This window comes from Streptomyces sp. NPDC044063, from assembly GCF_056434285.1.
Window position 1 is genome coordinate 1 of the sequence record NZ_JBWKFM010000030.1, and the last position, 56,777, is coordinate 56,777.

Below are 56,777 nucleotides of genomic sequence, written 5' to 3' on the forward strand. Positions count from 1 at the left end.
CCCCCCCCCCCCCCCCCCCCCCCCCCCCCCCCCCCCCCCCCCCCCCCCCCCCCCCCCCCCCCCCCCCCCCCCCCCCCCCCCCCCCCCGCGCCCGTGTGTTCCCGGGATAATGACGTGTCCGGCACCATCCCCCGAGGAGAACGATGACCCCGCCCGTCGTCCATTCGCTGCGAGAGCAGATCCGCGAGCACATCCTCGAGGGGATCGTCAGCGGGCGCTGGCAGCCGGGCGAGCGGATCGTGGAGCGGCGGATCGCCGCCGAGCTGCTGGTGAGCCAGACCCCGGTCCGCGAGGCGCTGCGCGAGCTGGAGTCGCTGCGGCTGATCGAGTCCGTCCCCAACAAGGGCGTCCGGGTCCGCGATCTGACCGCCGCCGACCTCAAGGAGAGCTACCCGGTCCGGGCCGGCCTGGAGCAGGTCGCCGCCGAGCTGGCCGCCGAGGTCCTGGCCGAGGACGTCTCGGCGCTGGAGCGGGAGGTGGCGGCCCTGGAGGAGGCCGACCGCGCCGGTGACAGCGAGGCGCAGGCGCGCCACACGGTGGCCTTCCACCGCGAGATCGTGCGGGCCTCCGGGAACTCCGTGCTGCTGCACACCTGGGAGTCGCTGGGCATCGAGGTGTGGACGACGCTGTCGATCCGCTGGCTGAGCCCGGAGCCGCGCGCCCACGCCGAGGACCACGCGGAGATCGTCCGGGCCTTCCGGCGGCGCGACCCCGCCATCGGCGAGCTCCTCAAGCGGCATGTGCTGAGCTGCGCGCCGCGCATCTGACGCAGGCCGCCGGTGGCGGCCTGCCATGGCCGGAAATCCCCGCCCGGGGGAAATCTCGCCACAGCGGTTGATCGATCATCGATCAAAGGCGTATCGTCTCCGCCGGAGCCGCGCCGCGCGCCCTGTCCTTAACGTCGCGGAGCGGTTCAGGGGTGGCGACAGGACCCCATGCGTCATCCGTGCCCTGGCTGCGCACGGGCTCCTGTCGTCGTGCCCCGACGGGCCATGGCCTCCCGGCATGATGGGAGTCATGCGCGCGGCCCGTCTGATCAAACTGGTGCTCCTGCTCCAATCCCGCTCCTCGATGACCGGGGCCGAGCTGGCGGACCACCTGGAGGTCTCCGAGCGCACCGTCGCCCGGGACGTCCTCGCGCTGTCCGAGGCGGGCGTGCCCGTCTACGCCGACCGCGGCCGCACCGGCGGCTACCGCCTGGTCGGCGGCTACCGCACCCGTCTGACGGGACTCGGCCGCACCGAGGCCGAGGCGCTCTTCCTCTCCGGCGTGCCGACCGCGCTGCGCGCCATGGGCCTGGCCGACGCCGCCTCCGCCGCCCGGCTGAAGGTCTCCGCCGCCCTGCTGCCGGAGCTCGGCGACGCCCCCGCGAACGCGGCCCAGCGCTTCCACCTGGACGCCCCCGGCTGGTGGCAGCCCCACGACCCGCCCGAGCTCCTGCCCGCCGTCGCCGACGCCGTCTGGGACGACCGCAGGATGACGGCCCGCTACACCCGCCGCGGCGGCCCCGGCGAGGCGCCCCGCGAGGTCGAGCGGGAGCTGGAGCCGTACGGTCTCGTCCTCAAGGCGGGCGTCTGGTACCTGGCGGCCCGCGCGGGCGACGATGTCAGGGTCTACCGGGTGGACCGCTTCACGGCGGTCACCGTGGGCGAGGCCCGCTTCCACCGCCCCGACGCCTTCGACCTGCCGGAGTTCTGGGCGGAGCGCTCCGCCGCGTTCGCCCGTTCGATCCTCCGCGACCGGGTGGAGCTGCGCCTCACCCCGGACGGCGCCCGCCGGCTGCCGTACGTCACCGACCGCGTGGCGGCCCGGGAGGCCCTGGAGGCCGCCGGCGCCCCGGACCCGACCGGCCGCGTCACGGTCTCCCTGGCCGTGGAGTCGCCGGACGTGGCGTACGAGCAGCTGCTGGCCCTGGGACCGGAGGCCGAGGTCCTGGAGCCGCCGGAGCTCCGCGCGCGGTTCGCGGAGGCGGCGGCCCGGGGCGCGGCGCTCTACCGGTGAGCCCCTTCGCCACCGGTGGGCCCCTTCGCTACCGGTAGTCCTCCACCCGCGCGTCCTTGCCGCCGTACACGACGTCCTGGAAGTAACCGAAGGCGTCCGGGCGGGAGCCGTCGGTGTCGGTGAAGCCGTAGTCCTTGGCGAGCTCGCCGCTGGAGACCGAGCGGCCGTTCCAGCGCGCCCGGTCGGGGTCGGCGGCGAGCGCGGCGACGGCCCGCCCCACGAAGGCGGGCGACTCGGCGATCGCGAAGTCGGGCACCGCCGCGATCGCGTCCCGCCAGTTCTCCTCGGTCACGCCGAAGTGGTCGAGCATCTGCTCGGAGCGCAGGAACCCGGGCGAGACGCAGACGGCCGTCCCGCCGTACTCCGCCAGCTCCTCGGACAGCCCGAAGGTCATCCGGATCGGGCCGAACTTCGCCAGGTCGTAGAAGAGGTTCTCGCGGTAGGTCCGGTTGAACTCCTCCGTGCCGTCCGTGACCTCGACGACCAGTCCCCCGGGCCGCCGGACGAGCAGCGGGAGGGCGAAGTGACTGGTGATGGCGTGGGTGTCGACCGACAGCCGCAGCATCCTCAGCCCCTTGGCCAGGTCCACCTCCCAGACCTTCTTCCGGAACTCGATCAGTCCCTCCCCGCCCCACACGTCGTTGACCAGCACGTCGAGCCGGCCGTGGTCCCGGTCGATCCGCTCCACGAGCGCGCGGACCTGCTCCGGGTCCAGGTGGTCGGTGGGCACCGCGACGCCGGTGCCGCCGGCGGCGGTCACCAGCTCCGCGGTCTCCTCGATCGTCTCGGTCCGGCCGACCTCGCTGCGCCGTTCGCGCGTGGTCCGCCCGGTCGCGTAGACCACCGCGCCGGCCCGTCCCAGCTCCACGGCCATGGCCCGGCCCGCGCCCCGCGTGGCACCCGCGACCAGGGCGACCTTCCCGTCCAGCACACCCATCCCGATCCGTCCTTCCGTTCCGTCCGACCGACGGGGACGACCTTGCCACCGAATCACGACACCTTCTGTCGTGTTTTTCCGGCCATCACGCATCAGGCGCCTCCGGTAACAACACGGCCGCATCCGGCCCCCTCCGGGTGCGCGGCCCCGCGGCAGGCCCGATGCTGTTCCCGTGATGATGGACGAGACGGAGTTCTGGGAGCTGATCGACAGCGCACGTCAGACCGCCGAGGGCGACGCCGAGGACCAGGCCGACCTGCTGGTCGAGAAGCTGACGCGGCTCGACCCGGACGCCGTGCTGGACTTCGCCCGGCATTTCGAGGCGCGCTACAACCGCGCCTACCTCTGGGACCTGTGGGGCGCGGCGGCCGTCCTGCTGGACGGCGCCAGCGACGACGCCTTCGACTACTTCCGCTGCTGGCTCATCGGGCAGGGCCGGGACGTCTTCGAGGGGGCGGTGCACGACCCCGACCAGCTCGCCGAGCTCCTGGAGGACTTCGACGAGGAGGTCGACGGCGACGGCGAGGACCTGGGCTACGCCGCCGACGAGGCGTACGAGGCGCTGACCGGTGCCGAGACCCCCGACCTCGGCCTGCCCCCGCAGCCGGCCGAACCCCTGGGCACCCCCTTCGACCTGGAGGACGAGGCGGTGCTCGCCGAGCGCTTCCCCCGCCTCTGGAACCGTTTCTCCTCCTGATCCTCCTCCTGACGGGACATCATGCGCGTAGCGGTCACCGGCTCGACGGGCCTCATCGGCGGCGCCCTCGTGCCCGCCCTCGTCCGCGCCGGCCACCAGGTGGTGCGCCTGGTGCGCCGCCCGCCCCGCGACGCCGGCGAGGTCCGGTGGGACCCCGTACGCCAGTGGGTGGACACCGCGGGGCTCGCCGGGTGCGAGGCGGTCGTCCACCTGGCCGGGGCCGGGATCGGCGACCACCGCTGGACGGCCGCGTACAAGAAGGAGATCCGCGACAGCAGGGTGCACGGCACCGGCGCGATCGCCGAGGCCGTGGCCTCGCTCGACACCCCGCCCCGGGTGCTGCTCAGCGGCAGCGCCATCGGCGTCTACGGGGACACCGGCGACCGGGTCACCGACGAGCGGACGCCGCCGGGCCGGGGCTTCCTGGCCGGGGTCTGCCGGGACTGGGAGGAGGCGACGGGCGCCGCGACGGAGGCGGGCGTCCGTACGGTCCTGCTGCGCACGGGACTGGTGGTGTCCGGGCGTGGCGGAGCCTGGGCCCGGTTGCTGCCGCTGGCCCGGCTGGGGCTGGCGGGCCGGCTGGGCAGCGGCCGGCAGTACTGGAGCTTCATCTCCCTCACCGACCATGTCGCGGCCCTGCTGCACCTGCTGTCCTCCCCCGGCCTCTCGGGTCCCTTCAACCTCACCGCGCCACATCCGGTGACCAACCGCGAGGCGATCGAGGCGACGGGGCGCGTGCTGAGGCGTCCGACGCCCTTCCCCGCGCCCGCTCCGGCGCTCAGGCTGGCGCTGGGCGAGATGGCCACGGAGGTGCTGGCCAGCCAGCGTGTGGTGCCGCACCGGCTGCTGGAGTCCGGCTTCTCCTTCGCCCACCCGGACGTCGAGAGCGCCGTACGCGCGGCGCTGGCGGAAGGCTGACGCCCTCCCCCGTCCCCCAGGACGCGGGTGTGTGCCACCGCCGTGCGCCCGTGCCCGGCCCGTGCGCGACTGTTATTGACCGGATTTCTCTCTACGGTCGAGGCGAACTCGCGCATCGCCGCCGCCGGTTGAGGGCATCAGGCCCCCGAGCGAGCGGACCGACCCCGGGAGGGCACGTGCTCAGCAGCGCACGCACCGCTGATGTCGTCATCGTGGGAGCAAGCCTGGCCGGCCTCTCGGCGGCCCAGCACCTGATCGGTTCCGGCGTGTCCGTGACCGTCCTCGAGGCCCGGGACGAGCCGGGCGGCCGCATGACCACCGACAGCGTCGACGGATTCCTCCTGGACCGCACGGGCCAGCTGCTCAACACCTCGTTCCCCGAACTGATGCGCACCCCCGGCCTGGAAGCGCTCAAACTGCGCCCCTTCACCCCCGGCGTGCTCGTCCACACCGACGGCCGCAACACCCGCACCGGCGAACTGCGTGGCGCCAAGCGCGCCTTCACCACCGCGCGGGCCTTCGCGGCCGCCCGCGCCTCGCGCAGCGCCGGGCTCGACCAGGCGCGGCTGGGCGCGGCGCTGGCCCGCCTCGCCGCCCTGCCCATCGACCGGATGCTGGCCCGCCCGGACCGGCCCACGTCGGCCACCCTCACCTCGCGCGGCCTCCCTGGCCGCACGGTGGAGGGCTTCCTGCGCCCCCTGCTGGCGTCCCTGCTGTCGGACCCGGACCTCACCACGTCCAGCCGCTGCGCCGACCTGGTGCTGCGCGGCTACGCCCGCGGCCGCCTCTGCCTGCCGGCCGGCGGCGCGGGCGTGCTGCCCGGGCTGCTGACGGACCGGCTGCCGCCGGGCACGGTCCGCACCGGGGTGCGGGCCAAGACCGTGGGCACCACGGCGGTGGACACCGCCGAGCACGGCGAGATCACCTGCCGCTCGGTCGTCGTCGCCACGGGCGCCCGCTCGGCGGCCGAGCTGATCCCGGGCCTCAGGCTGCCCGGCTTCCACCCGGTGACGATCCTCCACCACGCGGCGGACGAGCCACCGCTGCGCGACGCCTCGCTGATCCTCACCGGGGCCCGCCGCGGCCCGGTGGCCCACACCACGGTGGCCAGCGAGGTGGACCCCGACCGGGCCCCGGCCGGTGCCGCGCTGATCACCTCCACGGTCCTGGGCACCGCGGCCGGCCTGCCCAGCGCGGAACTCGACCGCGCGGCCCGGGCCCAGCTGGCCCGCGTCTACGGCGCCTCGACCGCGACCTGGCGCCTGCTGGAGGCCCACCACGACCCGGACGCGGTCCCGGCGATGCCGGCACCGCACGACGTACGCCGCCCGGTACGCCTGCTGTCGGGCCTGTACGTGTGCGGCGACCACCGTGACACCAGCACGGTCCAGGGAGCCCTCTTCTCGGGCCGCCGAGCGGCCCAGGCGGTCCTCCGCGACCTGGGCGTACACCCCCAGGGGACCCCGACGCTGCGGGCGGCGTAGCGGGCGGGGGCGGGCACTCCGGTGCCCGCCCCCCGGGTCACAGCGCCGCCACCTTCTCGCGGTACGCCCTCACCGGTGCCGCGTCGCGGTACGGGTCCAGTCGGCGTTCGAAGTCGCGTACGTACTCCAGGGCCCGTACCGACCGCATCTCCGCCGCCGCCTGGGCGGCCTCCACGCCCAGGGCGCAGGCCTGTTCCAGCTCGCCGAGGCCCAGGCGGGCCGAGGCCAGCACGACCTTGCAGAAGAGGCGGCTGCGCGCGTACGCGGGCGCCCGCAGTTGCAGCGAGCGTTCCGCGTGCTGCGCGGCGGCCCGGTACTGCTGGAGGTCGCGGTGGCAGTGCCCGAACTCGTCGGCGAGCTGCGACTCGTCGAAGAACCGCGCCCAGTACGGCACGTCGTCCCCGGCCCGCGCGGTCTCCAGGGCGCGTTCGGCCCGGGCCAGCGACGCCGAGCAGGCCCGTACCTCGCCGAGGACGGCGTGGCCCCGCGCCTCCACGGCGTGCAGCAGCGACTGCACGACAGGCGGCGCCCCGGACCCGATGCCCTGCTGGGCGACCCGGGCCAGCTGTACGGCCTCCCGCCCGTGCCCGAGGTAGACGGCCTGCCGGCTCATGGTGACCAGCACATAGCTCCCGTAGGCCCGGTCCCCGGCGGCCTGCGCGAGCCGCAGCGCCTGCACGTAGTACCGCTGGGCGAGCCCGTGGGCGGCGATGTCGTAGGACGTCCAGCCGGCGAGCCGGGTGAGGTCGGCGGCTGCGGCGAAGAGCCGCCGTCCGGTCGTCTCGCCGTAGACGCCGCGCAGCATCGGCTCGGTCTCGTGCTCCAGGTAGCGCACCAGCGCCTGGCGCGCGTGCCCGCCGCCGTAGGCGTTGTCGATGGTCCTGAAGAGCTCCCCGACGGACCGCAGGGCCGCGATGTCGCCCATGGTGACCCGGGCGCCGGGTGCCCGCTCGGCGAGCCGCTGGCGGGGCAGGGAGAGCGCCGAGGGGCCCATCCCGGCCGCGCCCGGCGCCGCGAGCCCGGGCGGCGCTCCCTGCCCGGCCCGCGCCTGCTGCGGCACGCGCGCGCCTTCGCCTGAGGGCGCGGGGGGCGCACCGCGCGCCACCCGTTCGTCCGCACGCCCGATCAGCCAGTCCCGGCTCGGCACCACCAGCCCGGCCGGGGTGAACGCGATCTTGCGCAGCTCGGTGTGGCTGCCGGAGTCCTTCCGCCACAGCCCGCTGACGATGTCAATGGCCTCCTCCGGCGAGGCGGCGAATTCGAGCCCCGCGTAGACGGGGGCGCACGCGTCCAGCCCGAGGTCCTGGGCGGACAGCCGCCGCCCGAGCCGCCGGGTGAACACCTCGGCGATCAGCGCGGGGGTGGTGCCGCGCGGCTGCTGCCCGCGCAGCCATCGCGTGACGGAGGTCTTGTCGTAGCGCAGGTCGAGGCCGTGTTCGAGCCCCAGCTGATCGACGCGGCGGGCCAGGCCCGCATTGGAAAAGCCGGCTTCGGCGATGAGCGCCGCGAGCTGACGGTTGGGGATGCGCTGTGGGGGTCGTTCCGTCATCAGCCTGCCGGTCTCCCTGATTCTTTTGTTCCTGGAACGGCGTGAACTTAGCGGCCCCCAACGCCCCGAACGCCACCTTCGCCCCGCATTCATCCGATCGTGTGAGGACAGGTCAAGTAACTCCGGGAGCGTCACCCTGACGGCACCCTCCGTGATCACCCCGGGGCCGCCCGGAGGGTTCCCGGGCGCGCCGCCGTACAGTGGCAGGCCGAAGGGTCGAAAGAATCCGGAAAGAGGGAAGCTGCCGTGACCGAGCTGCGCTTTGTCCACCTGGGCTTCGGAGCGGACGCCGTCGACTACGAGCAGGCGTGGCAGGAGCAGCGGAGGGTGCACGCGGCGCGGTTCGCGGACGAGATCCCCGACACCTGCCTCCTGCTGGAGCACCCGCCGGTCTACACGGCCGGCCGGCGCACGGAGGACAGCGAGCGCCCCCTGGACGGCACCCCGGTCGTCGACGTGGACCGCGGCGGCAAGATCACCTGGCACGGCCCGGGCCAGCTCGTCGGCTACCCCATCCTCAAGCTCCCCCGCCCGGTGGACGTCATCGCGCACGTCCGCCGCCTGGAGGAGGCCCTCATCCGCACCTGCGCCGAGCTGGGCCTGGAGGCCACCCGGGTGGAGGGCCGCAGTGGGGTGTGGGTGCTGGGCGACCCCGTCGAGCAGCGCCCGGCGATCCCCGGCCTCAGCCTGGACTTCGACCCCCGGCTGACCGACGACGAGTTCGACGCCCGGCTCAACGGCCCGGAGTACGCCCCGTCCAACGCCGGCCAGCGGCGCGAGGACCGCAAGCTGGCCGCGATCGGCATCCGCATCGCCAAGGGCGTCACGATGCACGGCTTCTCGTTCAACTGTGACCCGGACAACACCTGGTTCGACCGGATCGTCCCGTGCGGCATCCGGGACGCCGGTGTGACCTCGCTCTCGAACGAGCTGGGCCGCCGGGTGACGGTGGCCGAGGTGATCCCGCTGGTGGAGAAGCACCTGCGGGAGGTCCTGGCGGCCGAGACGCCGAAGCCGCGCGAGGTGGAGACCGCGCCGGCCGCGGCCGGCTGAGGGGAATGCGCCCCGCCATCCCGCGGTTACCGAGGGCGCAGACGTAAGAGCACAGGAAATAACGGGCGTACCCTGGTGTCCGCCGAGGAATCGAAGTCATAGGGAGCCGGACGTGTCCGCTGTCGCACCCGACGGACGCAAGATGCTGCGCTTGGAGGTCCGGAACGCCCAGACCCCCATCGAGCGGAAGCCCGAGTGGATCAAGACCCGCGCGAAGATGGGCCCCGAGTACAAGGAACTCCATGGCCTGGTGAAGCGCGAGGGCCTGCACACGGTGTGCCAGGAGGCGGGCTGCCCCAACATCTACGAGTGCTGGGAGGACCGCGAGGCCACGTTCCTCATCGGCGGCGACCAGTGCACCCGGCGCTGCGACTTCTGCCAGATCGACACCGGCAAGCCGCAGGCCCTCGACCGTGACGAGCCCCGCCGCGTGGGCGAGTCCGTCGTGGCGATGGACCTGAACTACGCCACCATCACCGGCGTCGCCCGCGACGACCTGGCGGACGGCGGCGCCTGGCTGTACGCCGAGACCGTGCGCCAGATCCACCAGCAGACCGCGGGCCGCGAGGGCGGCCACACCAAGGTCGAGCTGCTGGCCCCCGACTTCAACGCGGTGCCGGAGCTCCTCCAGGAGGTCTTCGAGTCCCGCCCCGAGGTCTTCGCCCACAACGTCGAGACGGTCCCGCGCATCTTCAAGCGGATCCGCCCGGGCTTCCGCTACGAGCGCTCGCTCGACGTGATCACCCGCGCCCGTGCGTTCGGCCTGGTGACGAAGTCCAACCTGATCCTCGGCATGGGCGAGACCCGCGAGGAGATCAGCGAGGCCCTGCAGGACCTCCACGACGCGGGCTGCGACCTGATCACCATCACCCAGTACCTTCGCCCGTCGGTGCGCCACCACCCGGTGGAGCGCTGGGTGAAGCCGCAGGAGTTCGTGGAGCTGAAGGAGGAGGCCGAGGAGATCGGCTTCGCCGGCGTCATGTCCGGCCCGCTGGTGCGATCGTCGTACCGCGCGGGTCGCCTCCACCAGCAGGCGATCGAGAAGCGTCAGGCGGCCGCTTCCACCCAGGCGGTCTGAAGGCCAGGCCCCACCCGTCCGTGAACGCGCGGCCCGTACCCCCGGTGACAGCCGGAGAAGGTACGGGCCGCGTCAACGTTTCATAGGTGTTTGACCAACAGGTCATCCATTGGTAACACCATTCGGTGACGATAGGTCTACGCACAGCAGTGCGACCCCACCGTTCGGCCCACGCGCACGCCCACCCTCCACGCCCCGACCCGTTGCCGCTCCCGAGGGGAACACCGACATGCAGGCCGCGCCCGGAACCGCAGTCCTGTCGACCGCCACCCGCGCCTCCACCGCTCTGCCGTCCACCCTGTCCGTACGGCCCCCGTCCGTCACCGGGGCCCTGCGCGCGCTGGAGGGGCTGCTGCTGCGCGGCGGCCAGCGCACCGCCCGGCGGAACGCCTGGACGGCGGTGCTGGAGGACCGCCGCCGGGCCAAGGACCGGCGCGAGGCGCAGCATGTGCTGGAGGCCATGGCGGCCCCCGGTCCGCGAGCCACGTAAACTTCGCCGTATGGCGAGGAAGGAAACATCCGAGAACCCCGGGCGACTGAAGCAGATCGCCCTGACCTACAAGATGACCAAGAAGGCCGATCCCAAGGTCGGTCTCGTCGTCGCGGCTGTGGGCATTGTCACCTTCGGTGTACTCCTTGCCATCGGCTTTTTGATCGACCACCCGATCTACCTGGGCATTCTGGGCTTCCTGCTGGCCTTCCTGGCGATGGCGATCGTCTTCGGGCGACGCGCCGAGCAGGCCGCCTTCGGGCAGATGGAGGGCCAGCCGGGTGCCGCGGCCGCGGTGCTGGAGAACATCCGGCGCGGTGGCTGGACGACGACGCCGGCGGTCGCGATGAACCGCAACCAGGACGTCGTCCACCGTGCCGTCGGCAAGGCGGGCATCGTGCTGGTCGGCGAGGGCAACCCCAACCGGGTGAAGGCCCTGCTGGCGGCCGAGAAGAAGCGCATGGCGCGGATCGTCGCGGACGTCCCGGTGCACGACATCGTCGTCGGCGACGGCGAGGGCCAGGTGTCGCTGAAGAAGCTGCACACCACGCTGCTGAAGCTGCCCCGCGTCCTGCCGGGCGCGCAGGTGACGGCCGTGAACGACCGGCTGCGCGCGCTGGGTGACCTGATGAGCAACATGCCGATCCCGAAGGGGCCCATGCCGAAGGGCATGCGGATGCCGAAGGGCCGCTGACCACGACGAACCCAAGAAAAAGGGGCGGGGCGAAACCGATGGTTTCGCCCCGCCCCTTTTCGCGCTTTTCCTCGGGCCTTTATTCCGGTCGGGTATCGGATCGATATCAGATCCGCACCTGGACGGCGCGGGAGAATCGATCATGAAGTCCGCGGGTGTCGCGGTCCCAGACGACGGCGGGAAGGACGAGCACGAGCAGCGCGCTGCGCAGCAGCGTCCGCGGCAGGGAGAGCCGGGCGCCGTCCTCGGCCACGACGCGCAGCCCCAGCAGGCGCTTGCCCGGGGTGCAGCCGACCGTGCCGACGGTCAGCACGCTGAGCACGAAGAAGATCGCCACGGCCGCGTTGCCGACCCGCTGGAGGTCACCGCCGCCCAGGAAGCCGTATGCAATGAGCTCGCACAGCGCCCAGTCGAGAAGGAGGGCGGCGATGCGCCGGCCGGGGCGGGCGAGCGAGCCGGGCCCTTCCGCCGGGAGCCCCAGGCGTTCGCCCCGGTGGCCGAATTCGATACCCATGTCCTCGGCGGCGGCGCGGGGACCCGAGAGCCATGATCCGATTGCTTGCCTGTTGTCCACCCATCAAAGGTACTGTGCCCCACTGCGTTCCCCGCTGCCCGGGTACACCTCTCCCGCGCGCCGGTTAACGTCGGCGAAACAAATGGGTCATGCTTGAGAAATCCCGTCTCTCTAGGGTCGGCCTCAGCGCGCCGCCGGATACCGGACCGCGCGACCGAAGCAATCCCCGACCGCGTGCGGCCGGGCTAGGAGGAGTTGGATGTTCCAGAACGCCGACGAGGCCAAGAAGTACATCAAGGACGAGGACGTCAAGTTCGTCGACGTCCGGTTCTGCGACCTGCCCGGCGTGATGCAGCACTTCACGATCCCGGCCGCGGCCTTCGACCCGGACGAGGAGCTGGCCTTCGACGGCTCGTCCATCCGCGGCTTCCAGGCCATCCACGAGTCCGACATGGCGCTGCGCGCGGACCTGAGCACCGCCCGTATGGACCCGTTCCGGCGTGACAAGACGCTGAACATCAACTTCTTCATCCACGACCCGATCACGGGCGAGCAGTACAGCCGCGACCCGCGCAACATCGCCAAGAAGGCCGAGGCCTACCTCGCGTCCACCGGCATCGCGGACACCGCGTTCTTCGGCCCCGAGGCCGAGTTCTACGTGTTCGACAGCGTCCGCTTCGAGACCAGCGCGAACCAGTCCTTCTACCACATCGACTCCGAGGCGGGCGCCTGGAACACCGGTGCGGTGGAGAACAACCGCGGTTACAAGGTCCGCTACAAGGGCGGCTACTTCCCGGCCCCGCCGGTCGACCACTTCGCCGACCTGCGCGCCGAGATCTCCCTGGAGCTGGACAAGGCCGGCCTCCAGGTCGAGCGCCAGCACCACGAGGTCGGCACCGCCGGCCAGGCGGAGATCAACTACAAGTTCAACACGCTGCTCGCCGCGGCCGACGACCTGATGCTCTTCAAGTACATCGTGAAGAACGTCGCGTGGCGCAACGGCAAGACCGCCACCTTCATGCCGAAGCCGATCTTCGGCGACAACGGCTCGGGCATGCACGTCCACCAGTCGCTGTGGAGCAACGGCGAGCCGCTCTTCTACGACGAGCAGGGCTACGCCGGCCTCTCGGACACCGCCCGCTACTACATCGGCGGCATCCTCAAGCACGCCCCGTCGCTGCTGGCCTTCACCAACCCGACGGTGAACTCCTACCACCGCCTGGTCCCCGGCTTCGAGGCCCCGGTCAACATGGTCTACTCCCAGCGCAACCGCTCGGCCGCCATGCGCATCCCGATCACGGGTGCCAACCCCAAGGCCAAGCGCGTCGAGTTCCGCGCCCCGGACCCCTCCTCCAACCCGTACCTGGCCTTCTCGGCCCTGCTGCTGGCCGGTCTGGACGGCGTCAAGAACAAGATCGAGCCGGCCGAGCCGATCGACAAGGACCTCTACGAGCTCTCCCCCGACGAGCACGCGAACGTCCCCCAGGTCCCGACCTCCCTCCCGGCCGTCCTCGACGCCCTGGAGCAGGACAACGAGTACCTCCAGGCCGGCGGTGTCTTCACCTCCGACCTGATCGAGACCTGGATCGACTACAAGCGGACCAACGAGATCGCCCCGATCCAGCTGCGCCCGCACCCGCACGAGTTCGAGATGTACTTCGACATCTAGGCCCGAGCGGCATCCAGGCCCGAGCGACCTCACGAGCCCCGTCCCACCGCCCCCGGGCGGCGGGGCGGGGCTCTGCCGCGTGGGTTCCGCGGGGTCTCGTATCTCACGCCCCGCCCCGGTCGAGCGGGGGGCGGTCACGGGATATCTTGATGTCGAGCAATGTTGCAGACGTGGAGACGTGGAGCGGAGCACCCGGTGACTGACTCGACCATCATCTATACGCACACTGACGAGGCCCCGGCCCTGGCCACGCACTCGTTCCTGCCCGTCGTCCAGGCCTACGCCTCGACGGCCGGCGTCACCGTGGAGACGCGGGACATCTCCCTGGCGGGCCGCATCATCGCCGGTTTCCCGGAGTACCTCGAGGAGGCCCAGCGCATCGACGACGCGCTGGCCGAGCTGGGCGAGCTGGCCAAGACGCCGGGTGCGAACATCATCAAGCTGCCGAACATCTCGGCCTCGATCCCGCAGCTGAAGGCCGCGATCGCCGAGCTCCAGCAGCAGGGCTACGCGCTGCCGGACTACCCGGACGACCCGAAGACCGACGAGGAGCGCGACATCCGCGCCCGTTACGACAAGGTCAAGGGCAGCGCCGTGAACCCGGTGCTGCGCGAGGGCAACTCCGACCGCCGCGCCCCCGCGTCGGTCAAGAACTACGCCAAGGCCCACCCTCACCGCATGGGCGCCTGGAGCGCCGAGTCGAAGACGAACGTCGCCACCATGGGCGTCGACGACTTCCGCTCCACCGAGAAGTCCGCGGTCGTCGCCGAGGACGGCACGCTGCGCATCGAGCTGTCGGGCGACGACGGCTCCACCACCGTTCTGCGCGAGTCGGTCCCCGTCCTGGCGGGCGAGGTCGTCGACGCCTCCGTCATGCGCGTCGCGGCGCTGCGCGAGTTCCTGACCGCGCAGGTGGCCCGGGCCAAGGCCGAGGACGTGCTGTTCTCCGTGCACCTGAAGGCCACGATGATGAAGGTCTCCGACCCGATCATCTTCGGCCACGTGGTCCGCGCCTTCTTCCCGAAGACGTTCGCGAAGTACGGCGAGGTCCTGATCGCGGCCGGCCTGTCCCCGAACGACGGCCTCGGCGGCATCCTCAAGGGCCTGGAGACCCTGCCCCACATGGGCGAGGAGATCAAGGCGTCCTTCGACGCCGAGCTCGCCGAGGGCCCGGCGCTGGCCATGGTCGACTCCGACCGCGGCATCACCAACCTCCACGTCCCCAGCGACGTCATCGTCGACGCCTCCATGCCGGCCATGATCCGCACCTCCGGCCACATGTGGGGCCCGGACGGCCAGGAGGCCGACACCCTCGCCGTGCTGCCCGACAGCAGCTACGCGGGCGTCTACCAGGCCGTCATCGAGGACTGCCGCGCCCACGGCGCCTTCGACCCGGCCACCATGGGCTCCGTGCCCAACGTCGGTCTGATGGCGCAGAAGGCCGAGGAGTACGGCAGCCACGACAAGACCTTCGAGATCCCGGTCACCGGCACCGTGCGGGTCCTCGACGCCAAGGGCGAGGTCGTGCTGGAGCAGGTCGTGGGCGCGGGCGACATCTTCCGCATGTGCCAGACCAAGGACCTGCCGATCCGCGACTGGGTCAAGCTCGCCGTCACCCGCGCCCGCGCCACCGGCGACCCGGCCGTCTTCTGGCTCGACGAGGACCGCGCCCACGACGCGCGCCTGATCGAGAAGGTCACGGCGTACCTGGCGGAGCACGACACCGAGGGTCTGACCATCAAGATCCTGTCCCCGGTCGAGGCCACCACGTTCTCCCTGGAGCGCATCCGCCGCGGCGAGGACACCATCTCGGTCACCGGCAACGTGCTGCGCGACTACCTGACCGACCTCTTCCCGATCCTGGAGCTCGGCACCAGCGCGAAGATGCTGTCGGTCGTCCCGCTGATGAACGGCGGCGGCCTGTTCGAGACCGGCGCCGGCGGCTCGGCCCCCAAGCACGTCCAGCAGCTGGTCAAGGAGAACTACCTGCGCTGGGACTCCCTCGGTGAGTTCCTGGCCCTGGCCGTCTCCTTCGAGCACCTGGCGACCACCACGGGCAACGCCCGCGCCAAGGTCCTGGCCGACACCCTCGACCGCGCCACGGGCACCTTCCTCAACGAGGACAAGTCGCCCAGCCGTCGTCTCGGTGGCATCGACAACCGCGGCAGCCACTTCTACCTCGCCATGTACTGGGCCCAGGAGCTGGCGAAGCAGACGGACGACGCCGAGCTCGCCGCGGCCTTCGCGCCGCTGGCCGCGACGCTGACCGAGAAGGAGTCGGTGATCGTCGACGAGCTGATCGCCGTCCAGGGCTCGCCGGTGGAGATCGGCGGCTACTACCAGCCCGACGCGGCCAAGGCCTCGGCCGTGATGCGCCCGTCGAAGACGCTGAACGAGGCGCTCGCGCTGCTCGGCTGACGCCGGCCGCCGCGCACAGCGACCCCGCCAGGCCGGGGCCCCGTCACGGGGCCCCGGCCTTCGTCGTACGCGCCGCACGACCCCGGCGGAAAAGTGAATTGGCCGCCCGGTCGCACGTGATCCAACTGATCGTCATCCCGGCGTAACGGCGCCTGATGGGATGTGCCGGGACACGCTCCAGGCCCGTCCACTCGACCCCAACCCCGGGAGACGCCCGTGCCGTTCACGACCGGAGTCCGCGCCGCCGCCCTCACCGCCGCCACCGCCGCCACGCTCGTGGCCGCCCTGCCGGGGACGGCCTCGGCCGCGCCGGCCGAGAGCACCCCGCGGCTGAAGGTGCTGACCTACAACACCTTCCTCATGAGCACGAACCTCTACCCGAACTGGGGCCAGGAGCACCGGGCCCGGGCGATCACCGAGGCCGGCTTCTTCCAGGGCAACGACGTCGTGGTCCTGCAGGAGGCGTTCGACAACGCCGCCTCGGACGCGCTGAAGGCCCGGGCGGCGGACCGGTACCCGTACCAGACGCCGGTCGTCGGCCGGAGCAAGGACGGCTGGGACGCGACGAGCGGCGCCTGGTCCTCCTCCACCCCGGAGGACGGCGGTGTGACCGTGCTCAGCAGGTGGCCGGTCCTCCGCAAGGAGCAGGTGATCTTCAACGACGCCTGTGGCGCGGACCGGTGGTCCAACAAGGGCTTCGCGTACGTCGTGCTGGACGTCGGCGGCACCCGGGTGCACGTGGTGGGCACCCACGCCCAGTCGACCGACGGCGGCTGCGCGGCCGGGGAGGCGGCGGCCGACCGCGCGAAGCAGTTCCGGCAGATCGACGCGTTCCTCGACGCCAAGAACATCCCGGCGGACGAGCAGGTGCTGCTCGCCGGTGATCTGAACGTGGACTCCCACAGCCCCGAGTACGCCTCGATGCTCGCCGACGGCGACCTCGCCCCGGCCGACGCCCGCACCGGGCACCCGTACTCCTTCGACACCAAGGAGAACTCGGTAGCGGCCTACCGCTACCCCACCGACCCCCGCGAGGACCTCGACTACGTCCTCCACCGCAAGGGCCACGCCCGCCCGGCGGGCTGGCGGAACCAGGTGCTCCAGGAGTCCTCCGCCCCCTGGACCGTCTCCAGCTGGGGCAAGCGGTACACGTACACCGATCTCAGCGACCACTACCCGGTGGTCGCCGGGACCGGCTGACCGGCGGGCGCGCCCGTAGTCGATCTTTCGCCAAGGTTTCGTATGCACTGCTCAACGGGTCTGCTGCCCCGGCGCGGGCCATGCTTCAATAGGGGGCATGGCCAGCTATCAGAACACCGCGACGGGTCGCAGCGACCTCGAGCCCTTCTGGCCTTCTCGGCAGCACCACGACTTCGACCGAGTGTGTTGTCGCGCGGCGATCGCGCAGGCCCTCTCCTTCCGCTGACCCTCACGTCGAAGTCAGCCGCCGGCACCAGTCCCGGCCAAGCGGCCCGCGCGCCCTGCACGTCCTCTCGACGTCCTCGCGCGAAAGAGCTGAGTCATGACGAACCTCCGCACCCTGCCCGCCCCCGCGCAGGCTGCCCCGTCCCCCGCCGCCCACCGCCACCGACTGCGGGCCGTGTCCCCGGACGAGGTGCCGCCGGTCGCCGAACTGCTGCACCCGGGCGCCACCTGGATGCCCGCCCCGCAGCACACCCTGCCCACCCTGCCCGGCCAGCCGCCGATGATCGGCTACCTGGTCCTGGTGCCCGCCGAGCGGCACGCCCCCGAGGCCGCGGCCCCGTCCGCCGGCGAGGGCGACGCGCTGGTGCGCATCGACCCCGAGCAGCGCACCGCGAGCGTCGACGGCCGGGTGCTGGACCTCACCTACCTCGAGTTCGAGCTGCTGGCCCACCTCGTCGCCCACCCGCACCGGGTGCACACCCGCGACCAGCTGGTGACCACGGTGTGGGGCTACGGGCACGTGGGCGACGGCCGGACCGTCGACGTCCACGTCGCCCGGCTGCGCCGCAAGATGGGCGCCGAGCACCGCTCCTCGATCGTCACCGTCCGCCGGGTCGGCTACAAGTACGCTCCGCCGGCGTGACCCGCCGGCCGGTGGTGGTGCCGGGTACACCCTCCGCCGGGGGCCGGGCCCCCTGACCTCCCCGCGCCGGACCCGCAGAATGGTGTCCGGGGGGCGGGGATCGGGCCGTCCCCCGGACACCACCGGGGAGAGGTGCGATGAGGATCCGCGAGGCACTGCTGGCGGGGGCGAGAGGGCTGTGGCTCACGGTCTCCGGACTGGTGGGGTCGGCCCTGCTGTTCTGTTTCAGCCTGCTGTCGCTCGTGCTGATGGTGCTGGGCGTCGGCTTCTTCACCACGCCGGTCGTGCTGGGCGCCGTCCGGGCCTACGCCGGCCGGCACCGCGCCCTGGCCCACGACTGGGCCGGGCTGCGGATCGCCGAGCCGTACCGCCCGCTGCCCCCGGCCCGCCCGGGCCTCGCCGGCCGGGTGGAGCGGTGCACGGCGCCGCTGAAGGACCAGGCCACCTGGCGCGATCTGGGGTGGCTGCTGGTGAACATGACGGCCGGCACGTTGATCGCCCTCCTGCCCGCGGTACTCCTGCTCTACGTGGTCTGGGGGCCGGTGGTGGCGCTGGGCGTGTGGGAACCGCTCGTACGGGCCGAGGGGACGATGTGGTTCACGTTCGTCCCCGTCACCGGGCAGGCCACGGCGAACCTCGCGGCGGTCGTCGGCGTCGGCTACGGGGTGCTCGCCCTGTTCCTGAACCAGCCGCTGCTGCGGGCCCACTTCCTGCTCGCCGGGGCGCTGCTGGGGCCCACCCGGCGGCGGGAGCTGGCGCTGCGCGTCGACCGGCTCACCGAGACCCGGCACGAGGCCGTGGACAGCTCGGCGGCCGAGCTGCGCCGCATCGAGCGGGACCTCCACGACGGGGCGCAGGCCCGGCTGGTGGCCGTGGGGATGAGCCTGGGCACGATCGAGGCGCTGATCGAGAAGGACCCGGCCCGGGCCCGGGAGCTGGTGGCCGCGGCCCGCGCCACCTCCGCCGAGGCGCTCACCGAGCTGCGCGACCTCGTACGGGGCATCCATCCGCCGGTGCTGGCCGAGCGCGGGCTCGGGGACGCGGTGCGGGCCCTGGCGCTGCGCATGCCGCTGCCCGTCGAGACGGACGTCGCGCTGCCGGGCCGGGCGCCGGAGCCGGTGGAGTCGGCCGCCTACTTCGCGATCAGCGAGCTCCTCACCAACGCGGCCAAGCACGCGGGGGCCGACCGGGTGCGGCTGGACCTCCGGCACACCCACGGCGTGCTGCGGGCGGTGGTCGCGGACGACGGGCGGGGCGGCGCGGACCCGGCGGCGGGGAGCGGGCTGCGCGGGGTGGAGCGCCGGCTGGCGCCGTTCGACGGGGTGCTGGCCGTCAGCAGCCCGCCGGGCGGCCCGACGACGGTGACACTGGAGATCCCTTGCGCGCTCACCTCTTGAGGCACCCGGCGGGGTGGGTGAGAGGGTAGGCGCATGACCGACCACTCCGAGTACGTCGCGCTCCTCGGCCTGCGTCCGCACATCGAGGGGGGCTGGTTCCGCGAGACGTGGCGGACCTCCGCCGAGGCGCTCCCCGAGGGGTATCCGGGGCCGCGCGCGTACGCCACCGGCATCTACTACCTGCTGCATCCCGGCGAGCGCTCCCGCTGGCACCGGGTGCGTTCCGACGAGCTGTGGCTGTGGCACGGCGGCGGGCCGCTGCGGCTGCGGCTGGGGGGCGACGGCGCGGCCCCCGACGAGGCCGGCGCGACCGCGGTCCTGCTGGGGCCGGGCGTCGGGCGTGGCGAGCTGCCGCAGCGGCTGGTCCCCGGCGGTGTGTGGCAGACGGCCGAACCGGCGGGCACCGAGCCGGTGTTGGTGACCTGTGTGGTCGCCCCCGGCTTCGACGACGCCGACTACACCCAGGTGGAGGACGAGGGCCCGTGCGCGTAGTGATCGCCGAGGACCTGTTCCTGCTGCGCGACGGGCTGGTGCGGCTGCTGGAGGCGTACGACATCGAGATAGCGGCGGCCGTGGAGAGCGGCCCGGAGCTCTCCCGGACGCTGTCCGAGCTGCGGCCGGACGTGGCGGTGGTGGACGTACGGCTGCCGCCGTCGTTCACCGACGAGGGCTTGCAGTGCGCGCTGGCGGCCCGTAAGGAGACGCCGGGGCTGCCGGTGCTGGTGCTGTCGCAGCACGTGGAGCAGCTGTACGCGCGGGAGTTGCTGGCGGACGGCAGCGGCGGGGTGGGCTATCTGCTCAAGGACCGGGTCTTCGACGCGGACCAGTTCGTGGACGCCGTGCGGCGGGTGGCGGCGGGCGGCACGGCGATGGACCCGCAGGTCATCTCCCAGCTGCTGTCGCGGCGTTCGCGGGACCGGCCGATGGCCCGGCTGACGCCCCGTGAGGTGGAGGTGATGGAGCTGGTGGCGCAGGGCCGGTCGAACGCGGCGATCGCGGCCCGGTTGTCGGTGACCGAACGTGCGGTGGCGAAGCACACCTCCAACATCTTCGGGAAGCTGGGGCTCCCGCCGTCCGACGACGACAACCGCCGGGTGCTGGCGGTGCTGGCCTACCTGGACAAGGGCTGAGGCGAGGGCTGGGGCGAGGGCTGGGGCCGGGGGATTCCCGGGCCACGACCGACCGGTGTCGCGGAGCGGCCCGCCGTTCCCCACAATAAAAGGACAGGAGTGCCATAAGCGGGTAAAGAGGACAAGGGAGACGCGCCCATGCCGCAGTTCGACGCCTCGACGATCACCAATCTGCGCGACCTCGGCGGCATAGCGCTCGCGGGCAACTCCGCCGTCCGCCCCGGTCTGCTGCTGCGCTCCGGGCGGCTCGACCGGCTGGACCCGGCGGCCGACCCCGCCGTCGCGGCGCTGGGCATCCACACCGTCGTCGACCTGCGCACCGACCACGAGCGGCGCGAGCACCCCGACCGGCTGCCCGCCGGCGCCCGGCTGATCGTCGCCGATGTGCTGGCCGGCCGGGCGGACGGCCAGGGCGCCCGCGCCGCCGGCGAGGAGGTGCCCGTACGACTGGACGCGGTCCTGGGCGGCCCCGCCGCCGCCGAGGAGCACCTGGGGGGCGGCAAGGCGGAGAAGCTGATGTGCGACACCTACCGGGCGTTCGTCACCTCCGAGCCCGCCTGCCAGGCCTACGGCCGCCTGCTCGCCACCCTCGCCGAGCCCGACTGCGGCCCGCTGCTCTTCCACTGCACCGCCGGCAAGGACCGCACCGGCTGGGCCGCCGGCGTGATCCTGATGCTGCTGGGGGCGGACGCCGGGGCCGTGGAGCGCGAATACCTCGCCGTGCGCCCGGCCGTCCGGGCGGCCTTCGCCCCGGTCGCCGACCGCTTCACCGACGCCGGCGGCGACCCCGCCATCGCCGAGGCGATCCTGGGCGTGCGCCCCGCCTACCTGGCCGCCGCGCTGGAGGAGATGCACCGGGCGTACGGCGGTGTGACGGCCTACGTGCGCGAGGGCCTCGGCATCCCCGACGCGGCCGTGGACCGCATCCGGGCCCGCTGCGTCGCGTGACCCTCCCGGCCGTCACTCCCCCGGCCGTCACACCCCCGGCCGTCACACCCCCGGCCGTCGCACCCCTGGCCCCACCGCCCCCACGACCCCCGCCCGCATGGGTGAAGTGACCATCGCATCATTCACTCGTTCTACGGACGTGGAGCAGCAAGCTACGGCCCCCCGGCCCTTCGCCCCGGCCCCCGTCGACATCGAGCAGGCCGAGGCCGCCCTCATCGAGCACTACCCGCGCCTGGTACGGCTCGCCTACCTCGTCCTGCCGCCGGCGCTGGGCCGAAACCGCCGCGTCCTGACCGCGCACGCCCTGGTCCAGCGGGCGCTGCCCCGCAACCGCTCCGCCACCCCGGAGCCGGTCCTGCCGGCCCCCCGCGAGGCCGAGGGCTCCCCCGCCGACCCCGGCTACGCCTACGTACGGCAGCGCGTCCTGCGCGCGGCCCTGGACGCCGGCCGCCCGCGCGGCCGCCGCCGGCTCCCCCGCCCCGCCCAGCTGCCACCCCTGCTGCCCCAGGTCTGGGGGCTGCGGCTGTTCCCCCGCTCCGGCGGCGCCGACGAGCTCGCCCTCGACCAGGCCCTCGCCGCGCTCTCCGCCCCGGCCCGGGCCGCGTACGTGCTGCGCGAGCTGGAGCTGCCCGCCGACCACGACGTCCGGCTGCTGCTGGCCGCCGCCGGGGTCGAGGAGCCCGACCGGGCCCTCGCCGAGGCGGCCCGGCTGCGCGCCCCGGCCGGGAGCCGCGACACCTCGCTGCTGGAGTCGCCCGAGTTCGACCCCTGCTCACTCCAGGCCAGGCCCACGGACCTGATGCGGCGCCGCCAGCACACCCGGGCGGTGCTCGCCGCGCTGGCCGCCGCCGTCGTCTGCGGCACGCTCCTGGGCCTGCCGGGCGACGGCTGGGGTCCCGGCGGCGCCGCCGCGCCCCCGTACGCCCGCAACCCCGCCGCCGAGCAGGCCCTCGACCCCGCCCGGCTGACCCGGGCGGCGCCCGACGCCTGGAAGCACGCCGATCACCCCGGCTTCGGCGCCTGGCCCGCCCGCGGCGACCGCACCGGGGACACCGCTCTGCTGCGCCGGGCGCTCGCGGTCTGGGCGCGCCCCGGCCGCTCCGTGCAGGTCACGGCCACGCCCGGCACCGCCTCCGGGCCGGCGGCCGGGCCGCCGCAGCTGCTCTACGCGGGCGCGGTCGACGCGGCCGTGGTGGTGCTCTTCCACGACGGGCTGCGCGCCGTGCGCTACGCCGAGGCCCGGGACGGCGGCACCGGTTCCGCCGCGCTGGACTTCGCGCGCACCGACGCCGCCGACGCCGCGGGCTCCACCGCCCTGGTCCTCGGCCGCACCGACGGCAACGTCCGCTACCTCACCGCCCCCTGGATCACCGCCTCCGCCGTGCGCGACCTGGCCGACCCGGCCGCCGCGTCCCGACCGCTGCGCCGCGACGGCGACGGCGTCACCGACCCCCTCCCCAGCCCCGCCGCGGCCGCCGACTGCCGCCGCTGGCCCGCCCTCCAGCTCGGCGCCCACCTCGTCACCGACCTCGGCGAGCTGGTCCCGGCCCGGCTCACCGCGGGCGCGCCCGGCGCCCCGCGCGACGTGGCCTCCGCCGCGGACCGGGCCGGCTGGGCGCACACCGCCTGCCGGCTCACCACGCTCCGCGGCCAGGGCGTGCGGTCGGTGAACTCCTGGCGGTTCGCGACGCAGGCGCTGCCCGGGGCCGCCGGGACCGCGGAATGGTTCTGCACCCGCGCCGAGACCTGGCGGGGCGCGGGCAGCCGGGTGCTGGCCCAGTTCCAGGTGCCGGGCGGCCGGCCGGGCGCCCCGGGCGCGGTCGTCGCCCGCGCCGAGGACTCCTCCGCCTGCGGCGCCCGGGAGCCGGACGTCCTGGCGGGCGTGCTGTGGAGGTCGCGCGCCGGCGGCTGGTACGCGCTGGCGGCCGGCGGCGGCGACGTCGCCTCCGTCACGGCGACCGGCGAGGTGCGCGCCACGGCGCCGGGGCCGCTGCTGGCGGCGCCGGCCCGGCAGGGGGCGCGGACCGAGCTGACGGCCCGTCTGAAGGACGGCCGGACGATCAACGCCCTGGGCTGACGGGGCCCGGCCGGACCCCGTGGCACGGCCCGAACGGCCCTGGTCCGAGGGGTGTTCGGGCCGTCTAGGATGACCGCCATGACGACCGTGGTCCGCCGCCGGATGAGCGTCGAGGAGCGACGCGAGCAACTGATCGCGGTCGCCCTCGACCTCTTCAGCCACCGCCCGCCCGACAGCGTCTCCCTCGACGACATAGCGCTGGCGGCCGGGATCTCCCGGCCGCTCGTCTATCGGTACTTCACCTGCAAGACCAGCCTGTACGAGAGCGCCGTGCGGCGGGCCGCCGACGAGCTGACCGCGCTCTTCGACGAGCCCGTCCAGGGCCCGCCGGTCGCCCGCCTGGCCCGGGTGCTGCGGCGGTTCCTCGACTTCGTGGAGGGCCACGGCCCGGGGTACGCGGCGCTGCTGCGCGGCGGCCCGGTGGGCGCGGGCACGGCGGTGCCGCTGATCGAGGGGGTGCGCCGGACCGCGTACGCCCGGCTGCTCGAACACCTCGGGGTGGCCGAGCCCACGCCCCGCCTGGAGCTGACGCTGCGATCGTGGATCTCCTTGGTCGAGGCCACGGCGCTGCTCTGGCTGGAGGGCTGCGGGGTGCCGCGCCCGGAGCTGGAGGAGCGGCTGGCCCAGGCCCTCGCGGCGCTCGTCGCGGTGGGCGCGGCGCACGACGAGGACACCGCGGCCGTGCTGGCGCGGGTCCTCGCCGACGAGCCGGCGGGCGGCCCGGTGGCCGCCCTGGCCGGCCGGCTTCAGCCGCGCCGGAAGACCGCCACCGTGCGGCCCGGCACGGTGAACGTGCCCGAGGCGGGCGCGTACGAGGCGGACTTCACGACCGGGTCCGCGCCGCGCGCCTGCACGGGGTGCAGCGCGTAGCCGGTGCCCGCCGCCCCGGGGACGCGCTGGGCCTGCCGCTCGGGCGCCGCGTTGATGACCACGACCAGGTCGCCGAGGCGCATGGTGACGACGCCCGGGGTCTCGTCCCGCCCGGACAGGGGGAACGACAGGGTCGCCTCCACGGCCTCGGCGGTCGGCAGGCTGAACGCCTTCTCTGTCGTCCGGACGCGCAGCAGGTCCCGGTAGGCGGCCGAGGCGGCGGTAACGGGGCCGCAGCCGGGCCGCAGCGCCGGGTCGGCCAGCAGCGGGCGGGCGTACGGCCACTTGGCCTCGTTGTCGCGGGCCGGGGGCAGGCCGCGGCCGAAGCCGTTGCCGTCGGCGCAGTCCCAGTGGATCGCGTTGAACCAGTCGCCGCTGTCGTAGGAGTTGCGGTCCAGGGACTTGGAGCGCAGCAGGTCGGTGCCGGCCTGGGAGAGCGACGGGCCCTGGGAGAGCGTGGCGGCGGCCATGGCGACGACCTGGGCGCGGGCCCGGTCGGCGGGCGGGGTGGTGCGCGGCAGCTTGTAGGCGAGGGCGTCGTAGAGGGTCTCGTTGTCGTGGGCGTCGGCGTACGACAGGGCGTCGCCGGGCGCGGCGGCGTAGCCGGCGGGCGAGCCGTTGTAGTCGACGTCCGCGCCGGTGACCTCGCGCCCGGTGGAGTCGGTGAAGCGGTAGCCGGCGAGGTTGCCGGTCAGCCCGACCTTGATCAGGTCCTGGGCGTGGAGGAGCCGGGCCCGCTGCTCGCCGGCCGAGCCGTTGACGGGCGCGCCGTTGGGGTCGGTGAACAGGCCGGACGCGAAGCCCTGGACGCGGGGGTCGTCGTCGAAGGGGCCGCCGCCGCGCAGGGCGTCGCGGGAGCGGTCGGAGAAGGTGGCGACGCCGGTGCCGGCCATGTTCCGCTGGGTGGCCTGGACGAACCGGGCGTCGTTCGCGACCTCGCCGAAGTTCCAGCCCTCGCCGTAGAGGATGACCGACCTGCCGTCGACGCCGTCCCGCTCCGGGGTGAGGGCGTCGAGGGCCTTGCGGACGGCGAGGATGTTGGCCTTGGGGTGGTGTCCCATCAGGTCGAACCGAAAGCCGTCGATCTTGTACTGCCTGGCCCAGGTGACGACGGAGTCGACGACGAGCCGGCCCATCATGGCGTGCTCGGGGGCGGTGTTGGCGCAGCAGGTGGAGGTGGCGACGGAGCCGTCGTCGAGGAGGCGGTGATAGTAGCCGGGGACGATCCGGTCGAGGACGGACCGCTCGTCCTGGCCGGACGCGGCGGTGTGGTTGTAGACCACGTCCATCACGGTCCGCAGCCCGGCGTCCGACAGCCCCTGGACCATGCGCCGGAACTCCAGGGTGCGGCGCGGCCCCTGGGGGTCGGAGGCGTACGAGCCCTCGGGGACGGTGTAGTGCAGCGGGTCGTAGCCCCAGTTGTAGGCGTCGCGGGCGGCGGTCCGGGCGACGCACTTCTGCTGCTCGGCGGAGTCGGCGGGCGGCCCGGTGAGGTCGCAGGGCGGGGTGGCCTGGTCGGCGCGACGCTCGGGGACGGTGGCGAAGTCGAAGACGGGGAGCAGGTGGACGTACGAGGTCCCGGCGGCGGCGAGCGCGCGCAGGTGCCGCATGCCGGCCGAACCGCGGTCGGTGAAGGCGAGATAGCCGCCCCGGCCGGACGCGGCGGAGAAGTCGCGGACGTGCAGCTCCTGGATCTGCGCGTCGCGGGCCGGCACGGCCGCGGGCTTGCGCAGCCGCCGCCAGCCGGCGGGGGCCAGGGCGGGGTCGGCGAGGTCGGTGACCAGGCTGCGCGCGGAGTCGGCGGTCAGGGCGGTGGAGTAGGGGTCGGTGACCAGGTTGGTGACGGTCCGTCCGGCGGCCGGGGCGTGGACGGTGACGGCGTAGCGGTAGGGCCGGCCCGTCCAGTGGCGGTCGCCGGTCACGCTCCAGACCCCGCTCGCGGCGTCGCGCCGCATGGGGAGCCGGCGGCCGTCGAGCTCCAGCGCCACGGTCCTCGCCGTGGGCGCCCAGACGGAGAGGGTGGGCCGGCCGTGCCGGAACACCGGGCCCAGGGGCGCGGTGGCGGCGGCGCGGGCGTAGAGGTCGTCGAGGACGCCGGGGATCTGGACGCCGGTGGTGACGCCGTCGGTGACGGCCGTGAGCCTGCCCCGGAGCGCGGTGCGCTCCTGTGCGGCGGTGGCGTCGACGCGGTAGGCGTCGTGGGTGGCGGCGAGGCGGGGGTACTTCGCCGTCAGACCGCCGGGGAGGCGGGTGAGCCGGAAGCTGCCGCGGTCGTGGACGAGACGGTGGGGGCGGGCGGGGTCGCCGAGGGTCTTGGGCCAGGCGAGGGTGGACCTGTCGAGCCACTGCGCTTCCGCGCGGGTGGGGGCCGGGGGCTCGGCCGGTACGGCGTGGCCGGTTCCGGCGAGGGGCAGCGCTAAGAGCGCGGCTCCGGCGAGGGTGGCCAGGCGTCTGTTCACGTACGTCGCTCCTTGCGGTCGGTGGTTCGTCCTCAAATTCCCCCAGCTACCGCTGGGAGGTGCCCCCGGACGGGCTGAAATCAGCCCGTCCGGCGTTTGAGGACACGGTCAGCTACAGCTCCGCGCTCCCACGTGCAGGGCCAGTGCCGTGTTCGGCGCCACCGTCGCGGTGAGGCGGCCGTCCGGGCCCACCGTCACCCGTTTCCCCGACTGCACGTCGCAGTAGTCCCCGCCCGGCAGCGACGTCCGGAAGGTGCGGCTCACCGCGTACGTCTCGTGGTTGACCACGACGTACCCCTTGTCGCCCCGCCCGAAGGCGATGGTCTGGTAGCCGTTGTCCCACCAGTCGCCGACGGCGGTGCCCCGGACGGCGTTGTGGAAGCCGACCATCGACCTGATCTCGGGCCAGGCGTGCTGGCACTTCCAGCCGTCGCGCCAGCACTCCCGTACCGCGCCGCCCGCCGGCGGCCCGGCGTCGCGGTCGGTGAACTCGTAGCCGGAGTGGACGTCCGGTGTGCCGTAGGGCCACGCCAGCATGAAGACGTGGGCGAGGGTGTAGGCGGCGCCGTCGCGGTAGGTGAGGGTGTCGCCGCCGCGTTCGGTGTCATGGTTGGCGACGAAGACGGAGGCCTTGCCGCCGGGCAGGTAGCCCCAGCCCTCGCCGTAGTTCCTCAGGTAGGCGAGGCGCTCACGCTGGAAGACGCGTTGCAGGTCGCGGGCGTAGCGGAACTCCTGGGCGTCGCCGGTGCCGAGGTATTCCCCGGGCTGGACGGCCTCGCCGGCGCCGAAGATCGTCTCCTGCTTCCAGTACACGTCGGGTCTGCTCAGCCGGGACTTGATCGTGGCGAGGTCCTGGGCGGGTATGTGCTTGGCGGCGTCGACGCGGAAGCCGTCGACGCCGAGGGAGAGCAGGTCCTCCAGGTAGGCGGCGACGCGGGTGCGGACGTAGTCCTCGCCGGTGTCGAGGTCGGCGAGGCCGACGAGCTCGCAGTCCTGGACGTTACGGCGGTCGCGGTAGTCGGTGATCTCCGCCGTGCAGTCGTCCATGTCCTCGCGCCGGTAGGTGCCCGGGTAGTCGTACTTGCCGTACGGGGAGCCGCCGGTGCCGGTGGCGGTGCCGGTCGCGGGGCCCCCGGCCATGTGGTTGACGACGGCGTCGGCCATGACCTTCACGCCGGCGGCGTGGCAGGCGCCGACCATGGCGCGGAAGGCGGTGCGGTCGCCGAGGCGTCCGGCGAGGCGGTAGGAGACGGGCTGGTACGAGGTCCACCACTGCGGGCCCTGGACGTGCTCCTGGGGCGGGGAGACCTGGACCCAGCCGTAGCCGGCGGGGCCGAGGGTGCTCGCGCACTCGCGGGCCACGGAGGGGTAGTCCCACTCGAAGAGGACGGCGGTGACGTCCTTGCCGCCGGGTGCGGCGGGCGGGGCAGCCTGGGCCTGGGGGGCGCAGACCGCGGCGCCGGCGACGAGTGCGAGCGTGGCGGCCAGGGTTCTGCGGGCGATGCGGGGCATGCCGGTGGGGGGCATGGGGCCTCCTGGGATGGGGGGGGTGCGGTATACGACCCCGTACGGCAACGCGCCTTGCCCGTCAGGCCCATGAAGGTTCTTTCAGCAAGTTTGCCCGCACGAGTGCAACCGCTTGCCGCCGAGACCGTACGAGTCTCCTGCGTACCGGTCAACCCTTTGGACACGGTCCGGTTACAACCGCGAAATCTCGCGATTCCGTTCTTGCAAGGTCTTTCGCAAGAGATTGCAGCCTGTTAACTTCCTCCTCAGCTCGGGCCGTCCCCCCTCAGGCGGCCTCCAGAACGAGGAGCATCCATATGCGAAGAGGCATATCGGTCGCCGCCGTCGCCGGTGCGCTGGCCCTGACCCTGACCGCGTGCGGCGGTGGCGGCAACGACGGAAGCGACGGCTCCAAAGCGGCGAACGACCCGGGCGCCGTGACCGGCACCATCACCTGGTGGGACACGTCCGACGCCACCAACGAGGCGCCGGCCTTCAAGAAGCTGGTGGCCGCCTTCGAGGCCAAGTACCCGAAGATCAAGGTCGAGTACGTCAACGTGCCCTTCGACCAGGCCCAGCAGAAGTTCAAGACCGCCGCCGCGACCGGCAAGGGCGCCCCCGACGTGCTGCGCTCCGACGTCGGCTGGACCCCCGGCTTCGCCCAGCTCGGCTACCTCAAGGACCTCACCGGCACCCCCGCCCTCGACAAGAGCGAGGACTTCCTGGAAGGGCCGCTGAAGAACGCCGCCTACCAGGGCAAGACCTACGGCGTCCCGCAGGTCACCGACACCCTCGGGCTCCTCTACAACAAGGAGCTGCTCCGGAAGGCCGGCGTGGACAAGGCCCCGGCCGGCTGGAAGGAGGTCAAGGAGGCCGCCGAGAAGATCAAGGACAAGACCGGCGCCGCGGGCATCGGCCTGAGCCCGGACAGCTACTACTCGCTGCCCTTCCTCTACGGCGAGAACAGCGACATGGTCGACGCCGCCAAGAAGAAGATCACGATCTCGAGCCCGGCCTCCGTCAAGGGCGTCGAGACCGCCGTCGACCTGGTGAAGTCCGGCGCCGCGCCCAAGCCCGCCGGCACCGACGGCTACAACGCCCTCAAGACGGACTTCAAGAACGGCAAGCTCGCCATGATGCTCGACGGTCCCTGGGCGACCAAGGAGATCTTCGGCGGCGAGGCCTTCAAGAACCACGACAACCTGGGCATCTCGGCCGTCCCGGCCGGCTCCACCGGCACCGCGGGCGCCCCCGTCGGCGGCCACAACCTCGTGGTCTACGCCGGCTCCAAGAACTTCGACGCCAGCTACCTCTTCACCCGCTTCATGACCGAGGCGAGCCAGCAGGAGAGCGTCTCCACCGCCATCGGCGTCCTGCCGACGCGCAAGTCCGCCTACACCAAGGCCGTCCTGGCCGACCCGGTGCGCAACTCCTTCTACATGGCGCTCGGCAAGGCCCACGCGCGCCCGCCGATCCCGCAGGGCGGCGACCTCTTCACCGAGTACCTCCAGCACTACACCAAGATCCTCACGCTGAAGGAGGAGCCCAAGGAGGGCCTGGACGCCACGGCCAAGGCCTGGAAGTCCGCGCTCCTCAAGGACTACGGCATCGAGGAGTAGGACCCGATGGCCACAGTCCTCACCAAGGTCAGGCGCTCCTTCGGCACCCACTGGTACGCGTGGGCGATGGTGCTGCCGGTCGTCCTCGTGCTCGCCGTGCTCGTCGGCTATCCGCTGGGGAGGGGCGTCTACCTCTCCTTCACGGACGCCAACGAGGCCAACGTCGGCCGCACCATCGGCGTCAACCACATCGCCTCGACCTACGAGTTCGTCGGACTCGACAACTACTGGAAGGTGCTCTCCGGCCAGGAGGGCCACTTCTACTCGCGCCTGACCTGGACCGTCGTCTGGACCGCGGCCTGCGTCTTCCTCCACTACACCATCGGTCTGGGGCTGGCCCTGCTGCTCAACCGGCAGGTCCGGTTCCGGGCCCTGTACCGGGTGCTGCTGATCCTGCCCTGGGCGGTGCCGGCGTTCGTCGCCACGTTCTCGTGGCGGCTGATGTTCAACGAGAAGTACGGCGTCATCAACGCCGCCCTCACCGGCCTGGGGCTGGACCCGGTGGACTGGCTCGGCGACAGCACGCTCCAGAAGCTGTCGGCTGTCGCCGTCAACGTCTGGCTGGGCGTGCCGTTCATGATGGTGGCCATCCTGGGCGGCCTCCAGGCGATACCCGCCGAGCTGCACGAGGCCGCCGAGATGGACGGCGCCTCGCCCTGGCAGCGCTTCCGGCACGTGACCCTGCCCGGGCTGCGGCCGGTGAGCGGGACGGTGATCCTGCTGGGCGTCATCTGGTCGTTCAACATGTTCCAGGTCATCTACCTGCTGATCGGGCAGGGCGCGAGCTCGGAGAGCGAGATCCTGGTGACGTACGCCTACCGGCTGGCCTTCCAGGGCGTCCGCGACTACGCGGGGTCGGCGACGTACGGCATCCTCATCCTCTCCCTGCTGCTGGTCTTCGCCACCTTCTACCGCCGGATGCTCGCCCGACAGGAGACCGCGCGATGAGCGGCACCGCCACCCCCGTACCCCGAGGCCGCGGGCAGCGCTCGCGCGCGGCCTCCGTCGGCCTCCACACGGCGCTGATCGCCGCGTCGCTGGTCTCCCTCTTCCCCGTCCTGTTCGTCGTCTTCGTCTCGCTGCGCGGGCGGGACGGCTGGCAGGAGCCCACGAAGGCCACCGGCTTCTCGCTGTCCAACTACAGCCATGTGCTGGGCGAGACGAAGTTCCTCACCTGGTTCGGCAACTCGCTGATCGTGGCGCTGGGCGCCACCGTGGTGGGCGTGTTCATCGCGGCGAGCGCGGGCTACGCCGTCTCCCGGATGCGCTTCCCCGGGCAGCGGCCGCTGATGTGGACCTTCCTGGTCGTCCAGATGTTCCCGATGGCCGTGCTCATCGTGCCGCTCTACAACCTCCTCGGGGAGCTGGAGCTGCTGGACTCGTACGCCGGCCTGGTCATCACGTACTGCTCGGTGTCGGTGCCGTTCTGCGCGTGGATGCTCAAGGGGTACTTCGACTCGATACCCGCCGAGATCGACGAGGCCGGCCGGGTGGACGGGCTGACGCCGTTCGGCACGTTCTGGCGGCTGATCCTGCCGCTGGCCCGGCCCGGGCTGGCCGTCACCGCCTTCTACTCCTTCATCACCGCCTGGGGCGAGGTGGCCTTCGCCAGCCAGTTCATGAGCAGCGAGGACCACTACACGCTGGCCGTCGGCCTGCAGACCTTCGTGGGCCAGCAGAAGGCCGAGTGGGGGCTGATGACCGCGGCGGCCGTGCTCATCACCGTCCCCGCCGCGCTGGTGTTCTTCTACGCCCAGCGGCACCTGGTGGCCGGGCTGACCGCCGGCGGCACCAAGGGCTGACCCCTTGGGCTGACCTTGTGCGCGCACCGTCGTTGAGCCCTGCGCACGACCCGTACTACGTGACTACGAGCCGATAGGAAGTACATGACCCAGGATCTGGCGCCCTCCGTCCGCCCGGCCGCCGACGCCTCCCGAGAGGCCGACGGCTGGTGGCGCAGCGCCGTCATCTACCAGGTGTACGTGCGCTCGTTCGCCGACAGCGACGGGGACGGCATCGGCGACCTGCGGGGCATCCGCGAGCGGCTGCCGTACCTGGCGGACCTGGGTGTGGACGCGCTGTGGCTGACGCCGTTCTACGCCTCGCCGCAGGCGGACGGCGGCTACGACGTGGCGGACTACCGGGCCGTGGACCCGCTGTTCGGGCAGTTGTCGGACGCGGACGACCTGGTCCGCGAGGCGCACCGGCTGGGGCTGCGGGTGATCGTGGACATCGTCCCGAACCACACCTCCGACCGGCACGCCTGGTTCGAGACCGCGCTCGCGGGCCCGCCCGGGGGGACGGCCCGCGAGCGCTACCACTTCCGTCCCGGCAAGGGCGCCTCGGGCGAACTGCCGCCGAACGACTGGGAGTCCGTCTTCGGCGGCCCGGCCTGGACGCGGACGACGGACGCGGACGGCACCCCCGGCGAGTGGTACCTCCACCTGTTCGCGCCCGAGCAGCCGGACCTCAACTGGGACAACCCCGAGGTGCGGGCCGAGTTCGAGTCCGTGCTGCGGTTCTGGCTGGACCTGGGCGTGGACGGCTTCCGCATCGACGTGGCGCACGGCATGGTCAAGGCGGCGGGGCTGCCGGACATCGGGCGCACCGAGCAGGCGAAGCTGATCGGCGCCCAGGTGCTGCCGTTCTTCGACCAGGACGGGGTGCACGAGATCCACCGCGCCTGGCGGCGGCTGCTGGACTCCTACCCGGGCGACCGGATCGGGGTGGCGGAGGCCTGGGCGCCCACGGTGGAGCGCCTCGCGCTGTACGTCCGCCCGGACGAACTGCACCAGGCGTTCAACTTCCAGTTCCTCACCTGCGACTGGGGCGCCGGCCCGATGCGGGAGGTCATCGACGCGTCGCTGGCCGCCACCCTGTCGGTCGGGGCCCCCACCACCTGGGTGCTCTCCAACCACGACGTGGTGCGGCACGCCACCCGCTACGGCGCGGGCGACGCGGAGCTGGGGCTGCGCCGGGCCCGCGCGGCCGGGCTGCTGATGCTGGCGCTGCCCGGCTCGGCGTACGTCTACCAGGGCGAGGAGCTGGGGCTGCCGGAGGTCGGCGACCTGCCGGACGACGTGCGCCAGGACCCGGCGTTCTTCCGGGGCGACGGCCAGGACGGGCTGCGGGACGGCTGCCGGGTGCCGCTGCCGTGGTCGGGCGGCGCCGCGCCGTACGGCTTCGGGCCGGGCGGCAGCTGGCTGCCGCAGCCCGCGGCGTGGGCGGGCCTGTCGGTGGAGGCGCAGTCGGGCGACCCGCGCTCCACACTGGAGCTGTACCGCTCGGCCCTGACGCTGCGGCGGGAGCTGCCGGGTCTGGGCGACGGGGAGATGACGTGGCTGGACGCGCCGGAGGGCGTGCTGGCGTTCTCCCGGCCGGGCTTCGTGTGCACGCTCAACACGCTCGGCGAGGAGGCGTCCCTGCCGGTGCCGGGCCGTCCGGTGCTGGCCAGTGACGCCTTGGAATTCTCCGGCGGAACCGTACGAATCCCTGCGAATTCATGCGTGTGGTGGGCAGTCTGAGATGCGCCCGGTACAGTCACCTCCTGTGACCGCCCGGCTAGCCGATATCGCAGCCCAGGCGGGTGTCAGCGAAGCAACCGTCAGCCGCGTCCTCAACGGGAAGCCGGGGGTCGCCGCCTCCACCCGCCAGTCGGTGCTGGCCGCGCTCGACGTGCTGGGCTACGAGCGGCCCGTCCGGCTGCGCCGCCGCAGCGAGGGCCTGGTCGGGCTGATCACGCCCGAGCTGGACAACCCCATATTCCCGGCCTTCGCCCAGGTGATCGGCCAGGCCCTGACCAGCCAGGGGTTCACCCCGGTGCTGGCCACGCAGACGCCGGGCGGGGCCACGGAGGACGAGCTGACCGAGATGCTCGTCGACCGGGGCGTGGCGGGCATCCTCTTCGTCTCCGGGCTGCACGCCGACACCTCGGCCGACATGCAGCGCTACGAGCGGCTGCGGGCCCAGGGCGTGCCGTTCGTGCTGATCAACGGCTTCTCGCCAAAGGTGCGGGCGCCCTTCGTCTCGCCCGACGACCGGGCGGCCGTACGGCTCGCCGTCACCCATTTGGCGGCACTGGGGCACCGGCGGATCGGGCTGGCCGTGGGGCCCCGCCGGTACGTTCCGGTGCAGCGCAAGATCGAGGGCTTCCTGCTGAGCATGCGCGAGGAGCTGGGGGTGCCCCAGGACGAGGCGGAGCACCTCGTCGAGCATTCGCTGTTCACCCTTGAGGGTGGTCAGGCGGCGGCCTCCGCGCTCATCGACCGGGGATGCACCGCGGTGGTGTGCGCGAGCGACATGATGGCGCTCGGGGTGATCCGGGGGGCCCGGCAGCGCGGTCTCGAAGTGCCGCGCGACGTCTCGGTGGTGGGGTTCGACGACTCGCCGCTGATCGCGTTCACCGATCCGCCGCTGACCACGATCCGGCAGCCCGTGCGGCCGATGGGGCAGGCGGCGGTGCGTGCGCTGCTGGAGGAGATCGGCGGTACCCCGGCCCCGCAGAGCGAGTTCGTCTTCCTGCCCGAGCTGGTGGTCCGCGGGTCGACGGCGTCGGCCCCGGGCCTCGCGCGGGGCGCCGGTACGCGCGGTGCGGGTCCTGCCACGGGCTGAGAGCGCGGTGGCGGGGACCCGACCCGCGGACGATCTGCGGCGGGGAGCTTTCTGGCAGACTCTTCCCCTATGGGTGAAGCGACAGCAAGGACCCTGGAAGGCCGGACGGCCGCCCCGCCGCCCCCCGCGGAGCGTGCGGCCACGCCGCCGGCGGACGGCCGCCTGCTGCGCAGGCTGCGCTCCCCGCGCCACCCCCGCCTGTGGTTCGAGGTGCTGCTGATCGCGGTGAGTTACTGGACGTATTCGCTGGTCCGTAACGCCGTTCCCGAGCAGCGGGCGGCGGCGCTGCGCAACGCCGACTGGATCTGGCAGGCGGAGCAAAGTCTCCACATCGCCGTCGAGCACACCGTCAACCGGGCCGTGAATTCGGTGACGTGGCTGATCGTGGGGATGAACTACTACTACGCCACGCTGCATTTCGTGCTGACCATCGGGGTGCTGGTCTGGCTCTACCGCTGGCACCCCGGGCGGTACGCGGCCGCCCGGCTCGCCCTGTTCGCCACCACGGGCGTGGCCCTGCTCGGCTACTACCTGTATCCCCTCGCGCCACCGCGGCTGATGGCCGGGCCCGGCTTCGTCGACACCGTTCTGGTGCACCACACCTGGGGTTCGATGGCGTCGGGCAATCTGGCGAACGTCTCCAACCAGTACGCCGCGATGCCGTCGATGCACATCGGCTGGTCGACGTGGTGCGGTCTGACGATCGCCATGCTGGCGCGGGCGGTGTGGGTGCGCGTGCTGGGGGTGCTCTACCCGGTGCTGACGCTGGTGGTGATCGTGTCGACCGCCAACCACTTCTGGCTGGACGCGGTGGGCGGGCTGCTGTGCCTGGCGTTCGGCTTCGCGCTGTCCGGCGCCTGGTACCGGGCGCTGCCCTTCCGGCTGGCCCGCCATGTGGCGGTCCGGGGCGTCCGGTCGCATGCTGGGAGGAACGGGTCGACCGGCCGGCTGCCGGCGGGTCAGGCCCCGTAGAACAGCTCTTCGACCACGGCCCGGGCCCGCCGGGTGGTGCGACGGTAGTCGTCCAGCATCTCCCCCACGTGGCCCGGTTCGTAGCCGAGGTAGCGCCCGACGGCGGCCAGCTCCCGGGCGTCGGTGGGGAACGTGTCCCCGGCACGGCCGCGCACGAGCATCACCGCGTTGCGTACGGTGGTGGCCAGCACCCACGCCTCGTCCAGGATGCGGGCGTCCTCCGCGGAGACGAGCCGGGCGGCGCAGGCCGCGGCCAGCGCCTCCCGGGTGCGGGTGGTGCGCAGGCCGGGCTCCGCCCAGCCGTGCCGCATCTGCAGCAGCTGCACCGTCCACTCCACGTCCGACAGTCCGCCCCGGCCCAGCTTGGTGTGGAGGGTGCGGTCGGCGCCGCGCGGCAGCCGCTCCGACTCCATCCGGGCCTTCAGCCGGCGGATCTCGCGCACGGCGTCCTCGCCCAGGCCCTCGGCGGGGTAGCGCAGCGGGTCGATCAGCTCGGTGAAGCGCCGGCCCAGCTCCTCGTCGCCGGCCACCGGCTCGGCGCGCAGCAGCGCCTGGCTCTCCCACACCAGCGACCAGCGCCGGTAGTAGGCGGCGTACGAGGCGAGGGTGCGCACCATGGGCCCGGACCGGCCCTCGGGCCGCAGGTCGGCGTCGACGACCAGGGGCGGGTCGGTGGTGGGCAGTTGCAGCAGCCTGCGCATCTCGCCGGCCACCGCGAAGGCGGCCTTGCCGGCCTCCTCGTCGGACACGCCCTCGCGCGGCTCGTGGACGAAGAGCACATCGGCGTCGGAGCCGTAGCCCTGCTCGTGGCCGCCGAAGCGGCCCATGGCGACGACGGAGAAGCGGGTGGGCAGGGTGTCGCCCCACTGGGCGCGTACGGCGGCGCGCAGGGCGCCGGCGATGGTGGCGGCGTTGATGTCGGAGACGGCGTCGCCGACCGTGCGGACGCGGGCGCCCGGGTCGTTGCCGGCGGTCTCGGCGTGGCCGCGGGAGCCGGTGCCGTGCTCGCCGGTGGCGTGGGCGCCGTCGCCGGGGTGCCCGTAGGCGCCGATGATGTCGGCGGCGGCGGTGCGGAACAGCTCGCGGCGGCGTACGCCGCGCACGGCGACGATGGCCGCCTCGGCGTCCTCGGCGCGGCCGACGGCGGCCATGACCTCCTGTTCCAGGGCCTCCCGGCCGCGCGGGCGCAGGCCGCCGGGGTCGCCCAGCAGGGCGACCGCCTCGGGGGCCCGCAGCAGCAGGTCGGGGGCGAGCCGTCCGGCGGAGAGGACCCGGGCGAGGTTCTCGGCGGCCAGGCCCTCGTCGCGCAGCAGACGGAGATACCACGGGGTGCGGCCCAGGGCGTCGGAGACCTTGTGGAAGGTGAGCAGCCCGGCGTCGGGGTCGGCGGAGTCGGCGAACCAGCCGAGCAGGACGGGCAGCAGGGTCCGCTGGATGGCGGCCTTGCGGGTGACGCCGGAGGCCAGCGCCTCCAGGTGGCGCAGGGCCGCGGCGGGGTCGGCGTAGCCGAGGGCCTCCAGGCGCTGACCGGCGGCCTTGGGGCTGAGCCGGATCTCGCCGGGCTCCAGCTGGGCGACGGCGTCCAGCAGGGGCCGGTAGAAGAGCTTCTCGTGGAGGCGCCGCACCTCGCGGGTGTGCTGCCGCCACCGGGCGCCGAGCTCGGCGACGGGCTCCTTGCCGGCCGGCCAGTCGTCGCTGCGGGCCAGCGAGCGGCCGAGCCGGCGCAGGTCGGACTCGTCCTCGGGGACGAGGTGGGTGCGGCGCAGCCGGTAGAGCTGGATGCGGTGTTCCATGGCGCGCAGGAAGCGGTAGGCCGCGTCGAGGGCCTTGGCGTCGGCGCGGCCGACGTAGCCGCCTGCGGCGAGGGCGGCCAGCGCCTCCAGGGTGCTGCCGCTGCGAAGCGTGGCGTCGCTGCGGCCGTGCACCAACTGCAGGAGCTGGACGGCGAATTCCACGTCGCGCAGGCCGCCGGGGCCGAGCTTGAGCTCGCGGTCGACGTGGGCGGCGGGGATGGAGGCGACGACGCGGCGGCGCATCTGCTGGACGTCGGCGACGAAGTTCTCGCGCTCGGCCGCCTGCCAGACCAGCGGGGCCACGGCGTCGGCGTAGGCCTGGCCGAGATCCCGGTCGCCCGCGACGGGCCGGGCCTTGAGCAGGGCCTGGAACTCCCAGGTCTTGGCCCAGCGCTGGTAGTAGGCGAGGTGGCTGGAGAGGGTGCGCACCAGGGGCCCGTTGCGGCCCTCGGGGCGGAGGTTGGCGTCGACGGGCCAGATGGTGCCCTCGGGAGTGACGTCGGAGCACACCCGCATCATGCGGGAGGCGAGCCGGGTGGCGGCCCGCAGGGCCGGGCCCTCCGCCGTCCCCTCCCGGGCCTCCGCCACGAAGATGACGTCGACGTCGGAGACGTAGTTGAGCTCCTGGCCGCCGCACTTGCCCATGCCGATGACGGCCAGCCGGCAGGCGACGGCGTCGTCGGGCTGCTCCTCGGCGGCGATCGCCAGGGCCGTGCGGAGGGTGGCGGTGGCCAGGTCCGCGAGTTCGGCGGCGGCCCGGGCGACGTCGGTGGTGCCGCCGACGTCCCGGGCCGCGATGGCCAGCAGCGCGCGGCGGTAGGCGGCGCGCAGCGCGTCGGGCGGGGTGAGCCCGGCGCCGCGCTCCCCGTGGACGCCCTCGGCCAGGGCGCGCTCGAAGTCGGGGGTGGTGGGGCGCGGGCCGGCCGTGTCGTGGCCGTCCAGCGCGCGCCAGTCGTACGGGTGCCGGGCGAGGTGGTCGCCGAGCGCCTCGGAGACGCCCAGCACCCCCAGCAGCCGGTCGCGCAGCGGCTTGGCGGCCACCAGCGTCTCCAGCAGCTCCCGCCGCTCCCCCTCCCCCCGCGCGTCCAGCGCCTCGGCCAGCCGGGCCAGCCCGCGCAGCGCGAGGTCCGGGTCGGCGGTGCCGCCGAGCGCTTCGAGCAGCACCGGGTCGGCCCCGGTGGTGGCCAGCGCGGACCCCTCCAGCAGCCGTTCGGCACCGACGGGGTCGGTGAAGCCGTACCGCAGCAAGCGGGTGTAGGCACTGCTGCGGCGCCCGTCGGGCACGGTCATCGGCTGCCTCTCGTCCGTCCGCGGTCGGGGGGTCCGGTGCCGGTCAGAGCACCGGCAGCATCTTGCGCAGCTCGAAGGCGGTGACCTCGGAGCGGTACTCCTCCCACTCCTGCTTCTTGTTGCGCAGGAAGAAGTCGAAGACGTGCTCGCCGAGGGTCTCGGCGACGAGCTCGCTGCGCTCCATCAGCTCGATGGCCTCGCCGAGGTTCTGCGGGAGCGGCTCGATGCCCATGGCGCGGCGCTCGGCGTCGGACAGCGCCCAGACGTCGTCGTCGGCGCCGGCCGGGAGCTCGTAGCCCTCCTCGATGCCCTTCAGACCGGCGGCCAGCAGCACCGCGTAGGTCAGATAGGGGTTGGCGCCGGAGTCGATGGAGCGGACCTCGACCCGGGTGGAGCCGGTCTTGCCCGGCTTGTACATGGGCACCCGGATGAGGGCCGAACGGTTGTTGTGGCCCCAGCAGATGTACGAGGGGGCCTCGCCGCCGGCGCCGGCGGTGCGCTGGGAGCCGCCCCAGATGCGCTTGTAGGAGTTGACCCACTGGTTGGTCACGGCGGAGATCTCGCCCGCGTGCCGCAGCAGGCCGGCGATGAAGGACTTGCCGACCTTGGACAGCTGGTACTCGGCGCCGGACTCGTGGAACGCGTTGCGGTCGCCCTCGAAGAGGGAGAGGTGGGTGTGCATGCCGGAGCCGGGGTACTCGGAGAACGGCTTGGGCATGAACGTGGCCTGCACGCCCTGCTCCAGCGCCACCTGCTTCATCACCAGCCGGAAGGTCATGATGTTGTCGGCGGTGGACAGCGCGTCGGCGTAGCGCAGGTCGATCTCCTGCTGGCCCGGGGCGCCCTCGTGGTGGCTGAACTCCACCGAGATACCCATGGACTCCAGCATGGTGATGGCCTGGCGGCGGAAGTCCATGCCGACGTTCTGCGGGGTGTGGTCGAAGTAGCCGGAGGAGTCGGCGGGCACCGGGCGGGTGCCGTCCACCGGCTTGTCCTTGAGCAGGAAGAACTCGATCTCGGGGTGGGTGTAGAAGGTGAACCCGAGGTCCGAGGTCTTGGCCAGGATGCGCTTGAGGACGTAGCGGGGGTCCGCGTAGGACGGCGAACCGTCCGGCATGAGGATGTCGCAGAACATCCGGGCGGTGCCCGGGGCCTCCGCGCGCCAGGGCAGGATCTGGAAGGTCCCCGGGTCCGGCTTGGCGATCATGTCGGACTCGTAGACCCGGGCGAAGCCCTCGATCGCGGACCCGTCGAAACCGATGCCCTCGTCGAAGGCCTGCTCCAGCTCGGCGGGGGCGACGGCCACGGACTTCAGGTAGCCCAGGACGTCGGTGAACCACAGCCGGACGAACCGGATGTCGCGCTCTTCGAGCGTGCGGAGCACGAACTCCTGCTGCTTATCCATAGCTACCTATCCTTGCAGGTCAGACGGCTCGTTTCACCGGGTGCGGGCACAGGCTGGACCTTGAGTATCACGTCCCGGGGTTACCGGGGGGTTTCCGGGCGGCAGCCGCACCGTTCCGCCTTATGGGTGCATCGTACGTTCGCAGGGTGGATCTTGCCCCTCCCGATCCGCTGGATTTCCTCCCGTACCGGGCGGGAAGCCTCTTCGCGGGACCGAGGGGGGATGCCGGATGCGGACACGACGTCACGCCGGAGCCATGGCTCCGGGGGCCTGGGGAGCACGCGTCGTCGCGGTGGCCGTCGCGGCGGTCGTCGCGCTGGCCGGCTGCGGGAAGGAGGACTCGGGCGGCAAGGGCTCGGGCGGCAAGGGCTCCGGTGCCACGCCGGACGCCAAGGGATCACCGGGCGCCAAGGGATCACCGGGCGCCGAGGGATCGAAGGGCGCCGAGGGATCGAAGGGCGCCGAGGGATCGAAGGGCGCCGGGACAGCCGCGCTGCCCGGCCTCCCGCCGGTCGCGGACGCCCGGACGCGGCTGAAGGCGCTGAAGGAGGAGGCCCCGCACTCCATGTCGGGCTACAGCCGCTCCGCCTTCCCGCACTGGGCGCAGCAGGGGAACCGCTGCGACACCCGCGAGACGGTGCTGGAGCGCGACGGCAAGGACGTCAAGCGGGACGACCAGTGCCGGGCGGTCTCGGGCACCTGGCTCAGCCTGTACGACGGCAAGACGTACACCAAGGGCTCCCAGGTCGACATCGACCACATCGTTCCGCTGGCCAACGCCTGGCGGTCGGGTGCCGACAAGTGGGACAACGACCGGCGCAAGGCGTTCGCCAACGACCTGACGCATCCGCAGCTGCTCACCGTCTCGGCGGCCACCAACCGCTCCAAGGGCGACCAGTCCCCGGACCAGTGGCAGCCCCCGGACCGGGCCGCCTGGTGCGTCTACGGCCGGGCCTGGGTGTCGGTCAAGAGCACCTACGCGCTGAGCATCACCGCGGCCGAGCGGAACACCCTCACGAAGATGCTGGACTCCTGCGCCGGCTGAACCGAACGGCCCGGCGGTCAGGCACGTACGAACGGGGTGGCGAGGACGGCCGCCGCGATGGACTGCGGCCGGTCGTACATCAGCAGGTGGCCGGCCGGCGCCACGGCCTCGAAGCGCCCGTCGAGCAGGGCGGCGAGGGCCCGCTGGCGCTCCAGCCAGCGGAGCTCGTCCGCGGAGCCGGTGCCGGTGGAGGCGGCCAGGACGGTGACGGGGGCGGGCGGCAGCGGGTGGTGGGCGCGCAGGTCCTGGAGCTCGGCGGCGACGTCGTAGTAGCGGGCGTTCTCCATGAGCACCGCCCGCACCACGCGCCCGGTGCCGTAGACGCGGCGCACCAGGTCGGCCGGGGCCGGGTCGTCGCGGGTGAGGGAGGCGACCCGGACGCCGAGCCGGCGCAGGGCGGGGCCGAGCGCCCGGGGCAGCCCGGCGGCGGAGAAGGCCAGGCCGCGCACGTGCGCGGCGGCGGTGCGCAGCCCCAGCGCCGGCACCGGCCGGGCGTTCTCCTCGACGCTGGGGTCGGCGAGGACGAGCCCGGCCGTGCGCTCGGGGTGGAGCCGGGCGAACGCCTCGGCGTGGAAGGCGGCGAGCGAGTGGCCGACGACGGTGGCCGGGCCGGTCAGCCCGAGGGCGTCCAGGACGCCCGCTATCCGGGCACCCTCCGCTGCGGCCGTGGGCGGCCCGGCCGGCGGGGCGCTGAAGCCCAGCCCGGGCCGGTCGAAGCGGACCACCGTCCGGTGGGGGGTGAGCAGCGGGACGACGGGCTCCCAGTCGAACCAGGCCATGCCCAGCCCGGGGCTGAGCACGCACGGCGGCCCCGACCCCTCGCACAGCACGTGGAGGGGGACGCCGCCGACGCGCAGCATCCGTCCGGGTGGCCGCTCGAAACCGCTCATCCAGTCCCCCTCGCATCTCCGCGCCCCTCCGCCGGTCGCCGGACGAGCACGCGCAGGCTACTCGACCGGGCGGGTCCCGCGGTCCCCGGCCGTCACCCAGTGCGGCTTGCGGAACGCGAGGAACGCCAGCGGCGCCAGCAGCCCGAGGGTCGCCAGCCCGCCGCCCACGATCAGCAGGTAGCGCCACAGCGGCTGGCCGCCGAACTGCTCCGGCGGCACGAAGCCGATGCACATCGCGGCGGCCGAGGCGACGAAGCCGGTGCCCGCGACCAGGCGGACGGCCGGCACGCGGAAGCCGCGGGGCCGCTCGGGCCGGAGGGTGCGCAGCCGGATGACGGCGGCGAACATCAGCAGGTAGACGACGAGGTAGATCTGCGTGGCGACCACGGAGAAGATCCAGTAGGCGCTGGAGACGTCGGGCAGGAAGGCGTACAGGCCCGCGATGAGGGTGGTCAGCACCCCCTGGGCGACCATGATCGCGCGGGGTGCGCCGTGCCGGTTGAGCCGCTGGAGGGCGGGCGGCAGATAGCCCTCCTGGCGCGCGACCGCCAGCAGGCCCTGGGACGGGCCGGACATCCAGGTCAGCATGCCGCCGAGCGCGGCGGCGACCAGCAGCAGGCCGACGACCTTGGTCAGCCAGCCCACGTGGAAGTGGTCGAAGAAGCCCTGGAACGCCTGCATCACGCCGGCGGTCAGGCTCAGGTCCTCGCCCGGCATCACCCAGCTGATGGCGAGCGCGGGCAGGATGAAGATCAGCAGAACGAGTCCGGTGGCCAGGAAGACCGAGCGCGGGTACTGCCGGCCGGGCTCGCGCAGGGACGAGACGTGCACACCGTTCATCTCCATGCCCGCGTAGGACAGGAAGTTGTTGACGACGAGGACGAGGCTGGCCGGCCCGGTCCACGGCGGCAGGACGTGCCCGGTGTCCATGGGCGCGGCGGAGGGGTTGCCCTGGGCGAGGAAGACGACGCCGAGGACGACGAGGACCGCGCCCGGGATCAGGGTGCCGGCGATCAGGCCCATGCTGGACAGCCCGGCGACCGCCTTGGTGCCGCGCGAGGAGACCAGCACGCCCGCCCAGTAGACGACGACGATGACGGCGGCGACGTAGAGGCCGTTGCCGGCCAGCGAGGGGTCGATGACGTACGCGAAGGTGCTCGCCACGTACGCCAGCAGGCTCGGGTAGTACGCGATGGTCATCGCGAACTGGCACCACACGGCGAGGAAGCCCAGCGGCTTGGACAGGCCCTCGCTGACCCACCGGTAGACGCCGCCGGTCCAGCCGGAGGCGAGCTCGGCGGAGACCAGGGCGGTCGGCAGCAGGAAGACCACGGCCGGCAGGAGGTAGAGGAAGACGGCGGCCAGTCCGTAGAGCGCCATGGAGGGCGAGGGGCGCAGGTTCGCCACGGAGGCGGTGGTCATCAGGGCGAGCGTCGCCCAGGAGATGAACTGCGCCCGTTCGGGGCCCGGGCCGGGGACGACGGCGGTGCGGGGACTGTCCTCCCGCACCTGTTCCGTGATGGTCATGGGGGGAGGGGGTCCTTCGGGGCCGTGCGTCGATCTTTTCGCCCCATAATCGGCCCTTGGGGTCTCTCTGCGCACATCCGTGCCCCGCTCCCCGCCGCCGGACACCTGGAGACGGCATACCCCGAGGGGGTAGGGTGCCGGGAAGGTCGGAGGGCTCGGGAGGCAGGCGGTGCAAGGACGGCGGGGGGTCGGCGCGTGGTGCGGCCGGCTGCTGCTGTTCGCCGCGCTGGTCCTCGGCATCGTGACGATGCACACACTCGGCCATCCCCGCCATGAGCCCCCGCGGACGGCGGTCGTCGCCGACGGGGCCACCGGACACGCCGCGCACGGCGCCGCCGCGCCGCACGGCGCGCCTCGCGCCCAGGACCCCGCCGCCGGGCACGGCCCCCGGGCCGTGGACGCCCCCGCCGGCCACGGACCCCCCGGCATGGACCCCATGTCCGTCTGCCTCGCCGTCCTCGGGTCCGGCGCCGGGGCCGGAGCCGGCTGGGTGCTCGCCCTCCTCCTCGCCCTGGCCGCCGTCGTCGCCCTCGGGCTTCCCGTCGGCGCGGTCCCGGCGGGGCCCGGCGCGTGGTTCTCGCGCGCCCTGTGGCCCGTCCCGCCGCCACCGCGGCGGAAGGCCCTCGCCCGGTTGTCGGTGCTGCGCGTATAGCGCGGGCGGCGCCCCGCGCGCCGTCCCCGCGTACGACACCACCGACACCACACCCACGAGGTGCACTTCCCCATGCGTACGACCACCCGCCGCGCCGTGCTCGGCGCGGGCATCGCCCTGACCGGCGGCGGCCTGCTCAGCGCCTGCTCCGGCTCCCCGCGAAAGGCCGGATCCTCACCGGCCGGCTACGTCTCCCCCGGCGGCAAGGAGGTCGCCGCCGCCGAGGCCGCCAGGGCCGGCTCCGGCCGCGTCCGCGACGTCCGGCTCACCGCCACCCCGGCCCGGCTCGACCTGGGCGGCGGCCGCACGGTCGCGTCCTGGGCGTACGGCGACGCGCTGCCCGGCGAGGAGATCCGCGTCACCGCGGGCGACACCCTCGCCCTCACCCTCGCCAACCACCTGCCCGAGCCCACCTCCGTGCACTGGCACGGGCTGGCGCTGCGCAACGACATGGACGGCGTCCCCGGCCTCACCCAGCGGTCCGTGCGGCCCGGCGCGTCGTTCGACTACCGCTTCAACGTCACCCACCCCGGCACGTACTGGCTGCACCCCCACGCGGGCACCCAGCAGGACCGGGGGCTGTACGCGCCGCTGATCGTGGAGGACCCGAAGGAACCGCTGTCGTACGACAAGGAGTGGGTCGTCGTCCTCGACGACTGGGTCGACGGGGTCGACGGCAGCACTCCGGACGGCGTGCTCGCGGAGCTCTCCCAGGGCATGGGCGGCATGGATCACGGCGGGGGCGGCGCGGGCCACGGCGGCGGGGGGCACGGTGGGGGCGGGGGGCACGGTGGGGGCCACGACATGTCGCACATGGCGATGACCGGCCGGGCCGCGGCCGCCTCCCCGGCGCCCTCCGGGCCCTCCCGGATGCTGATGGGCGCCACCAGCGACGTCCTCGGCGGCGACGCGGGCGACGTCGCCTATCCGCACTATCTCGTCAACGGCCGCGTTCCCGAGGACCCGCGGACGTTCACGGCACGGCCCGGCGACCGCATCCGGGTGCGGTTGATCAACGCGGGCGGCGACACCGCCTTCCGGGTGGCGCTCGGCGACCACCGGATGACCGTCACCCACAGCGACGGCTTCCCGGTCGAGCACACGGAGACCGATTCCCTGCTGCTCGGCATGGGCGAGCGCTACGACGTACTGGTCGAGGCCAAGGACGGCGTCTTCCCCCTGACCGCGCTGGCGGAGGGCAAGAAGCGCACCGCGCTGGCCCTGCTGCGCACCGGCGGCGGGACGGCGCCCGCGGCGGACGTCCGGCCCCGGGAGCTGGACAGCGCCCCGCTGACCGCCGGCCGGCTGAAGGCCGCGGCGGGCGTCCGCCTGGCGGACCGGCGCCCCGACCGCACGCTCACGCTGCGGCTCACCGGTTCGATGGCGAAGTACGACTGGGCGATCGACGGCGCGCCGTACGACCCGGACCGGCGGCACCCGGTGCGCGCGGGCGAGCGGGTGCGGCTGGTGTTCGTCAACGAGACCACCATGTGGCACCCGATGCACCTCCATGGCCACACCTTCGCGCTGGCCGGCGGCGGGCCGCGCAAGGACACCGCGATCGTGCTGCCGGGCGAGCGGGTCACGGCCGACTTCGACGCGGACAACCCCGGGCTGTGGATGATCCACTGCCACAACGTCTACCACGCGGAGTCCGGGATGATGACGGTGCTGGGCTACCGCTCCTAGGGCGTCCGGCCGTCCGGGTACGCCACGGGCCCGCGCCGGACGCGGCGCGGGCCCGTACGCGACGGCTCAGAACGCCAGCGGCACCTGGGTGCCGGGCTGGATCTGGCCGTAGCGGTCCACGACCTTGTTCAGCTCGATCTGGTAGTAGAGGCCGTAGAAGCCGAGGAACCCCAGCAGCAGGCCGAGGCCACCGCTGCAGGTGGGCTGCAGGCCCGCGGCGCGCTGGGCGTCGGCGATCCGCCGGCCGGTCCGGTAGAGCGAGACGAACGGCGGCACGATCAGGAAGCCGCCCAGCGTGATGGCGAGCAGCGCCGTCCCGGGGTTGATCTGACGGCGGTTGTCGAACTCCGCCATCTCCTTATTGATCTTGTAGTACCAGACCAGGCCGTAGATGCCGAGGGTGATGAGCGGCAGGCCCAGCCAGGCGGCGAAGGGATTGCGGCGCTTCATGGACAGGCCGAAATGAGCCGCACCACCCTGCTGCGGGTAGCCGGGCATCGGGGCGGGAGCCGCCGGGTAGCCGTAGCCCGCCGGGGCCTGCTGCTGCGGGTAACCGCCCTGGTAGGGCTGGGCGGGAGCGGCCGGGGGGTAGGGGTTGCTGCCCGGGGCCGGCGGACCCCACTGCGGCGGCTGCATGCTCAACGAGTCTCCTCATGGAATTTCTGACAAAACATCAAGGAACCCGCAGCCGGAATTGCGCCACGGGTAGATCGCGCAGCTTGTCACAAGATTCCAATTCACTGCCAGGGGAATGCCTTCTTCACGACCGCGCGTGGCCCCGCTCACACGACATTGCGTCAGTCAGACGATTAGACTGGCGGCGTGGCTCAACTTCGTCTCGCCCTGAACCAGATCGACTCCCGCGTCGGCGACCTCGCCGGGAACGCCGAGACGATCGTCCGCTGGACCCGGCGCTCCGCCGAGCAGGGCGCCCACCTGGTGGCGTTCCCCGAGATGGCGCTGACCGGCTACCCCGTCGAGGACCTGGCGCTGCGGAGCTCCTTCGTCGAGGCCGGCCGCGCCGCGCTGCGCTCGCTGGCCGAGCGCCTCCGGGCGGAGGGCCTCGGCGAGCTGCCGGTCGTCGTCGGCTACCTGGACCGCAGCGAGGAGTCCGGCCACCGGCTGGGCCGCCCCGCCGGTTCGCCGCGCAACGCCGCCGCCGTGCTCCACCGCGGCGAGGCCGTGCTCACCTTCGCCAAGCACCACCTGCCGAACTACGGCGTCTTCGACGAGTTCCGGTACTTCGTGCCCGGCGAGACCATGCCCGTGGTGCGCGTCCACGGTGTGGACGTGGCGCTGGCCATCTGCGAGGACCTCTGGCAGGAGGGCGGCCGGGTGCCGGCGGCCCGCTCCGCCGGGGCCGGGCTGCTGCTGTCCATCAACGCCTCCCCCTACGAGCGCGAGAAGGACGACACCCGCCTGGAGCTGGTCCGCAGGCGCGCCCGGGAGGCCGGCTGCACCACCGCCTACCTCGCGATGACCGGCGGTCAGGACGAGCTGGTCTTCGACGGCGACACGATCGTCGTCGACCGCGACGGCGAGGTCGTCGCCCGCGCCCCGCAGTTCGAGGAGCGCTGCGTGGTGCTCGACCTCGACCTGCCCGCGGCCCCCGCCGAGGTGCCCTCCGGCATCGTCGACGACGGGCTGCGCATCGACCACGTCACGCTCTCCGCCGATGTGCTGCCCCCGTACGAGCCGGAGTTCACCGGCGGCGGGGCGCCGCACCTGAGCGACGACGAGGAGGTCTACCTGGCGCTGGTGACGGGCCTGCGCGCGTACGTGACGAAGAACGGCTTCCGCAGCGTCCTGATCGGCCTGTCCGGCGGCATCGACTCGGCGCTCGTCGCGGCCATCGCCTGCGACGCGGTCGGCCCGGAGAACGTGTACGGCGTGGCCATGCCCTCGCGCTACTCCTCCGACCACTCGATCGCCGACGCCGAGGACCTCGCCCGCCGCACGGGCCTGAACTTCCGGACCGTGCCGATCGCCCCGATGTTCGACGCGTACATGGGGTCGCTGGGCCTCACCGGCCTCGCCGAGGAGAACCTCCAGTCCCGCCTGCGCGGCACCCTGCTGATGGCGATCTCCAACCAGGAGGGCCACATCGTGCTGGCCCCGGGCAACAAGTCCGAGCTGGCCTGCGGCTACTCCACGCTCTACGGCGACTCCGTCGGCGCGTACGGCCCCATCAAGGACGTCTACAAGACCGGCATCTTCCGCCTCGCCCGCTGGCGCAACCGGGCGGCGGCCGAGCGCGGCGGGACCCCGCCGATCCCGGAGAACTCCATCACCAAGCCGCCGAGCGCCGAGCTGCGCCCCGGCCAGGTCGACACGGACTCGCTGCCGGACTACGAGGTGCTGGACCGTCTCCTGGAGCTGTACGTCGACCGCGACCGGGGCCGCGCGGACATCGTGGCGGAGGGCTTCGACCCGGAGCTCGTCACCCGGATCCTGCGCCTGGTCGACACTGCGGAGTACAAGCGCCGCCAGTACCCGCCGGGCACGAAGATCTCCCCGAAGGGCTTCGGCAAGGACCGCCGGCTGCCGATCACCAACAACTGGCGCGAGGTCTGACGCCCCCCGGGGCCTCCCTACGACGCCCCGCGCACGACCAGGCCGTCGAGGAGCCGCGCCGTGGCCTCGGCCACGGCGTCCACGGCCTCGTCGAAGACGGCCCGGTTGTGCGCGGCGGGCGCCCGGAAGCCGGACACCTTGCGCACGTACTGGAGGGCGGCGGCCCGGATGTCGTCCTCGCCCGCGTCGGGCGTGACCGGGGGCCTGAGGGTCTTGATGCTCCGGCACATGCCTCCAGTGTGCGCCCGGGCGTCCCCCGGCGGCGGCGCCTCAGAGGGTGACGCGCGCCGCGACCGGCAGGTGGTCGCTCGCCGTCGCCGGCAGGGACCAGGCCGAGACCGGGGCCACGCCGCGCACCATGATCTGGTCGATACGGGCCATCGGGAAGCCCGCCGGCCAGCTGAAGCCGAAGCCGTCCCCGGCCGCGCCCTGCGCCGAGCGCAGCTGCGAGGTGACGGGGGCCAGCGAACGGTCGTTCATGGTGCCGTTGAGGTCACCGAGGAGGACGACCTTCTTGACCGGCTCGCGGGCGATGGCCTGGCCGAGGGCGGCCGCGCTGTTGTCGCGCTGCCCGGCGGTGAAGCCGGCGTTGAACTTCACCCGCACCGACGGCAGGTGGGCGACGTAGACGGCGACCGGGCCCTTCGGGGTCTGGACGGTGGCGCGCAGCGCGCGGGTCCAGCCCATGCGGATGTCGACCGGGCGGTCGTCGGAGAGCGGGTACCTGCTCCACACGCCGACCGTGCCGTGCACGGCGTGGTACGGGTAGGCGCCGGCCAGCGCGCGCTCGTAGCGGGAGGCGTCGCTGAGCTCCTCCAGGGCCACGACGTCGGCGCCGGAGGCGGCGACGGCCCGGGCGGTGCCGGCGGGGTCGGGGTTCTGGGCGTTGACGTTGTGGGTGGCGACGGTGAAGTCGCCGCCCTTGGCGGACTTGGTGCCCAGCAGGCCGCCGAAGAGGTTGACCCAGATGACGGCCGGCAGCAGCAGGGCGACGAGGGCGGTCGCCGAGCGCCGCATCACCGCGCACACCAGCAGCACCGGGATCAGCAGGCCCAGCCAGGGGAGGAAGGTCTCGGTGAGGCTGCCGAGGTTGCCCACCCGGTTGGGTATGTCGGCGTGCAGCAGCATCAGCAGGGCGAGCAGGACGGCGAGGGCCGCCACGACCACGCCGCGTCGCCAGACGTCCCGGCCCCGCCACTGGTCCCGCCACCGGCGCAGGAGGTGCGGGACTCCGGAGCCGGTCCGCTCCGGACCCGCTTCCCCGAGACCCGTCTCCTCCGTGTATGCCTGCGGCATCGCTGTCCTCACCCGTTCCGTCCGCTGCTTCCCCGCCCTCCGACCATAGGTGATCATGACGGCGGGTCCGATCCTCGACGTCCCTGGCCGGGGCGTCGGGGAGGAGGACGAGCGTCCGGCCTGAGCGGGTTCCTCCGGACCCGGCCGGGACGGGCTCCTGTGACACAACGGGCACATTCGGACGAGTCCCCCCGTGTGCCTTCTCACGTCGGCCTCACATCGGCCTCACATCGGCCTCACGCCGGCCTCACGCCGGCCGTACGCCCTCCAGCAGGGTGTCCACGATCCGCTCGGACAACCCCTCCGGAAGGTCCTGCTCCGCGTGGAACAGCGCCCGGGAGAGCATCGGGCTGACGAAGAGGTCGGTGAGGAACGCGACGTCGAGGTCGGCGCGGACCTCCCCGTTCGCCATGCCGCGCCGCAGCACCGCCGCGAACGCCTCGCGCCGGGCCCGTACGACGGTGTCGTGGTACTCGTCCCACAGCGCGGGCCGGGCCCGCACCTCGGCCACGACGGTGCGCAGGACGGCGGAGGAGCGCTTGGCCAGGCCGCGCCGGCGCAGGAACTCCAGCAGGGCGACGAGGTCGTCGCGCACCGGGCCCCCGGTGGGGCCGGGCACGGCCTCGTCGAGGGAGCGCAGCACGTCGAGCAGCACCGCCTCCTTGCCGGGCCAGCGCCGGTAGACGGTGGCCTTGCCGACGCCGGCCTCGCGGGCTATGCGCTCCATCGACAGCTCGGCGACGCCGGTGCCCTCCTCCAGCAGCCGCAGCACCGTCTCGACGACGGCGGTGTCGACGGCCGCGCTGCGCGGCCGGCCGGGGCGGCCCGCGGTGGGTGCGGTCATCCCTCCGCCCCCTCGGCCTCGGCCTGCCGGGCCCGGGGGTCGGCGCCGACGGGCCCGGCGGTGGCGCGGGCCGCGCCCTTGGCGGGCAGGAAGCGCACCGCGACCAGCGCCCCGAGCAGGGCGAAGGCGGCGGCGCCCAGGACGGTGACGTGCATGGCGTGGAGGAAGGCCTCGTGGGCCGGGCCCACGAGGTCGCGGCCGCCGGGGCCGAGCCGGCGGGCGACGGCGAGGGTGGCCTCGATCGACTCGCCGGCCGCGTGCCGGGCCTCCCCGTCGAGCTCCGGGACGGCCGCGAGCCGGTCGGCGACGCCGTCGCGGTAGACGGTGGAGAGGACGGAGCCCAGGACGGCGACCCCGAGGGCGCCGCCGATCTGGCGGAAGGTGTTGTTCACCGCGGAGCCCGAGCCGGCCTTCTCCCGGGGCAGCGACTGCATGATCGAGACGGTGGCGGGCGGGGTGATGTGCGCCATCGCGGTGCCCTGGAAGAGGAAGAGGATCTCCAGCACCCACAGGGGTGTGTCGGCCTCGAGGAAGGCGTAGCCCGCCATCGTGACGGCCATGCCCAGCATGCCGGCGGTGCACACGGCGCGGGCGCCGAACCGCTGGACGACGATCCGGGTGCGCGACGCGAAGACCATCTGGGCGGCGGCCAGCGGCAGCATCAGCAGCCCGCTCTGCAGCGGGGTGAGGCCCCGGGCGCTCTGCAGGTAGAAGACCATGAAGAAGGTGACGCCCATCAGCCCGAAGAAGACCAGGGCGAGCGAGGTGACGGCGGCCGAGAAGGCGGGGTTCCGGAAGTAGCGCACGTCCATCGCGGGGTTGCCGCTGCGCCGCTCGTGGAGGACAAACAGGGTGAGCACCAGCAGGCCGCCGCCGGTCGTCCCCCAGACCTCGGGGACGGTGAAGTCGGCGAGCTGGCCACCCTTGATGATCCCGTAGACCAGCAGCACGAGCCCGGCGACGGACAGCAGCACGCCGACCGGGTCGAGCCGGCCCGGGCTCGGGTCCCGGGAGTCGGGCACCAGCACGATCATCGCGATCAGCGCCGCGGTGACGATGGGCAGGTTGATCAGGAAGACCGAGCCCCACCAGAAGTGGCTGAGCAGCAGGCCGCCGGTGATCGGCCCCAGGGCGATGGCCAGTCCGACCGCGCCGGCCCAGATGCCGATGGCCTTGGGCTGCTCCTCGCGATCGAAGACGTTCATGATGACGGCGAGCGTCGAGGGCATCACGAAGGCGCCGCCGAAGCCCATGAGCGCGCGGTAGGCGATCAGCTCCTCCGGGGAGCCGGCCAGCGCGGCCAGCGCGGAGCCGATCCCGAACACGGCCATACCGAAGATCAGCGTCCGCTTGCGCCCCCAGCGGTCGCCGAGCAGGCCCGCGGTGAACAGCATGCCGGCGAACACCAGCGTGTAGGAGTTGATCGCCCACTCCAGCTCGCTCTGGGTGGCACCCAGGCCCTCGGGCGCGGGCGCGGCGAGCGTCTTCATCGCCACGTTGAGGACGGAGTTGCCGAGGACGACCACGAGGAGGCTGCACAGGAGGACGGACAGGACGGCCCAGCGCCGGCGGTGCACGGCCTCGGGGACCCTGCGGGGCGGCGGCGCGGGGGTGTCGGGGGTTGCCATGGTCCCAGCCTAGGGCAGTTCCGATACGGTGCCGTCTCGTATCACTCGCAGGGAGGCCGCGGGGGCCGCTTCCCCGCCCGCCCGGGCCGTGTCAGCATGGAGGGGATCCGGGGACGCCGTCAGGGCGCCTCGAGACGACACACACAGGAGCACCGGCCATGACGCACGCTGTGACGACCCCCGACAGCAGCCAGAGGAACGACAAGGCGCTGTACGGCGGAACGAGCTCTCGGCGCATCACCGTCCGCGACATCGCCCGCGCCAAGGAGCGCGGCGAGAAGTGGCCCATGCTGACCGCCTACGACGCGATGACCGCCTCCGTCTTCGACGAGGCCGGCATACCCGTCCTGCTGGTGGGCGACTCCATGGGCAACTGCCACCTCGGCTACGACTCCACGGTCCCCGTGACCATGGACCAGATGACCCTGCTCTCGGCCGCCGTCGTACGCGGCACCCGGCGCGCCCTGATCGTCGGCGACCTGACCTTCGGCTCGTACCAGGAGGGCCCGGTCCAGGCGCTGCGCAACGCCACCCGGCTGGTGAAGGAGGCGGGCGTCGGCGCGGTCAAGCTGGAGGGCGGCGAGCGCTCGGCCCACCAGATCGAGCTGCTGGTCCAGGCCGGCATCCCGGTGATGGCGCACATCGGCCTCACCCCGCAGTCGGTCAACGCCTACGGCGGCTACCCCGTCCAGGGCCGCGGCGAGGAGGCGGCGGCGCAGCTGCTGCGCGACGCCAAGGCCGTCCAGGACGCGGGCGCCTTCGCGGTGGTCCTGGAGCTGGTCCCGGCGGAGCTGGCCGCCGAGGTCACCCGGACCCTCCACATCCCGACCGTCGGCATCGGCGCGGGCGTGGAGTGCGACGCCCAGGTGCTGGTGTGGACCGACATGGCCGGCATGACGTCCGGCCGGGTGCCGCGCTTCGTCAAGCAGTACGCGCGGCTGCGCGAGACCCTCGGCGACGCCGCGAAGGCCTTCGCGGAGGACGTCGTCGGCGCCGCGTACCCGGCCGAGGAGCACTCCTTCCACTGATCCGCCAGGGCCCGGGGGCCGGGCACCGGGGGGCTGTCGGCGATCTGTCGGTGGCCTGTCGGTGCCCGGCACCCGGTGCCGGGCGGCCGTCGGCCCGCTGTCGGTGACGCCTGGCACCGTAAGGGCCATGAAGCGAAACGACAGCCCACGAAGCGGCGGGAACGCCGTCGAAGTACGGGGCCTGGTCAAGCACTTCGGCGAGACCAGAGCGCTGGACGGGGTCGACCTGGACGTGCGCGAGGGCACCGTCCTCGGTGTCCTCGGCCCCAACGGCGCGGGCAAGACCACGCTGGTCCGCTGCCTCTCCACCCTCATCCGGCCGGACGCGGGCACCGCCCGGGTCGCCGGCTACGACGTGGTCCACCAGCCCCGGCAGCTGCGCCGGACCATCGGCCTCACCGGCCAGTACGCCTCCGTGGACGAGAAGCTCTCCGGCTGGGAGAACCTCTACATGATCGGGCGGCTCCTCGACCTCTCCCGCAAGGACGCCCGCCGCCGCGCGGACGAGATGCTGGAGCGCTTCTCGCTGACCGAGGCCGCCAAGCGCCCCTCGGGCACCTACTCCGGCGGTATGCGCCGCCGGCTCGACCTGGCCGCCTCCATGATCGGCCGGCCGTCGGTGCTCTACCTGGACGAGCCCACCACCGGCCTCGACCCCCGCACCCGCAACGAGGTGTGGGAGGAGGTCCAGCGCATGGTCGGCGAGGGCACCACGGTCCTGCTCACCACGCAGTACATGGAGGAGGCCGAGCAGCTCGCCCACGAGCTGACCGTCATCGACCGCGGCAAGGTCATCGCCGGCGGCCGGGTGGACGAGCTGAAGGCCAAGGTCGGCGGCCGCACCCTCCAGGTCCGCCCGGCCGACGCGGGCCGGCTCCACGAGCTGGCCGACGCGGTCACCCGGGCCGGTCTCGACGGCATCGCCGGCGCGACCGCGGACGTGGCCGAGGGCGTGGTCAACGTCCCGATCGTCAGCGACGAGCAGCTGACCGCCGTGGTGTCCCTGCTGGGCGAGCGCGGCTTCGCCCTGGCCGGGATCAGCACCCACCTGCCCAGCCTCGACGAGGTCTTCCTCGCCATCACGGGCCAGAAGACGTCCACGCACGACGCCGAGCAGCCCACCCGCAACGACGAGCTCGTGGAGGTCGCGGCATGAGCGCGACGACGGTCAGCGCGCCCCCGGCGGCGCCCGCCCGGGAGGGCCGGATCGGCCTGCGGGGCAATCTCCGGCACATCGGCGCCCTCGCCCGGCGCAACATGCTCCAGATCAGGCAGGACCCCGAGTCGATGTTCGACGCGGTCATGATGCCGATCATCTTCATCCTGCTCTTCACCTATGTCTTCGGCGGCTCCATCGCCGGCAAGGGCCACGAGAAGGAGTACGTCAACTACCTCGTGCCCGGCCTGATGGCCATGATGGGCATCCAGATCTCCATGGCGGTCGGCTCGGGCATCAACGACGACTTCAAGAAGGGGGTGATGGACCGCTTCCGCACCATGCCGATAGCCCGGTCCTCCGTCCTCATCGCGAAGATCGTCGTCGAGACCGGCCGGATGCTCATCGGCACCGTGATCCTGCTGGCCATGGGCTTCGCGGTCGGCCTGACCGTCAGCACCTCGGTGTTCAACCTGCTGGCGGCCGTCGCGCTCGCCATGGTCTTCGGCGCCTCCCTGATGTGGATCTTCATCCTGCTGGGCCTGGCCCTGCGGACGGCCCAGGCGGTGCAGGGAATCGCCATGCTCGTCCTGATGCCCCTCCAGTTCGGCAGCTCCATCTTCGCGCCGCCCGGCAACATGCCCGGCTGGCTGGAGACCTTCACCCGCTACAACCCGCTGTCCAACCTCGCCGACGCCGCCCGCAACCTGATCAACGGCGGCCCGGTCGCCCACTCGGTGTGGATGACGCTGGCCTGGTCCGTGGGCATCACGGTCGTCACGGCGCCGCTGGCGGTCGCCCGTTTCCGCAAGAAGACGTGACCGGGAAGCGGCCCGCGAGGGCCGCGCGGCACCGCCCGGTGCGCACCGGGACGCGTCACACCAGGGCGCCGGCCTCCTCGGGAGAGAGTCCGGCGCCCTCGGCGTACGCACGCCCGTACGCCTCCTCCCCCAGCTCGGCGCGGGCCCGCTCCACGGCGGCCGTGTGGATGTCCCGTTCCAGGGACGCGATGTGGAAGGCGGCCGGGCGCATCGCGTCGGAGGCGCCGATCAGCCGGGCGCCCTTCGCGGCGTGCTCCGCGCCGCCCAGCACGGCGTACGCGTGCCCGGCGTTGAGCAGCTGTATCGCGGTCATCTGCGGCGCTATCAGCCTGCTGAGCCGGTCGTCGGCCTTCTCCAGGGCCAGGCGCAGCCGGGGCAGCGCGTCCCCGGGACGGCCCCGCACGGTCTCCACCCAGGCCAGCAGTCCGTGCATCATGGCCTCGAACACCGGGATGGCCCGGTCCCCGAACTCGGCGGCCAGCTCCTCGAAGATCTCCGCCGCCTCCGCCAGCCGGTGCTGCCGGCCCAGCAGGATGCCGAGCTGGACGCGGACGAACGCGGCGGCGTCCGGGCCGGCCCGCTCGACGTCGGCGAGCGCCTCCCGGTAGAGGCCCTCCGCCTCCACCAGGTCGAGCCTGCCGTCCTCGACCAGCACCTCCGTCAGCCGGGCCCGCAGCAGCGGCACCTGGCCCTCGGAACCCAGCTCCCGGACCCGGTCGATGGCCTCCCGGTAGTCCTCGGCCGCGTCCGCGAACCTGCCCCGCTTCTCCAGGGCCTCGCCCCGGCCGGACAGCGCCTCGGCCACTCCCCAGGAATCGCCCAGACCGCGGAAGATCTCCAGGCTCTCGTCGGCGTCCGCGATGCCCTGGTCCATCCGGTCCGGGCTGTCGTTGAGGACCTTGGCGCGCAGCTGGAGCATGTTGGCGAGCTCCCAGGCGTAGCCCAGCGCGCGGCAGCGGTCCACGGCGTCGTCGAGGATCGCGTAGAGGTCGTCCACGGCCCCGGTCATCAGGCTCGCGTAGTACCACATCACACCCGGCACCCGGCAGTTCTGCGGCTGCCCGTCGCCGTAGGCGGTGACGATGCCGCGCAGCAGGCGCTGCGTCTCCGGCTCGCCGATCTCCCGCATATTGGCCTCGAAGTTGGCGACCGCGATCAGCCGGACGCCCCGCCGCGCCTCCTGCAGCAGGTCGGGCGGCATCGGCGGGGGCAGCTCCGTGCAGCTCTGCAGCAGGGGCGGCGCCAGGACGACGGGATCGGCGAACGGGTCGGGGCCGAGCCCGGCGACGGCCCCGGCCCAGTGCCGGGCGTCGGCGCGGTGGTCGCGCAGCTGCCAGAACCAGCCCAGGGACAGCACGAGGCACAGCGCCTCCTGCTCCTCGCCCGCGGCGACGGCGCGGCGCAGCGCGGAGCGGAGGTTGTCGTGCTCCCGCTCCAGCAGGTCCAGCCAGGCGCGCTGCTCCGGACCGCGCAGCAGGGGGTCGGCGGTGCGGGCCAGTTCGCGGTAGGCCACCAGGTGCAGCCGCTCGACCGCCGCCCGCTCGCCGGCCTCGTCCAGCCGCTCGCCGGCGTACTCCCCGACGGTCTCCAGCAGCCGGTAGCGCATCTGGCCACCGGCCGCGGGCGCCGCGACCACGAGCGACTTGTCGACCAGCGAGCCGAGCAGGACCGCCACGTCCAGCGCGTCGACCTCCGCGCCGTCGGCGCACACCTCCTCGGCGGCCACCAGGTCGCAGCCGCCGGAGAAGACGGACAGCCGGCGCAGCACGGCGCGTTCGGGCGCGTCCAGCAGGTCCCACGACCAGTCGACGACCGCGCGCAGCGTCTGCTGGCGGGGCAGCACGGTCCGGCTGCCGGACGTCAGCAGCCGGAAGCGGTCGTCGAGGCGGTCGGCGAGGCCGCGCGGGGTCAGCAGCCGCAGCCGGGCCGCGGCCAGCTCGATGGCGAGCGGCAGCCCGTCCAGGCGGTGGCAGATCTCCG

46 protein-coding genes and 2 pseudogenes (1 of these 48 running past the window's edge) are annotated in these 56,777 nt (G+C 73.4%); 33 read left to right on the forward strand and 15 right to left on the reverse strand.

Annotated features, from left to right (window positions below):
• Positions 1–143: 143 nt before the first annotated feature.
• Positions 144–767 (forward strand): GntR family transcriptional regulator, encoded by a 624-nt coding sequence (locus AC07BS_RS28555; RefSeq protein WP_478641150.1) that lies wholly within the window; start codon positions 144–146, stop codon positions 765–767.
• A 250-nt stretch (positions 768–1,017) separates the two neighbouring features.
• Positions 1,018–2,001 carry a helix-turn-helix transcriptional regulator gene (locus AC07BS_RS28560; RefSeq protein WP_478641152.1) on the forward strand — a complete coding sequence of 328 codons (984 nt, stop codon included), beginning with the start codon at positions 1,018–1,020 and terminating at the stop codon, positions 1,999–2,001.
• A 28-nt stretch (positions 2,002–2,029) separates the two neighbouring features.
• Here the strand turns inward: AC07BS_RS28560 and AC07BS_RS28565 are convergent, their stop codons facing one another.
• Positions 2,030–2,938 (reverse strand): SDR family oxidoreductase, encoded by a 909-nt coding sequence (locus AC07BS_RS28565; RefSeq protein ID WP_478641153.1) that lies wholly within the window; start codon positions 2,936–2,938, stop codon positions 2,030–2,032.
• A gap of 178 nt (positions 2,939–3,116) precedes the next feature.
• Between AC07BS_RS28565 and AC07BS_RS28570 the strand changes: the two genes are divergently transcribed.
• The 3 genes from AC07BS_RS28570 (at position 3,117) to AC07BS_RS28580 (ending at position 6,037) form a co-directional block, all read left to right on the forward strand.
• Positions 3,117–3,635, forward strand: coding sequence for a DUF4240 domain-containing protein (locus AC07BS_RS28570; RefSeq protein WP_478642065.1), 519 nt, complete (start codon positions 3,117–3,119; stop codon positions 3,633–3,635).
• Between the two features lie 21 nt (positions 3,636–3,656).
• The gene (locus tag AC07BS_RS28575; protein WP_478641155.1) at positions 3,657–4,553 is read left to right on the forward strand and encodes a TIGR01777 family oxidoreductase; all 897 of its coding nucleotides are present in this window, start codon (positions 3,657–3,659) and stop codon (positions 4,551–4,553) included.
• A gap of 176 nt (positions 4,554–4,729) precedes the next feature.
• Positions 4,730–6,037: an NAD(P)/FAD-dependent oxidoreductase gene (locus AC07BS_RS28580; protein ID WP_478934924.1), complete on the forward strand. Its 1,308-nt coding sequence runs from the start codon at positions 4,730–4,732 to the stop codon at positions 6,035–6,037.
• 37 nt (positions 6,038–6,074) lie between these two features.
• Here AC07BS_RS28580 and AC07BS_RS28585 read toward each other — a convergent pair whose 3' ends face one another.
• Positions 6,075–7,586, reverse strand: a complete 1,512-nt coding sequence (locus AC07BS_RS28585) for a regulator (protein WP_478641157.1) — start codon at positions 7,584–7,586, stop codon at positions 6,075–6,077.
• Between the two features lie 246 nt (positions 7,587–7,832).
• Between AC07BS_RS28585 and lipB the strand changes: the two genes are divergently transcribed.
• From lipB to AC07BS_RS28605, 4 genes are all read left to right on the forward strand, one after another.
• On the forward strand, positions 7,833–8,639 hold the full coding sequence (lipB, locus tag AC07BS_RS28590; RefSeq protein ID WP_478641159.1) for a lipoyl(octanoyl) transferase LipB: 807 nt from the start codon (positions 7,833–7,835) through the stop codon (positions 8,637–8,639).
• A 112-nt stretch (positions 8,640–8,751) separates the two neighbouring features.
• On the forward strand, positions 8,752–9,717 hold the full coding sequence (gene lipA / locus AC07BS_RS28595; RefSeq protein ID WP_478641161.1) for a lipoyl synthase: 966 nt from the start codon (positions 8,752–8,754) through the stop codon (positions 9,715–9,717).
• Between the two features lie 229 nt (positions 9,718–9,946).
• On the forward strand, positions 9,947–10,207 hold the full coding sequence (locus tag AC07BS_RS28600) for an SCO2195 family GlnR-regulated protein (protein WP_478641162.1): 261 nt from the start codon (positions 9,947–9,949) through the stop codon (positions 10,205–10,207).
• Between the two features lie 10 nt (positions 10,208–10,217).
• Positions 10,218–10,901 (forward strand): DUF4191 domain-containing protein, encoded by a 684-nt coding sequence (locus AC07BS_RS28605; RefSeq protein WP_478641164.1) that lies wholly within the window; start codon positions 10,218–10,220, stop codon positions 10,899–10,901.
• Positions 10,902–11,007: 106 nt separating this feature from the next.
• On the opposite strand, the gene AC07BS_RS28610 is transcribed toward AC07BS_RS28605, so the two are convergent.
• The gene (locus AC07BS_RS28610) at positions 11,008–11,475 is read right to left on the reverse strand and encodes an RDD family protein (RefSeq protein WP_478641166.1); all 468 of its coding nucleotides are present in this window, start codon (positions 11,473–11,475) and stop codon (positions 11,008–11,010) included.
• A gap of 199 nt (positions 11,476–11,674) precedes the next feature.
• Here AC07BS_RS28610 and glnA (AC07BS_RS28615) point away from each other — a divergent pair, with 199 nt between their 5' ends.
• The 11 genes from glnA (AC07BS_RS28615) (at position 11,675) to AC07BS_RS28665 (ending at position 23,992) form a co-directional block, all read left to right on the forward strand.
• A complete protein-coding gene (gene glnA / locus AC07BS_RS28615) occupies positions 11,675–13,084 on the forward strand; it encodes a type I glutamate--ammonia ligase (RefSeq protein ID WP_478641168.1) in 1,410 nt (469 codons plus the stop codon).
• 195 nt (positions 13,085–13,279) lie between these two features.
• Positions 13,280–15,502, forward strand: a complete 2,223-nt coding sequence (locus AC07BS_RS28620; RefSeq protein ID WP_478641169.1) for an NADP-dependent isocitrate dehydrogenase — start codon at positions 13,280–13,282, stop codon at positions 15,500–15,502.
• A gap of 216 nt (positions 15,503–15,718) precedes the next feature.
• Positions 15,719–16,702 carry a sphingomyelin phosphodiesterase gene (gene sph, locus AC07BS_RS28625; RefSeq protein ID WP_478934925.1) on the forward strand — a complete coding sequence of 328 codons (984 nt, stop codon included), beginning with the start codon at positions 15,719–15,721 and terminating at the stop codon, positions 16,700–16,702.
• A gap of 97 nt (positions 16,703–16,799) precedes the next feature.
• Positions 16,800–16,928 carry a hypothetical protein gene (locus AC07BS_RS28630; RefSeq protein ID WP_478641172.1) on the forward strand — a complete coding sequence of 43 codons (129 nt, stop codon included), beginning with the start codon at positions 16,800–16,802 and terminating at the stop codon, positions 16,926–16,928.
• Positions 16,929–17,024: 96 nt separating this feature from the next.
• On the forward strand, positions 17,025–17,570 hold the full coding sequence (locus AC07BS_RS28635) for a winged helix-turn-helix domain-containing protein (protein ID WP_478641173.1): 546 nt from the start codon (positions 17,025–17,027) through the stop codon (positions 17,568–17,570).
• A 137-nt stretch (positions 17,571–17,707) separates the two neighbouring features.
• Positions 17,708–18,967 (forward strand): sensor histidine kinase, encoded by a 1,260-nt coding sequence (locus AC07BS_RS28640; RefSeq protein WP_478934926.1) that lies wholly within the window; start codon positions 17,708–17,710, stop codon positions 18,965–18,967.
• A gap of 33 nt (positions 18,968–19,000) precedes the next feature.
• On the forward strand, positions 19,001–19,459 hold the full coding sequence (locus AC07BS_RS28645) for a cupin domain-containing protein (RefSeq protein ID WP_478641177.1): 459 nt from the start codon (positions 19,001–19,003) through the stop codon (positions 19,457–19,459).
• Positions 19,450–20,097, forward strand: coding sequence for a response regulator transcription factor (locus AC07BS_RS28650; RefSeq protein WP_478934927.1), 648 nt, complete (start codon positions 19,450–19,452; stop codon positions 20,095–20,097). Before AC07BS_RS28645 ends, AC07BS_RS28650 begins: the two co-directional genes overlap by 10 nt.
• Before the next feature lie 138 nt (positions 20,098–20,235).
• The gene (locus tag AC07BS_RS28655) at positions 20,236–21,045 is read left to right on the forward strand and encodes a tyrosine-protein phosphatase (RefSeq protein WP_478641179.1); all 810 of its coding nucleotides are present in this window, start codon (positions 20,236–20,238) and stop codon (positions 21,043–21,045) included.
• A gap of 97 nt (positions 21,046–21,142) precedes the next feature.
• Positions 21,143–23,122 (forward strand): hypothetical protein, encoded by a 1,980-nt coding sequence (locus tag AC07BS_RS28660; protein ID WP_478641181.1) that lies wholly within the window; start codon positions 21,143–21,145, stop codon positions 23,120–23,122.
• 78 nt (positions 23,123–23,200) lie between these two features.
• Positions 23,201–23,992, forward strand: a complete 792-nt coding sequence (locus AC07BS_RS28665; protein WP_478641183.1) for a TetR/AcrR family transcriptional regulator — start codon at positions 23,201–23,203, stop codon at positions 23,990–23,992.
• On the opposite strand, the pseudogene pulA reads toward AC07BS_RS28665, so the two are convergent.
• A pseudogene (gene pulA / locus AC07BS_RS28670) lies at positions 23,875–26,460 on the reverse strand (pullulanase-type alpha-1,6-glucosidase); the annotation flags it as partial. The gene AC07BS_RS28665 and the pseudogene pulA sit on opposite strands and share 118 nt — an antisense overlap.
• Positions 26,461–26,562: 102 nt before the next feature.
• Positions 26,563–27,954 (reverse strand): annotated as a pseudogene (locus tag AC07BS_RS28675) (alpha-amylase); the annotation flags it as partial.
• A 320-nt stretch (positions 27,955–28,274) separates the two neighbouring features.
• Between AC07BS_RS28675 and AC07BS_RS28680 the strand changes: the two are divergent.
• The 6 genes from AC07BS_RS28680 (at position 28,275) to AC07BS_RS28705 (ending at position 35,159) form a co-directional block, all read left to right on the forward strand.
• The gene (locus tag AC07BS_RS28680) at positions 28,275–29,576 is read left to right on the forward strand and encodes an extracellular solute-binding protein (RefSeq protein ID WP_478934928.1); all 1,302 of its coding nucleotides are present in this window, start codon (positions 28,275–28,277) and stop codon (positions 29,574–29,576) included.
• A 6-nt stretch (positions 29,577–29,582) separates the two neighbouring features.
• Complete coding sequence (locus AC07BS_RS28685; RefSeq protein WP_478641186.1) at positions 29,583–30,524, forward strand: carbohydrate ABC transporter permease; 942 nt, start codon at positions 29,583–29,585, stop codon at positions 30,522–30,524.
• The gene (locus AC07BS_RS28690; RefSeq protein WP_478641187.1) at positions 30,521–31,378 is read left to right on the forward strand and encodes a sugar ABC transporter permease; all 858 of its coding nucleotides are present in this window, start codon (positions 30,521–30,523) and stop codon (positions 31,376–31,378) included. The genes AC07BS_RS28685 and AC07BS_RS28690 overlap by 4 nt, the downstream gene beginning before the upstream one ends.
• Before the next feature lie 84 nt (positions 31,379–31,462).
• The gene (locus AC07BS_RS28695) at positions 31,463–33,100 is read left to right on the forward strand and encodes a glycoside hydrolase family 13 protein (RefSeq protein WP_478641189.1); all 1,638 of its coding nucleotides are present in this window, start codon (positions 31,463–31,465) and stop codon (positions 33,098–33,100) included.
• Between the two features lie 25 nt (positions 33,101–33,125).
• The gene (locus tag AC07BS_RS28700; RefSeq protein WP_478641191.1) at positions 33,126–34,187 is read left to right on the forward strand and encodes a LacI family DNA-binding transcriptional regulator; all 1,062 of its coding nucleotides are present in this window, start codon (positions 33,126–33,128) and stop codon (positions 34,185–34,187) included.
• A 69-nt stretch (positions 34,188–34,256) separates the two neighbouring features.
• Positions 34,257–35,159 (forward strand): phosphatase PAP2 family protein, encoded by a 903-nt coding sequence (locus AC07BS_RS28705; RefSeq protein WP_478934929.1) that lies wholly within the window; start codon positions 34,257–34,259, stop codon positions 35,157–35,159.
• On the opposite strand, the gene AC07BS_RS28710 is transcribed toward AC07BS_RS28705, so the two are convergent.
• Both AC07BS_RS28710 and glnA (AC07BS_RS28715) read right to left on the reverse strand, forming a co-directional pair.
• Positions 35,147–38,242 carry a bifunctional [glutamine synthetase] adenylyltransferase/[glutamine synthetase]-adenylyl-L-tyrosine phosphorylase gene (locus tag AC07BS_RS28710; RefSeq protein WP_478934930.1) on the reverse strand — a complete coding sequence of 1,032 codons (3,096 nt, stop codon included), beginning with the start codon at positions 38,240–38,242 and terminating at the stop codon, positions 35,147–35,149. The two genes, AC07BS_RS28705 and AC07BS_RS28710, sit on opposite strands and share 13 nt — an antisense overlap.
• Before the next feature lie 43 nt (positions 38,243–38,285).
• Positions 38,286–39,647: a type I glutamate--ammonia ligase gene (gene glnA, locus AC07BS_RS28715; RefSeq protein ID WP_071962738.1), complete on the reverse strand. Its 1,362-nt coding sequence runs from the start codon at positions 39,645–39,647 to the stop codon at positions 38,286–38,288.
• Between the two features lie 229 nt (positions 39,648–39,876).
• On the opposite strand from glnA (AC07BS_RS28715), the gene AC07BS_RS28720 reads away from it, so the two are divergent.
• On the forward strand, positions 39,877–40,692 hold the full coding sequence (locus AC07BS_RS28720; RefSeq protein ID WP_478934931.1) for a GmrSD restriction endonuclease domain-containing protein: 816 nt from the start codon (positions 39,877–39,879) through the stop codon (positions 40,690–40,692).
• 17 nt (positions 40,693–40,709) lie between these two features.
• Here AC07BS_RS28720 and AC07BS_RS28725 read toward each other — a convergent pair whose 3' ends face one another.
• Both AC07BS_RS28725 and gadC read right to left on the reverse strand, forming a co-directional pair.
• Positions 40,710–41,582: an alpha/beta fold hydrolase gene (locus AC07BS_RS28725; RefSeq protein ID WP_478641198.1), complete on the reverse strand. Its 873-nt coding sequence runs from the start codon at positions 41,580–41,582 to the stop codon at positions 40,710–40,712.
• Between the two features lie 57 nt (positions 41,583–41,639).
• Positions 41,640–43,109, reverse strand: a complete 1,470-nt coding sequence (gene gadC, locus AC07BS_RS28730; RefSeq protein WP_478934932.1) for a glutamate/gamma-aminobutyrate antiporter GadC — start codon at positions 43,107–43,109, stop codon at positions 41,640–41,642.
• A 169-nt stretch (positions 43,110–43,278) separates the two neighbouring features.
• On the opposite strand from gadC, the gene AC07BS_RS28735 reads away from it, so the two are divergent.
• Complete coding sequence (locus AC07BS_RS28735; protein WP_478934933.1) at positions 43,279–43,761, forward strand: hypothetical protein; 483 nt, start codon at positions 43,279–43,281, stop codon at positions 43,759–43,761.
• A 72-nt stretch (positions 43,762–43,833) separates the two neighbouring features.
• A complete protein-coding gene (locus AC07BS_RS28740; protein WP_478934934.1) occupies positions 43,834–45,450 on the forward strand; it encodes a multicopper oxidase family protein in 1,617 nt (538 codons plus the stop codon).
• Between the two features lie 66 nt (positions 45,451–45,516).
• On the opposite strand, the gene AC07BS_RS28745 is transcribed toward AC07BS_RS28740, so the two are convergent.
• Positions 45,517–46,086: a DUF4234 domain-containing protein gene (locus tag AC07BS_RS28745; RefSeq protein ID WP_478641204.1), complete on the reverse strand. Its 570-nt coding sequence runs from the start codon at positions 46,084–46,086 to the stop codon at positions 45,517–45,519.
• A gap of 186 nt (positions 46,087–46,272) precedes the next feature.
• Between AC07BS_RS28745 and AC07BS_RS28750 the strand changes: the two genes are divergently transcribed.
• A complete protein-coding gene (locus AC07BS_RS28750; protein ID WP_478934935.1) occupies positions 46,273–48,024 on the forward strand; it encodes an NAD+ synthase in 1,752 nt (583 codons plus the stop codon).
• 17 nt (positions 48,025–48,041) lie between these two features.
• Here AC07BS_RS28750 and AC07BS_RS28755 read toward each other — a convergent pair whose 3' ends face one another.
• The 4 genes from AC07BS_RS28755 to AC07BS_RS28770 form a co-directional block, all read right to left on the reverse strand.
• Positions 48,042–48,254: a DUF2277 domain-containing protein gene (locus tag AC07BS_RS28755; RefSeq protein ID WP_478641208.1), complete on the reverse strand. Its 213-nt coding sequence runs from the start codon at positions 48,252–48,254 to the stop codon at positions 48,042–48,044.
• Positions 48,255–48,294: 40 nt separating this feature from the next.
• The gene (locus tag AC07BS_RS28760; RefSeq protein ID WP_478641209.1) at positions 48,295–49,320 is read right to left on the reverse strand and encodes an endonuclease/exonuclease/phosphatase family protein; all 1,026 of its coding nucleotides are present in this window, start codon (positions 49,318–49,320) and stop codon (positions 48,295–48,297) included.
• 247 nt (positions 49,321–49,567) lie between these two features.
• Positions 49,568–50,164, reverse strand: coding sequence for a TetR/AcrR family transcriptional regulator (locus tag AC07BS_RS28765; protein WP_478641211.1), 597 nt, complete (start codon positions 50,162–50,164; stop codon positions 49,568–49,570).
• A complete protein-coding gene (locus AC07BS_RS28770) occupies positions 50,161–51,792 on the reverse strand; it encodes an MFS transporter (RefSeq protein WP_478641213.1) in 1,632 nt (543 codons plus the stop codon). The genes AC07BS_RS28765 and AC07BS_RS28770 overlap by 4 nt, the downstream gene beginning before the upstream one ends.
• Before the next feature lie 158 nt (positions 51,793–51,950).
• Here AC07BS_RS28770 and panB point away from each other — a divergent pair, with 158 nt between their 5' ends.
• The 3 genes from panB (at position 51,951) to AC07BS_RS28785 (ending at position 54,797) form a co-directional block, all read left to right on the forward strand.
• Positions 51,951–52,820, forward strand: a complete 870-nt coding sequence (gene panB, locus AC07BS_RS28775) for a 3-methyl-2-oxobutanoate hydroxymethyltransferase (RefSeq protein WP_478641214.1) — start codon at positions 51,951–51,953, stop codon at positions 52,818–52,820.
• A 127-nt stretch (positions 52,821–52,947) separates the two neighbouring features.
• Positions 52,948–53,976: an ATP-binding cassette domain-containing protein gene (locus tag AC07BS_RS28780; RefSeq protein WP_478641215.1), complete on the forward strand. Its 1,029-nt coding sequence runs from the start codon at positions 52,948–52,950 to the stop codon at positions 53,974–53,976.
• Complete coding sequence (locus tag AC07BS_RS28785) at positions 53,973–54,797, forward strand: ABC transporter permease (RefSeq protein ID WP_478641217.1); 825 nt, start codon at positions 53,973–53,975, stop codon at positions 54,795–54,797. The genes AC07BS_RS28780 and AC07BS_RS28785 overlap by 4 nt, the downstream gene beginning before the upstream one ends.
• Before the next feature lie 55 nt (positions 54,798–54,852).
• On the opposite strand, the gene AC07BS_RS28790 is transcribed toward AC07BS_RS28785, so the two are convergent.
• Positions 54,853–56,777: the 3' portion of an AfsR/SARP family transcriptional regulator gene (locus AC07BS_RS28790; protein WP_478641218.1), read on the reverse strand. Its footprint extends 1,471 nt past the window's final position; only the last 1,925 of its 3,396 coding nucleotides appear in the window; its start codon lies beyond the right edge, outside the window — the gene reads right to left on this strand; its stop codon occupies positions 54,853–54,855.

What these genes read in the sequence shown, in the direction of transcription:
- AC07BS_RS28555 (WP_478641150.1), top strand. Translation starts at nt 144, where the DNA reads ATGACCCCGCCCGTCGTCCATTCGCTGCGAGAGCAGATCCGCGAGCAC.
- AC07BS_RS28560 (WP_478641152.1), top strand. Translation starts at nt 1,018, where the DNA reads ATGCGCGCGGCCCGTCTGATCAAACTGGTGCTCCTGCTCCAATCCCGC.
- AC07BS_RS28565 (WP_478641153.1), bottom strand. Translation starts at nt 2,938, where the DNA reads ATGGGTGTGCTGGACGGGAAGGTCGCCCTGGTCGCGGGTGCCACGCGG.
- AC07BS_RS28570 (WP_478642065.1), top strand. Translation starts at nt 3,117, where the DNA reads ATGGACGAGACGGAGTTCTGGGAGCTGATCGACAGCGCACGTCAGACC.
- AC07BS_RS28575 (WP_478641155.1), top strand. Translation starts at nt 3,657, where the DNA reads ATGCGCGTAGCGGTCACCGGCTCGACGGGCCTCATCGGCGGCGCCCTC.
- AC07BS_RS28585 (WP_478641157.1), bottom strand. Translation starts at nt 7,586, where the DNA reads ATGACGGAACGACCCCCACAGCGCATCCCCAACCGTCAGCTCGCGGCG.
- AC07BS_RS28600 (WP_478641162.1), top strand. Translation starts at nt 9,947, where the DNA reads ATGCAGGCCGCGCCCGGAACCGCAGTCCTGTCGACCGCCACCCGCGCC.
- AC07BS_RS28605 (WP_478641164.1), top strand. Translation starts at nt 10,218, where the DNA reads ATGGCGAGGAAGGAAACATCCGAGAACCCCGGGCGACTGAAGCAGATC.
- glnA (WP_478641168.1), top strand. Translation starts at nt 11,675, where the DNA reads ATGTTCCAGAACGCCGACGAGGCCAAGAAGTACATCAAGGACGAGGAC.
- AC07BS_RS28630 (WP_478641172.1), top strand. Translation starts at nt 16,800, where the DNA reads ATGGCCAGCTATCAGAACACCGCGACGGGTCGCAGCGACCTCGAGCCC.
- AC07BS_RS28635 (WP_478641173.1), top strand. Translation starts at nt 17,025, where the DNA reads ATGACGAACCTCCGCACCCTGCCCGCCCCCGCGCAGGCTGCCCCGTCC.
- AC07BS_RS28640 (WP_478934926.1), top strand. Translation starts at nt 17,708, where the DNA reads ATGAGGATCCGCGAGGCACTGCTGGCGGGGGCGAGAGGGCTGTGGCTC.
- AC07BS_RS28645 (WP_478641177.1), top strand. Translation starts at nt 19,001, where the DNA reads ATGACCGACCACTCCGAGTACGTCGCGCTCCTCGGCCTGCGTCCGCAC.
- AC07BS_RS28655 (WP_478641179.1), top strand. Translation starts at nt 20,236, where the DNA reads ATGCCGCAGTTCGACGCCTCGACGATCACCAATCTGCGCGACCTCGGC.
- AC07BS_RS28660 (WP_478641181.1), top strand. Translation starts at nt 21,143, where the DNA reads ATGGGTGAAGTGACCATCGCATCATTCACTCGTTCTACGGACGTGGAG.
- AC07BS_RS28665 (WP_478641183.1), top strand. Translation starts at nt 23,201, where the DNA reads ATGACGACCGTGGTCCGCCGCCGGATGAGCGTCGAGGAGCGACGCGAG.
- AC07BS_RS28680 (WP_478934928.1), top strand. Translation starts at nt 28,275, where the DNA reads ATGCGAAGAGGCATATCGGTCGCCGCCGTCGCCGGTGCGCTGGCCCTG.
- AC07BS_RS28685 (WP_478641186.1), top strand. Translation starts at nt 29,583, where the DNA reads ATGGCCACAGTCCTCACCAAGGTCAGGCGCTCCTTCGGCACCCACTGG.
- AC07BS_RS28690 (WP_478641187.1), top strand. Translation starts at nt 30,521, where the DNA reads ATGAGCGGCACCGCCACCCCCGTACCCCGAGGCCGCGGGCAGCGCTCG.
- AC07BS_RS28695 (WP_478641189.1), top strand. Translation starts at nt 31,463, where the DNA reads ATGACCCAGGATCTGGCGCCCTCCGTCCGCCCGGCCGCCGACGCCTCC.
- AC07BS_RS28705 (WP_478934929.1), top strand. Translation starts at nt 34,257, where the DNA reads ATGGGTGAAGCGACAGCAAGGACCCTGGAAGGCCGGACGGCCGCCCCG.
- AC07BS_RS28710 (WP_478934930.1), bottom strand. Translation starts at nt 38,242, where the DNA reads ATGACCGTGCCCGACGGGCGCCGCAGCAGTGCCTACACCCGCTTGCTG.
- glnA (WP_071962738.1), bottom strand. Translation starts at nt 39,647, where the DNA reads ATGGATAAGCAGCAGGAGTTCGTGCTCCGCACGCTCGAAGAGCGCGAC.
- AC07BS_RS28720 (WP_478934931.1), top strand. Translation starts at nt 39,877, where the DNA reads ATGCGGACACGACGTCACGCCGGAGCCATGGCTCCGGGGGCCTGGGGA.
- AC07BS_RS28725 (WP_478641198.1), bottom strand. Translation starts at nt 41,582, where the DNA reads ATGAGCGGTTTCGAGCGGCCACCCGGACGGATGCTGCGCGTCGGCGGC.
- gadC (WP_478934932.1), bottom strand. Translation starts at nt 43,109, where the DNA reads ATGACCATCACGGAACAGGTGCGGGAGGACAGTCCCCGCACCGCCGTC.
- AC07BS_RS28740 (WP_478934934.1), top strand. Translation starts at nt 43,834, where the DNA reads ATGCGTACGACCACCCGCCGCGCCGTGCTCGGCGCGGGCATCGCCCTG.
- AC07BS_RS28745 (WP_478641204.1), bottom strand. Translation starts at nt 46,086, where the DNA reads ATGCAGCCGCCGCAGTGGGGTCCGCCGGCCCCGGGCAGCAACCCCTAC.
- AC07BS_RS28755 (WP_478641208.1), bottom strand. Translation starts at nt 48,254, where the DNA reads ATGTGCCGGAGCATCAAGACCCTCAGGCCCCCGGTCACGCCCGACGCG.
- AC07BS_RS28760 (WP_478641209.1), bottom strand. Translation starts at nt 49,320, where the DNA reads ATGCCGCAGGCATACACGGAGGAGACGGGTCTCGGGGAAGCGGGTCCG.
- AC07BS_RS28765 (WP_478641211.1), bottom strand. Translation starts at nt 50,164, where the DNA reads ATGACCGCACCCACCGCGGGCCGCCCCGGCCGGCCGCGCAGCGCGGCC.
- AC07BS_RS28770 (WP_478641213.1), bottom strand. Translation starts at nt 51,792, where the DNA reads ATGGCAACCCCCGACACCCCCGCGCCGCCGCCCCGCAGGGTCCCCGAG.
- panB (WP_478641214.1), top strand. Translation starts at nt 51,951, where the DNA reads ATGACGCACGCTGTGACGACCCCCGACAGCAGCCAGAGGAACGACAAG.
- AC07BS_RS28780 (WP_478641215.1), top strand. Translation starts at nt 52,948, where the DNA reads ATGAAGCGAAACGACAGCCCACGAAGCGGCGGGAACGCCGTCGAAGTA.
- AC07BS_RS28785 (WP_478641217.1), top strand. Translation starts at nt 53,973, where the DNA reads ATGAGCGCGACGACGGTCAGCGCGCCCCCGGCGGCGCCCGCCCGGGAG.